52 protein-coding genes (2 of these 52 cut by a window edge) are annotated in these 57,671 nt (G+C 60.0%); 19 read left to right on the top strand and 33 right to left on the bottom strand.

Translation table 11 applies throughout. The annotated features are described in order from the left end of the window. Together E0502_RS11895 and proB are read right to left on the bottom strand one after the other, a co-directional pair. Nucleotides 1–324, bottom strand: the 5' end (the start) of a protein-coding gene (locus E0502_RS11895) for an outer membrane protein assembly factor BamD (RefSeq protein WP_137678211.1). It extends 480 nt beyond the left edge of the window; the window shows 324 of its 804 coding nt (coding positions 1–324); the start codon lies at nucleotides 322–324; its stop codon lies off the left edge, out of view. Between the two features lie 84 nt (nucleotides 325–408). Next, complete coding sequence (proB, locus tag E0502_RS11890) at nucleotides 409–1,653, bottom strand: glutamate 5-kinase (RefSeq protein WP_240049051.1); 1,245 nt, start codon at nucleotides 1,651–1,653, stop codon at nucleotides 409–411. Nucleotides 1,654–1,849: 196 nt separating this feature from the next. Between proB and E0502_RS11885 the strand changes: the two genes are divergently transcribed. Continuing rightward, the gene (locus E0502_RS11885) at nucleotides 1,850–3,115 is read left to right on the top strand and encodes a glutamate-5-semialdehyde dehydrogenase (RefSeq protein WP_137678210.1); all 1,266 of its coding nucleotides are present in this window, start codon (nucleotides 1,850–1,852) and stop codon (nucleotides 3,113–3,115) included. Nucleotides 3,116–3,124: 9 nt separating this feature from the next. On the opposite strand, the gene E0502_RS11880 is transcribed toward E0502_RS11885, so the two are convergent. Then, nucleotides 3,125–5,002, bottom strand: coding sequence for a TonB-dependent receptor plug domain-containing protein (locus E0502_RS11880; RefSeq protein WP_137678209.1), 1,878 nt, complete (start codon nucleotides 5,000–5,002; stop codon nucleotides 3,125–3,127). A gap of 118 nt (nucleotides 5,003–5,120) precedes the next feature. Between E0502_RS11880 and E0502_RS11875 the strand changes: the two genes are divergently transcribed. From E0502_RS11875 to E0502_RS11865, 3 genes are all read left to right on the top strand, one after another. Then, the gene (locus tag E0502_RS11875; RefSeq protein WP_137678208.1) at nucleotides 5,121–7,262 is read left to right on the top strand and encodes a PQQ-dependent sugar dehydrogenase; all 2,142 of its coding nucleotides are present in this window, start codon (nucleotides 5,121–5,123) and stop codon (nucleotides 7,260–7,262) included. Nucleotides 7,263–7,325: 63 nt separating this feature from the next. Then, entirely contained in the window at nucleotides 7,326–7,700 is a 375-nt protein-coding gene (locus E0502_RS11870) for a tetratricopeptide repeat protein (protein ID WP_137678207.1), read from the top strand. Nucleotides 7,701–7,703: 3 nt separating this feature from the next. Further along, nucleotides 7,704–8,648 carry a FecR family protein gene (locus E0502_RS11865; RefSeq protein ID WP_137678206.1) on the top strand — a complete coding sequence of 315 codons (945 nt, stop codon included), beginning with the start codon at nucleotides 7,704–7,706 and terminating at the stop codon, nucleotides 8,646–8,648. Between the two features lie 95 nt (nucleotides 8,649–8,743). Here E0502_RS11865 and E0502_RS11860 read toward each other — a convergent pair whose 3' ends face one another. Next, the gene (locus tag E0502_RS11860; RefSeq protein ID WP_137678205.1) at nucleotides 8,744–10,981 is read right to left on the bottom strand and encodes a CHASE2 domain-containing protein; all 2,238 of its coding nucleotides are present in this window, start codon (nucleotides 10,979–10,981) and stop codon (nucleotides 8,744–8,746) included. A gap of 105 nt (nucleotides 10,982–11,086) precedes the next feature. Between E0502_RS11860 and E0502_RS11855 the strand changes: the two genes are divergently transcribed. From E0502_RS11855 to E0502_RS11840, 4 genes are all read left to right on the top strand, one after another. Then, the gene (locus E0502_RS11855) at nucleotides 11,087–11,620 is read left to right on the top strand and encodes a hypothetical protein (RefSeq protein WP_137678204.1); all 534 of its coding nucleotides are present in this window, start codon (nucleotides 11,087–11,089) and stop codon (nucleotides 11,618–11,620) included. Nucleotides 11,621–11,710: 90 nt separating this feature from the next. Beyond that, on the top strand, nucleotides 11,711–11,881 hold the full coding sequence (locus E0502_RS11850) for a Flp family type IVb pilin (RefSeq protein WP_137678203.1): 171 nt from the start codon (nucleotides 11,711–11,713) through the stop codon (nucleotides 11,879–11,881). A 43-nt stretch (nucleotides 11,882–11,924) separates the two neighbouring features. Then, a complete protein-coding gene (locus E0502_RS11845; protein ID WP_240049049.1) occupies nucleotides 11,925–12,095 on the top strand; it encodes a Flp family type IVb pilin in 171 nt (56 codons plus the stop codon). A 91-nt stretch (nucleotides 12,096–12,186) separates the two neighbouring features. Further along, nucleotides 12,187–13,101, top strand: coding sequence for a hypothetical protein (locus tag E0502_RS11840; RefSeq protein ID WP_137678201.1), 915 nt, complete (start codon nucleotides 12,187–12,189; stop codon nucleotides 13,099–13,101). Between the two features lies 1 nt (nucleotide 13,102). Here E0502_RS11840 and E0502_RS11835 read toward each other — a convergent pair whose 3' ends face one another. The 5 genes from E0502_RS11835 to E0502_RS11815 all read right to left on the bottom strand — a co-directional run bounded on the left by E0502_RS11835 (nucleotide 13,103) and on the right by E0502_RS11815 (nucleotide 23,571). After that, complete coding sequence (locus E0502_RS11835; RefSeq protein WP_161593775.1) at nucleotides 13,103–16,222, bottom strand: RNA-directed DNA polymerase; 3,120 nt, start codon at nucleotides 16,220–16,222, stop codon at nucleotides 13,103–13,105. 140 nt (nucleotides 16,223–16,362) lie between these two features. Then, on the bottom strand, nucleotides 16,363–16,698 hold the full coding sequence (locus E0502_RS11830) for a DUF6481 family protein (RefSeq protein WP_137678199.1): 336 nt from the start codon (nucleotides 16,696–16,698) through the stop codon (nucleotides 16,363–16,365). 113 nt (nucleotides 16,699–16,811) lie between these two features. Continuing rightward, a complete protein-coding gene (gene lepA, locus E0502_RS11825) occupies nucleotides 16,812–18,647 on the bottom strand; it encodes a translation elongation factor 4 (RefSeq protein ID WP_137678198.1) in 1,836 nt (611 codons plus the stop codon). Between the two features lie 82 nt (nucleotides 18,648–18,729). Continuing rightward, nucleotides 18,730–20,883 carry an EAL domain-containing protein gene (locus tag E0502_RS11820; protein WP_137678798.1) on the bottom strand — a complete coding sequence of 718 codons (2,154 nt, stop codon included), beginning with the start codon at nucleotides 20,881–20,883 and terminating at the stop codon, nucleotides 18,730–18,732. A gap of 162 nt (nucleotides 20,884–21,045) precedes the next feature. Further along, a complete protein-coding gene (locus tag E0502_RS11815) occupies nucleotides 21,046–23,571 on the bottom strand; it encodes an EAL domain-containing protein (protein WP_240049045.1) in 2,526 nt (841 codons plus the stop codon). A gap of 359 nt (nucleotides 23,572–23,930) precedes the next feature. Here E0502_RS11815 and E0502_RS11810 point away from each other — a divergent pair, with 359 nt between their 5' ends. From E0502_RS11810 to E0502_RS11785, 6 genes are all read left to right on the top strand, one after another. Continuing rightward, a complete protein-coding gene (locus tag E0502_RS11810) occupies nucleotides 23,931–25,625 on the top strand; it encodes a PHA/PHB synthase family protein (protein ID WP_137678196.1) in 1,695 nt (564 codons plus the stop codon). Nucleotides 25,626–25,655: 30 nt separating this feature from the next. Next, the gene (locus E0502_RS11805) at nucleotides 25,656–26,504 is read left to right on the top strand and encodes an alpha/beta fold hydrolase (RefSeq protein WP_240049037.1); all 849 of its coding nucleotides are present in this window, start codon (nucleotides 25,656–25,658) and stop codon (nucleotides 26,502–26,504) included. Continuing rightward, complete coding sequence (locus E0502_RS11800; RefSeq protein WP_137678195.1) at nucleotides 26,504–27,820, top strand: FAD-dependent oxidoreductase; 1,317 nt, start codon at nucleotides 26,504–26,506, stop codon at nucleotides 27,818–27,820. The genes E0502_RS11805 and E0502_RS11800 overlap by 1 nt, the downstream gene beginning before the upstream one ends. 31 nt (nucleotides 27,821–27,851) lie before the next feature. Beyond that, the gene (locus E0502_RS11795; RefSeq protein ID WP_137678194.1) at nucleotides 27,852–29,342 is read left to right on the top strand and encodes an MFS transporter; all 1,491 of its coding nucleotides are present in this window, start codon (nucleotides 27,852–27,854) and stop codon (nucleotides 29,340–29,342) included. 68 nt (nucleotides 29,343–29,410) lie between these two features. After that, nucleotides 29,411–31,162, top strand: a complete 1,752-nt coding sequence (locus E0502_RS11790) for an N-acyl-D-amino-acid deacylase family protein (protein ID WP_137678193.1) — start codon at nucleotides 29,411–29,413, stop codon at nucleotides 31,160–31,162. Further along, nucleotides 31,159–32,169, top strand: a complete 1,011-nt coding sequence (locus tag E0502_RS11785) for a zinc-dependent alcohol dehydrogenase family protein (protein WP_137678192.1) — start codon at nucleotides 31,159–31,161, stop codon at nucleotides 32,167–32,169. The genes E0502_RS11790 and E0502_RS11785 overlap by 4 nt, the downstream gene beginning before the upstream one ends. Here the strand turns inward: E0502_RS11785 and E0502_RS11780 are convergent. From E0502_RS11780 to E0502_RS11755, 6 genes are all read right to left on the bottom strand, one after another. Then, nucleotides 32,166–33,251 (bottom strand): DUF2855 family protein, encoded by a 1,086-nt coding sequence (locus E0502_RS11780; protein ID WP_137678191.1) that lies wholly within the window; start codon nucleotides 33,249–33,251, stop codon nucleotides 32,166–32,168. The two genes, E0502_RS11785 and E0502_RS11780, sit on opposite strands and share 4 nt — an antisense overlap. Before the next feature lie 55 nt (nucleotides 33,252–33,306). Next, nucleotides 33,307–34,434 (bottom strand): DNA polymerase III subunit beta, encoded by a 1,128-nt coding sequence (dnaN, locus tag E0502_RS11775; protein WP_137678190.1) that lies wholly within the window; start codon nucleotides 34,432–34,434, stop codon nucleotides 33,307–33,309. Nucleotides 34,435–34,591: 157 nt separating this feature from the next. Continuing rightward, entirely contained in the window at nucleotides 34,592–35,146 is a 555-nt protein-coding gene (locus tag E0502_RS11770; protein ID WP_137678189.1) for a hypothetical protein, read from the bottom strand. Between the two features lie 20 nt (nucleotides 35,147–35,166). Further along, nucleotides 35,167–35,919, bottom strand: a complete 753-nt coding sequence (fabG, locus tag E0502_RS11765; protein WP_137678188.1) for a 3-oxoacyl-[acyl-carrier-protein] reductase — start codon at nucleotides 35,917–35,919, stop codon at nucleotides 35,167–35,169. After that, nucleotides 35,919–36,857, bottom strand: a complete 939-nt coding sequence (gene fabD, locus E0502_RS11760) for an ACP S-malonyltransferase (RefSeq protein WP_137678187.1) — start codon at nucleotides 36,855–36,857, stop codon at nucleotides 35,919–35,921. Before fabD ends, fabG begins: the two co-directional genes overlap by 1 nt. A 27-nt stretch (nucleotides 36,858–36,884) precedes the next feature. Further along, complete coding sequence (locus tag E0502_RS11755; RefSeq protein ID WP_137678186.1) at nucleotides 36,885–37,709, bottom strand: LD-carboxypeptidase; 825 nt, start codon at nucleotides 37,707–37,709, stop codon at nucleotides 36,885–36,887. Nucleotides 37,710–37,762: 53 nt separating this feature from the next. Here E0502_RS11755 and E0502_RS11750 point away from each other — a divergent pair, with 53 nt between their 5' ends. Further along, a complete protein-coding gene (locus E0502_RS11750; protein ID WP_137678185.1) occupies nucleotides 37,763–39,190 on the top strand; it encodes a glutamate ligase domain-containing protein in 1,428 nt (475 codons plus the stop codon). On the opposite strand, the gene E0502_RS11745 is transcribed toward E0502_RS11750, so the two are convergent. Then, nucleotides 39,187–39,834: a glutathione S-transferase family protein gene (locus E0502_RS11745; protein ID WP_137678184.1), complete on the bottom strand. Its 648-nt coding sequence runs from the start codon at nucleotides 39,832–39,834 to the stop codon at nucleotides 39,187–39,189. The genes E0502_RS11750 and E0502_RS11745 overlap by 4 nt on opposite strands. Next, entirely contained in the window at nucleotides 39,831–40,781 is a 951-nt protein-coding gene (locus tag E0502_RS11740) for a DUF808 domain-containing protein (RefSeq protein ID WP_137678183.1), read from the bottom strand. Before E0502_RS11740 ends, E0502_RS11745 begins: the two co-directional genes overlap by 4 nt. Nucleotides 40,782–41,247: 466 nt before the next feature. Between E0502_RS11740 and rpsF the strand changes: the two genes are divergently transcribed. The 4 genes from rpsF to E0502_RS11720 all read left to right on the top strand — a co-directional run bounded on the left by rpsF (nucleotide 41,248) and on the right by E0502_RS11720 (nucleotide 44,092). Beyond that, on the top strand, nucleotides 41,248–41,613 hold the full coding sequence (gene rpsF / locus E0502_RS11735) for a 30S ribosomal protein S6 (protein ID WP_137678182.1): 366 nt from the start codon (nucleotides 41,248–41,250) through the stop codon (nucleotides 41,611–41,613). Beyond that, nucleotides 41,613–41,837 (top strand): 30S ribosomal protein S18, encoded by a 225-nt coding sequence (gene rpsR, locus E0502_RS11730; protein ID WP_137678181.1) that lies wholly within the window; start codon nucleotides 41,613–41,615, stop codon nucleotides 41,835–41,837. Before rpsF ends, rpsR begins: the two co-directional genes overlap by 1 nt. A 13-nt stretch (nucleotides 41,838–41,850) precedes the next feature. Beyond that, nucleotides 41,851–42,528 (top strand): 50S ribosomal protein L9, encoded by a 678-nt coding sequence (rplI, locus tag E0502_RS11725; RefSeq protein ID WP_137678180.1) that lies wholly within the window; start codon nucleotides 41,851–41,853, stop codon nucleotides 42,526–42,528. A gap of 124 nt (nucleotides 42,529–42,652) precedes the next feature. Next, a complete protein-coding gene (locus E0502_RS11720) occupies nucleotides 42,653–44,092 on the top strand; it encodes an AMP nucleosidase (protein ID WP_137678179.1) in 1,440 nt (479 codons plus the stop codon). A gap of 96 nt (nucleotides 44,093–44,188) precedes the next feature. Here the strand turns inward: E0502_RS11720 and rimK are convergent, their stop codons facing one another. The 16 genes from rimK to rimM all read right to left on the bottom strand — a co-directional run. Then, on the bottom strand, nucleotides 44,189–45,094 hold the full coding sequence (gene rimK, locus E0502_RS11715) for a 30S ribosomal protein S6--L-glutamate ligase (protein ID WP_137678178.1): 906 nt from the start codon (nucleotides 45,092–45,094) through the stop codon (nucleotides 44,189–44,191). After that, on the bottom strand, nucleotides 45,091–45,549 hold the full coding sequence (locus E0502_RS11710; RefSeq protein ID WP_240049035.1) for an ATP-dependent zinc protease family protein: 459 nt from the start codon (nucleotides 45,547–45,549) through the stop codon (nucleotides 45,091–45,093). The genes rimK and E0502_RS11710 overlap by 4 nt, the downstream gene beginning before the upstream one ends. Beyond that, nucleotides 45,546–46,598, bottom strand: coding sequence for a YncE family protein (locus E0502_RS11705; RefSeq protein ID WP_240049033.1), 1,053 nt, complete (start codon nucleotides 46,596–46,598; stop codon nucleotides 45,546–45,548). Before E0502_RS11705 ends, E0502_RS11710 begins: the two co-directional genes overlap by 4 nt. Continuing rightward, nucleotides 46,556–48,430 (bottom strand): M2 family metallopeptidase, encoded by a 1,875-nt coding sequence (locus tag E0502_RS11700; protein WP_137678177.1) that lies wholly within the window; start codon nucleotides 48,428–48,430, stop codon nucleotides 46,556–46,558. The genes E0502_RS11705 and E0502_RS11700 overlap by 43 nt, the downstream gene beginning before the upstream one ends. Nucleotides 48,431–48,497: 67 nt before the next feature. Next, nucleotides 48,498–49,025: a hypothetical protein gene (locus tag E0502_RS11695; RefSeq protein WP_137678176.1), complete on the bottom strand. Its 528-nt coding sequence runs from the start codon at nucleotides 49,023–49,025 to the stop codon at nucleotides 48,498–48,500. Continuing rightward, nucleotides 49,018–49,806: an alpha/beta fold hydrolase gene (locus E0502_RS11690; protein ID WP_192895956.1), complete on the bottom strand. Its 789-nt coding sequence runs from the start codon at nucleotides 49,804–49,806 to the stop codon at nucleotides 49,018–49,020. Before E0502_RS11690 ends, E0502_RS11695 begins: the two co-directional genes overlap by 8 nt. Beyond that, entirely contained in the window at nucleotides 49,770–50,429 is a 660-nt protein-coding gene (locus E0502_RS11685; RefSeq protein ID WP_137678175.1) for a 2-hydroxychromene-2-carboxylate isomerase, read from the bottom strand. Before E0502_RS11685 ends, E0502_RS11690 begins: the two co-directional genes overlap by 37 nt. A 32-nt stretch (nucleotides 50,430–50,461) precedes the next feature. Continuing rightward, a complete protein-coding gene (locus E0502_RS11680) occupies nucleotides 50,462–50,998 on the bottom strand; it encodes a hypothetical protein (RefSeq protein ID WP_137678174.1) in 537 nt (178 codons plus the stop codon). A gap of 5 nt (nucleotides 50,999–51,003) precedes the next feature. Then, complete coding sequence (locus tag E0502_RS11675) at nucleotides 51,004–52,029, bottom strand: aspartate-semialdehyde dehydrogenase (RefSeq protein ID WP_137678173.1); 1,026 nt, start codon at nucleotides 52,027–52,029, stop codon at nucleotides 51,004–51,006. An 84-nt stretch (nucleotides 52,030–52,113) separates the two neighbouring features. Next, nucleotides 52,114–54,375, bottom strand: a complete 2,262-nt coding sequence (locus tag E0502_RS11670) for a S9 family peptidase (protein WP_137678793.1) — start codon at nucleotides 54,373–54,375, stop codon at nucleotides 52,114–52,116. A 551-nt stretch (nucleotides 54,376–54,926) separates the two neighbouring features. Beyond that, nucleotides 54,927–55,295 (bottom strand): 50S ribosomal protein L19, encoded by a 369-nt coding sequence (gene rplS / locus E0502_RS11665; protein WP_137678172.1) that lies wholly within the window; start codon nucleotides 55,293–55,295, stop codon nucleotides 54,927–54,929. A gap of 38 nt (nucleotides 55,296–55,333) precedes the next feature. Then, nucleotides 55,334–56,038, bottom strand: coding sequence for a tRNA (guanosine(37)-N1)-methyltransferase TrmD (gene trmD, locus E0502_RS11660; protein ID WP_137678171.1), 705 nt, complete (start codon nucleotides 56,036–56,038; stop codon nucleotides 55,334–55,336). Between the two features lie 7 nt (nucleotides 56,039–56,045). Then, nucleotides 56,046–56,327: a hypothetical protein gene (locus E0502_RS11655; protein WP_137678170.1), complete on the bottom strand. Its 282-nt coding sequence runs from the start codon at nucleotides 56,325–56,327 to the stop codon at nucleotides 56,046–56,048. Further along, a complete protein-coding gene (locus E0502_RS11650; RefSeq protein ID WP_137678169.1) occupies nucleotides 56,318–57,268 on the bottom strand; it encodes a carbon-nitrogen hydrolase family protein in 951 nt (316 codons plus the stop codon). The genes E0502_RS11655 and E0502_RS11650 overlap by 10 nt, the downstream gene beginning before the upstream one ends. A gap of 9 nt (nucleotides 57,269–57,277) precedes the next feature. Beyond that, complete coding sequence (locus tag E0502_RS11645) at nucleotides 57,278–57,604, bottom strand: hypothetical protein (protein ID WP_137678168.1); 327 nt, start codon at nucleotides 57,602–57,604, stop codon at nucleotides 57,278–57,280. Between the two features lie 64 nt (nucleotides 57,605–57,668). Beyond that, nucleotides 57,669–57,671, bottom strand: partial view of a ribosome maturation factor RimM gene (rimM, locus tag E0502_RS11640; protein ID WP_137678167.1) — the 3' end only. It continues 507 nt past the right edge of the window; 3 of the gene's 510 nt are visible here — the last part of the coding sequence; the start codon falls outside the window, past its right edge; it ends in the stop codon at nucleotides 57,669–57,671.

Raw genomic sequence — 57,671 nt, 5'->3', positions numbered from 1 at the left:
CAGGAAGCGCTGAGCGCTCTGGATCGACTTGTTATAATCGCGCGCCACGTAATAGCTGAACGAGCTCATCAGCTGCGCCCGGCGCGCCCATGGTGAATAAGGGTGCTGACGCTCGGTCTCGTCAAACAGCGCGGCAGCGAGCGGAGCATTGCCCTGATCGAGCCGACGCTTGGCCTCTGCGTAGAGCGATTCCACATCGCGCGCGACATAGGCTGTATCCTTCGGGCCGCTTCCGCCACCGGCACAGGCCGAAAGCAGCAGGGTCGAGGCGCAAACAGCGCCGAGCAGGACGGTCTTGGGCGAAACACGCAGATGCTTGGTCATGGACGAAGCCTATAACCGCGCCCTCGCTGAACGCCAAGTGAAGTTGCAGCGGAATATGTGGGCCTGTTTGCGACCCGGGCGCTGTCACCCTTCGCCGAGAGGATTGTCTTCGACCGGATAGGTCCGGCGCTGCCCCGTTTCTTCCGGCGTTCCCCACGGCAGGTGATGTGTCTCCAGTGTCACCAGATTGTTCGAGCGGATGATCTCGGCATGGGTCTTGTACCCAAGCAACTGGTCCGCCGGAATATCGGGATTGCTGATCATCACGCGGGTTTCTTCCGACGTGAAATCGGTCAGGCCCCGCGCGCGTTCGACACCCTCGTTGTCATAGATATGCAGCACGTCGCCGCGGGAATAGTCGCCGTCCATAGAAACCACATCACTGCGGTGAATTGGCTCATCTCCGCCCAGCCTTGCGCACGCGTCATCGGTCACGACCAAATGGCCGGCCATTTGCAGCCGGTCGGCCAGCCAGCTGTCCCACACCGACATGGGGTTGGGATTGGGCAGGCATTTGGTGCAGCGCCGCTCACCGGAAAGGACGGAGGATATCGGCGCATCGACATCGCCCTCGGCAATCCATGTCGTGCAGCCTGAATTCTGCGCCATATTGGCCGCCTGCAGCTTGGTCAGCATGCCTCCGGTACCGAGCGAACTGGTGCCGGTGGTTGCTTCAAGATACTGGCTGACATCGCTGACCTCTTCGACCAGCCGCGCCTCGGGATCATCCGGATCGCGGTCGAACAGCCCTTCTACGCCGGTCAGAATCACGAAGTGGTCGGCCTGCACCATCTGCGCGATTTTCGCCGCGAGCCGGTCATTATCGCCGACGCGGATCTCTTCGGTGGTGATCGTGTCATTCTCGTTCACGATGGGAATGATGTTCGCCTGCAGCAGCCGGTGGACGGTATTCTTAGTGTTCAGGAACCGGCGGTGATCTTCGAAATCGCCCAGTGTCAGCAGGATCTGTGCGATCTCGAACCCGAACTCGTATCCGACCTGCCTGTACGCGTTGAGCAGCAGCGGCATGCCGCAAGCGGCAGCGGCTTGCTTGTCGGTCAGTCCGGCAGTCTCCGGCTCCACCCCGACAATGCGCATGCCAAGCGCAACCGAACCGCTTGAGCAAAGGATCACTTCGTAGCCGTCGGCCCGCAGCCGGGCGACGTCCTCCAGCAGCCTTTGCAGAAATCCAAAGCGCGGTGTCAGCAGATCGGTATTGGCAAGCAGCGCCGATCCGATTTTGATGACAACTCTCTTCTTCTTTACCCTCGATTTCGGAGCTGGCTGCGTTATCGGCTTAACGGTCGGCTGAATCTTCTTGGGGGGCAAAGTCTTGGGGGGCAAAGGTCACCTTCATGGATCTTGGTCATACGGAAACATTTCCGCCTCGGTTCGTTAGTCGAATGAATGACGTGCGCGCGCAGTTCCGAGAAACTCGGGGGTTGCGCGCCACTTTGCACGTCCTAGGTCGGGCCGGAACATGGCGCCCAACCGGCAGCAGACAAGCGAATACTGAAGGAAACCGATGAACGAGCAGACCCTCGACCCGACGATCCATATCCGCCAGCTGGGCGAACGTGCGCGAGAAGCCGCGCGCGGCCTCAACGCTGCGAGCACCGAGGCAAAGAACCTCGCCCTGCGCGAAGCCGCGAACGCACTGCGCAAGGCAAGCCCGGTGCTGCTCGACGCCAATGCCGAGGATGTCGCCAGTGTCGAGGGCAAGAAGCCTGAAAGCTTTATCGACCGGCTGCGCCTGACTGATGACCGGATCGAGGGTATGGCCACCGCGCTGGAGCAGATTGCCGAGCTGCCCGACCCGGTCGGCCGCTTGCTCGCACAATTCGATCGGCCCAACGGCCTCAGGATCGAAAGGGTAGCCGTGCCGATCGGGGTCATCGGAATGATCTATGAATCGCGCCCCAATGTCGGCGCCGACGCGAGCGCGCTTTGCCTCAAGAGCGGCAATGCGATCATCCTGCGCGGCGGCAGCGAAAGCCGCCATTCCACGCGCGAGATTGTCGCCTGCATGCGCGCAGGCCTCAAGGCAGCGGGACTGCCGGAAGACGCCGTCCAGACCGTGCAGACCACCAGTCGCGACGCGGTTGCCGCATTGCTAAAGGCGGATCAGTATATCGATCTGGTGATCCCGCGTGGCGGGCGCGGCCTGGTCGAACTGGTGCGCGACCAGGCGAGCGTGCCGACGCTGCTGCATCTCGACGGCAACTGCCATTCCTATGTCCACGAAAAAGCCGACCTCGCCAAAGCCGCCGATGTGATCTGCAACGCGAAGCTGCGCCGTACCGGCGTTTGCGGTGCGACGGAGAGCATCGTGGTCGACCGCGCGGTGGCGAAGGAATTCATACCCTTGCTCGCTGAAGCGATGGCCGAAGAGTGCGAATTGCGCGGTGACAGCGACGCGGTCGCCATCGATGCGCGGCTCAAACCCGCCAGCGATGACGATTGGAGCACGGAATATCTCGACTCGACGGCTTCAGTAAAAATCGTCGGCGGGCTGGACGAAGCGATTGCATGGGTCGAAAGCCACAGCTCGCATCACACCGATGCGATCATGACGGAAGATGATGACGCGGCACGCCGCTTCATGACCGCCATCGACAGCGCCATCGTGATGCACAATGCCTCGACTCAGTTCGCCGATGGCGGCGAGTTTGGCATGGGCGCCGAAATCGGCATCGCGACCGGCAAAATGCACGCGCGCGGTCCGGTCGGGCTGGAGCAGCTGACGAGCTTCAAATACCTCGTACACGGCAGCGGCCAGACCCGCCCCTGAACCGCAGTTTCAGTAGCGGGCCCGCACGGACAGGAAAGCGTTGGTGCCGGGCTCTGCGAACCCTACCGTGCGCTCGAAATCCGCGTCGAACAGATTGCGCACGCTGCCGGTTACGGTGATCGCTTCGCTCGCATCCCAACGGATTTCTGCGCCGATGGTCTCGTAGCCGGAATTGCGGACGAAACCGGTCGGAACTGATGAATCGTTGAACGCACCGACAATCTCCGCATCGACGGCAAGACGCAGGGTCTCGCTCACTGCCCAGCCTGCGAGCACGCGCCCGGTCCATTCAGGCCGGAACCGCAGCAATGCACCATCGCGCGATTCGCTTGTCTGGTGGGTGATGGCCCCTTCAACGGAAACCGGTCCAGCGGCCCCGGAAACCGCCAGCTCTACCCCCTCTGCATTGACGCGGGAGCGGTTTACATTGGTGAACAGGTTGGGATCGAAATCGATCAGATTGCTGTACTCGGCCCGAAACAGGGTGAGCGAACCGCGCCACGCCTCGTCAGCCGACTTCAGCGCCACGCCCGCATCGTAGACCGTGCTGCGCTCATCCTCCAGATCGGGGTTGGCAATCAGCGGATAGCCGAGCGCGAACAAGCTCGGCCGTTTGAACCCTTCGGCGTAGCGGGCGAAAAATTCCACGTTCTGTGTCACCGGCGCGGACACACCCAGCCGCGGGCTCAGACGCGCCTTGCCGCCTTCGGGCCAATCGATCCGGGCCGCTGCAGTCGCCTGGACCCCGCCGTCCGGGCCAAGCGTGGCGATGGCGAAGATGCCCGGCATATCGCGCGAGAGGGTGAATTCGGTGGGAATGGCGAAGCCGAAATCGATCTCGCCCACACTGGTGCCCGTTTCATGCACAAAGGATGCCCCGGCTTCGAGCTGGATATTGTCGAGCGGCCGCCATGTTGCGCTTGCTGCCGTATCGACCCGCTCGAACGCGCTGTCCGTGATGATCGGCGGCACTCCATCGAGCACTCCGGGGGCAATGCCCGGATTGCTGCTCTCGAAATCGCTGCGGGCGTAAGACCCGCGCAGCTGCAGCGTCACGTCTTCGCTTGCCTGCGCAGCAAAGGCCCCGCCAATCACGAACTGCCGTCCTTCGCGCGCCTCGGGATCGGGCAGTACCGCCAGCCGCGGCCCTCCGCTGTCCTCGGGAAAGCCAAGGCTTTCGCTCGCGCCGTAAAATGCCACCAGATCAAGCGACAATTCGGGGCCGAGATCGGGCGAAACCAGCATCATGGCGTTGTCCCGCCTGAGCCGCGTCCCGGAATAGAGATCGTCGGTATCGGTATGGCTTGCCGCTACGGTAACGCCGGCAAACGCCGCATGAGCGCCCACTTCATAGCGGCCCTCTGTGCCTAGCCCGGCAAAGCCTCCGACAGAGCTGCCTTGCGGTGCGCCGAGTTCCACTGCGACGATACCGGACAGGGCATCCGCCCCGTAGACGGTCGAGCGCGGGCCGCGAAGGATCGCGAGCCTCTCCACCAGTTTCGGATCGAGCCGGGTGAAATCGAACCCGCCGCCAGACGAATTGAGCGGATCATCGACCCGCACGCCGTTGATCGTGACCGGCGCGAAATTGGGCTCGCCGCCGCGAATTGAAACATAGCTGCCCCCGCCCGGCCCGCCTTTCTCGAACGCGAACACGCCCGGCACGAGGCTCAGCCGGCCAGTGACCGAGACCGGAGCCAGCGTTTCGATCGCCTGCCGGTCAAGCGCGGCTGGCGGTGCCGTGTCTGTCTGTGCCGGATCATCGATCGTAGCGGTGACGACGATTGGCGCGTCCTCCTCCTGCGCCAGTGCTGCGGCAGGCCAGCTGACCGCAGCAATCGCGACCGAGCTGGCTCCGCAGATGTAAAATCTTGATCTGGTAGTCATTTTTCAATTCCTCGGCCCACAAAGAGCGCTAATCTTTTTGGGCATTACCGACCGCGCCCGGTTCGCAGCCACGCCCAAAACCTGTATCCGCGCCAAAAAACAAGGGAAGCGTAGGGCCATGGATAAATTTTCCAGTGTTTTCGTCAGTCTCGGGATCGTCGCGGTCTCGCTGATTGCAGGATATCTGGCGGGCGACATCCTCCACACGCTGATCAGGCTGGTGCTCCCACTGCCTTCGGTCGAACTGTCCACCGGCAATCTGGTCACCACCGGGATCTATGTTCTGTCTGCCAGCCTGGTGATTTTCACTGCGCTGGCCTTTTTCCGTCCGGCACCATTGTTCGCATCGGCCGAGCGCGCCGCGACGCAGGTCTATGCCTGGGGGGCAGCATGGGGCGCGGGATCGCTGGCCCTGTTCCTGCTCAGCTCCAGTGTGTTTCCGCACCAATTGCTGGTCGGCGCTTTTGCCATCGGTGTGGCGCTGTTCGGCCTCGGCTATGCCGCGCTGGGCAAGGACAGCGATGTTGCGGGCCGCAGCAACTTCACCGGCAGGCTGGGCGCTTTCGCCAAGGCGCTGTTCGGGCTGTTGCGCAAACCATTGGCGTGGCTCGCCATACTCATCACGCTTGCCCCGCTGGGCGCTGCAGCAGCCTATGTCAAAAGCCAGGAATTTCGTGACGCGGTCGCAGAGTTCCGCGTGCGCCAGAATGTCTCGGTCGATGGCGACTGGATTACCGTGCCGGTCAACACGAAGACCCAGCTGCTCCAGCCGATCATGATCCGGATGGAACCGGGCGCAAGCAACCGCATGCTGGTGCTTGAGCGCGCCGGACGCCTCTACCGGATCGGCTACCCGGATGACGGCACGAAGGAACTGCTGGTCGATTTCTCCGCTCAGGTTGGCGAGGTCAATCTGGAAAACGGCGCAATGGGCTTCGATTTCGATCCTCGCTATACGCAGGAGGACGGCAGCGCGCGCTTCGTATACCTCTATTTCACCAGCTACACGGCCGACGCGCAGACCAATTATCTGGCGCGTTTCGACCTTGCGGCCGGATCGGCGCAAGACATTCTCGCATCGCAGCAGAACCTTATCGCCGTCGGCCGTCCGCCGTCGCAATATCACAACGGCGGCCATGTCGAATTTGGCCCCGACGACATGCTCTACCTCTCGCTCGGCGAGATGGACATGCCGGACAAACAGCAAACGATCGACACGACGCTGACCGGCGGGGTGCTGCGGATCGACGTGATGCAGCAGGGCGGCGCAATTTCGCGCCCGATCGCCCGCCAACCGCAGAACGGTACGACGCAGGGCTATTACATTCCGCTCGACAATCCGTTCGCGGACAATGGCGATGCGCTGGGTGAATTCTTTGCCATCGGCCTGCGCAATCCGTTCCGCTTTGCGTTCGACAAGAGCACAGGCAATATCTGGGCCGGCGATGTCGGCTCGACCGTATGGGAAGAGGTCAATCTGATCGCTGCCGGCAACAATTACCAGTTCCCCTTCGTCGAAGGGCGCGAACCGACCGATGTGGCCAGGCCCGGCACTGTGATCGGCAAGGAAACCGGCCCGGTCTACACCTATCGCCACACCGCTTATGATCGCTCGATCATCGGCGGGCTGGTGTATCGCGGATCGCGCTGGCCATCGCTCGAAGGCAAGTACATCTTCGGGGACAATTACTCCGGCAAGTTCTGGGCGATCCCCGCCACCGGCGAACAGGTCGAAACCGTGGAAACGCTGGGTCAGGCGGACAAATACGCTCAGCGCGGCTTCACCTCGATCATCCAGGCCCCCGACGACAGGATCCTTATCACCGTGATGGGTTCTTCCAATTCGCCCAACGGAGCGATCGTCGAACTGGTCCGCAAGGATGGCGGCGCGGGTTCCTCCATCGGCGGCGGCGGAGAAGCAGCGGCAGCTGCGCAGGTCGCCATGACCGAAAAAGAAATCCATGAAAGCTTTGTGACCAATTGTGCCCGCTGCCATGGCGAGCAGGGGCGCGGTGACGGCCCCGATGCGGAAATGCTGACCAAGGCACTCGGAGCGGCGCCAACGAATTTCCTCAGTGCCGATTTCGCCAACCGTCCCCGCCCGCTCATCCGCCAGGCGCTGGTCGGCGGCGGCGCGGCGGTCGGCATGTCCGAGGCCATGCCGCCATGGGCGGGCGTGCTGGAAGACGAAGAGATCGACGCATTGACCGACTATGTCATCGGATTGCGCGAAGGCAGCGACGGTCCCGCGCCCGAATAGCGCGGCCCTTCCCTGCGACAAGCTTGCGTGGTACGCTCGCCGTCTGACGGGGAGGTCGGGAAAATGTCTTCACTTATGCTGCGCGGAGCGATCTGCGTTGCCGCAATGTCATTCATGCCTTTGCCGCTGGCTGCCGAGACGATCGAAGAGCTCGACGTCATGTCCGATGCCGCCGAGGATAAGGAACTCGGCATGTTCCTGGCGCGCGACTATGCCTCGCGCGGCGAATATCTCGATGCCATCGCGACGTTGGAGCGGGTTCTCGCTGTCCACCCGAAATTCGACGAAGCGCGGCTGCTCCACGCGATTTTCCTGTGCCGGATCGACGATACGCTGGGCGCAGCGGTCGAGTTCGACAAGCTGCGGCGCAAGAAATATTCCGATGCAGAATGGAACGACGCGCTTGCGCAGTGCGGCTTCCAGAAGGCGGAGGGCTGATCAATGGCTAAGCATTACACCTTCACGTCCTTCAAGCTCCTGATGGCCGCGATTGCCGGCCTGTTCATTGTCGTCGGCCCCGCCGCATCGCAGCAGGTCCGCGTGGGTATCGCAGCGACTGTCACGGGCGATGTCAAATTCAGCAACAAGGCGGTCACCAAGCCCAAGAAGGTCCAGCGCCGCCAGCGCCTCAGCTGGGGCGACACCATGCGCACCGGCGGCAAAAGCAAGCTGCAGATGCTGCTGCTCGACCGCTCGACAATGACCATGGGGTCCAATTCCCGCCTCACGATCGACCGCTTTGTCTATGATCCCAATGGCGGGCGCAGTTTTTCCAGCACTATTGCCAAGGGCGCATTCCGCTTCATGTCCGGGAAACGTGAAGAGAACTCAGGTGGCCAGTTCAACTCGCCATCGGGCTCTATCGGCATTCGCGGCACCGCAGTCGATTTCATTGTCGGTGGACGTGCGGTCGATCTCGCCAAAGAAGAGGAAGGCATCCCGCGCGGCACCGATCATGACAAGGACACGGCGATGTTCGTCGTCCTGCGCGGTCCGGGCCCGAACGCCGTCGGCAATGTCGCCCCGGGCGCAGTCGATGTTACTGGCGCCACGCAAACGGTTACGCTCGATGAGCCTTCGCTGGCGGCCTATGTGCCCTATGCCGGAGCAGAACCCATCGGACCGTTCCGGATCTCCCCCGCCGGCCTGTCAAATGTGCAGGATCTGATTTCGAACAACGTATGGCGCGCGAACAAGGGCGGCTTTCTGGACGACCTGCTGCCGGTCTTGGGCGTAGCGGCAGGTATTGCAGTCGGTGCGATCATCCTGAGCGGTAACGACGACGATCCAAACTCGACCGCAACAGAGCCGACCAACCCGACTTCGGGCGGCGACTATTGCCAGCAATACCCGGATTCGCCGGACTGCGGAGACCGGATCGACTGATAGCCCGATGGCGATTCCCATGGGACGACATTAAACCCCGAAGCGGCCGGGCTTTTCGCGATCAGGGAGAAATGCCCGCGATTTGATCGCCGAGTCTATTTGCTCGTCGCCTGATAGACGCCGTCCCAATCTTCCCCGGGGGGCGCGGCGGCAAGGCCGGTGCAGCGATCGCGGTACAGCTGAAGCAGCGCGGCCAGACCGAAATTTCGATAAGCCTCTGCGTCATCATCAAGCAGGTGCTGCGCGCCGGACCATTGTTGAGCGCGGTAAGCGGTGAGCATGGCATTGTGCGCATCTGAGAGGCGCCCCAGTTCTTCGCGTGAGGCCAGCTCTTCATCGCCCAGCAGGCCGAAGATCGTTTCTGGCGCATCGCGGCCAACCACGCGAACCCGATCGAGTTCAAGCAGCGCAAACCCGTCGAGATTGGCCGCAAGGTCGCTGCCGATCACAATCGGCACGCCATACGTCTTGGACAATCCTTCGAGCCGTGAAGCCAGATTCACCGTGTCGCCAATCAACGAATAGGACAGGCGCTGGCTCGACCCCATATTGCCGACGCAGCACAGGCCTGAATTCATCCCGATGCCGATCTTCACCTCGCCCGGCCATGGCACGTCTTTCTTTGCCTTGGCCATTTGCTCATTGAGCGTTTTCAGCCGGTCGATCATCGCCAAGGCGGAGCGCGCGCCATTGCGAAAATGTTCTGGATCGTCGAGCGGTGCGTTCCAGAAGGCCAGGATCGCATCGCCCATGAACTTGTCGACCGTCGCCTTGCGTTCGAGCAATTCGTCGCACATCGGGGTGAGGAAGGCGACGAGGAAATCGATCACCGCCTTCGGGTCCATCTGTTCCGATATCGCGGAGAAGCTGCGGATATCGCAGAACAGAACCGTCATCTCGCGTTCTTCGCCGCCAAGTTCCAGCTTGCCCGGATCTTCTGCGATCTGGCGCACCAGCGCGGGCGAAAGGTAACGGTCGAACGCCTGATGAATATAGGCGCGGCGGTGCTCCTCGCGGTTGAATGCGAACACTGTCTGCAGGCCGTAGACTGCGACTAAACCGAGCACCGGATAGGTCGGGTCGATCAACAGTCCTTCCTGACTGAATGCCAGCCAGCTGCCCCCGCCAACGCCCAGAATACCCGCGCTACCCACAGCGGCGCCGACCACTGCGCCGAGTCTCGGCAGTAGCAGCGCCAGCGCTGCGCCCAGAATGATCACCAGGATCCGTTCCAGCCCCCATGCCCAGTCGGGCCGGACGAGGAACTGCTGTTCGATCATCTGCTCGGCGGCCTGGGCGTGAACCATCACTCCGGCTTCTTCGTCATTGAGCGGAGTGGCCACGATGTCGCGCAGACCGGTCGCGCCGGTGCCGACAAAGACAATCCGCCCCTGTACCGCGTCGGCCAGTTCTTCGATGCTGGTGCCTTCATCCAGCACCTTCCACGCCGGAATTGTTCGGTCAGGCTGTTCTTCGCTGAACCAGACCCAGATTTCGCCCGCTTCCGTGGTCGGCACTTCGAAGTCGCCAATCCGCAGAGATACGACCGAACCGGGCGCTCCGCCGCCCTCGCTCGACGCATCGCTCATGGTGATGACCGTCGTTCCTGCCCCTTGCGCCACGCGTAGGGCTTCGACCGAGAGCGCGGTTACCGCCTGCCCGTCATACATCGCCACCAGAGGCGCGCGGCGGGTGACACCGTCGTAATCCTTCTCTTTGGTCAGGAACCCTGCCCCCTGTGCCTCCGCATCAAGAACAGGCAACGGAGCAATCACGCCCTCGTAGCGCTCGACTTTTTCAGGGTCCGATCCAGCAATCGTCACGCCAACAGGCGGCTCGTATTCGCCGCCCCGTTCGCTCTTGTAGAGGAAATAGCCGCTGACGACGTTGGTCTTCGCGAAGCTTTCCGCCAGCGCAGCATCGTTGCCGGGCAATCCATCGAGCCGCGCGGCGGTTTCGCTATCCGGGTCGGAGCGGCGCAGACCGGCGGCGATGGCTTCCGGCGAAGTGCGGTCCGGTTCGGAGAACACGACATCGAACGCGATCACCGCGGCGCCGGCCTCAGACAGACGCTCTGTCAGCCGGGCGATCTGCGTCCGCGGCCAGGGCCATTGGCCGACGCGTTCGATCGAGTCTTCATCGATATCGACCACGCGAACCGAGGGATCGCGATATTCACGCGGGGCGGCCTGCTGGTACAGATCGAACACCTGCAGTCCGGGCAGGCGCAGCAAGCGCAAGTCCGCCCACTGCAACAAGGCGACGGCCAGCATCGCCGCCAGACCGACCGCGATGGCGAGCCCGTTGGCGCTATTCCGCAGGCGTTCGAACATAGTCCCCTCCCCCCTCGCGGACCTTATGCCGGCCCCTGCACTTTGCAACCCGTCAACCTTTGCGCGCTACGGCCATTCCAAGGTTTTTGAAGAGGAGCACATACAATGTTCAGCTGGTTCAAAAAAATGTTCGGCCCGGAAATGGCGCCAGAGGGTCCGGTCACTTTCGATTTCGAGGAAGAGATAGAAGCCGCGCCGGAGCATATCTATGCGCTGATCGACTGCGCGAGCGAGAGCAACTCCAAGCGCGAGCTGGGTCACTCGCTGGTCCGGGTCGGCACCGATCCCGAACAGTATCGCTACACCATGCAGCAGATGCCCGATGCGCATTTCCTGATGACTGTAACCGAGGCTGTGCCGGGCAAGGTCTATGCCTACGATTGCTCCGCTGAAGTCCAGAAGGGGAGGCTCCGGTGGAGCAAGGAGCGCTACACGATCGAGCAGCAGGACAATGGCAAGTGCCTCGTCATCCAGCTGGTCGAAGCGCAATTTGACGAGCCGATGCCGTTGGACGAATACTCGCAGCATGTCGCGATGATGGCGATGGGCTGCCACAACGCGCTGGAGAAACTGCGCCTCCATGCCGAAGAGGGTGCGCAGGCCGTGCTCGATTTCGAGGCCCAGCAGTTCGCCGACTGAATCCTCGTGACCGCGCCGTTAACCGCTCCGCTTCAGCCGGTGGAAACCCAAACAGGCGATGAATCCGCCTGCAGATTGGGAGCACGCGCCATGCTGGCACGCTTGATTACAGATGAAAGCGGCGCGACCGCGATTGAATACGGGCTGATCGTGGCACTGATCGCGATTGCGATGATTGTCGCGCTGCAATCCACCGGCAACGAGCTGTCGACCACCATGAGCACGGTCGAGACGACGCTGGGCGGCAACAACACCGTTTGACGCGTTAACCGTCCGGCAGGGTTTGCCCGCCACAATGCCCCGCATGATCCGTAGACTGATCTCCGACGAGAGCGGCGCGACCGCCATCGAATACGCGCTGATTGCCGCGCTGATCGCCATGGGTGCGATTGTCGCGATGCAGGGCGTGGGCAACGAGGTCACCAAGAATTTCGAGGATGTCGAAGCCAAGCTATCCTCAGCCGGTACCGCCTAACCCGCCGCAAGGTCCTCGCCGCCCCCACTTCAACCGCCCCCATTCTCCCAACCATTTTCCTACATCGCGAAAATCTGCTTCACGCTCTGCGATGAGCGATAGACCCGAGACCCCCGCCGCCCCTTCCCTCACGCATTTCCTGCCCGTCCCGCGTCTGAAAGACCGGTCGAACGGGTGGAAGCCGCAGGTCCAGCGCGCGTTTATCGCGGCGCTGGCGGACACCGGCTCGGTCGCCAGCGCGTGCAAGCGGGTCGGGCGCAGCACGCACGGCGCCTATGCGCTGCGCCGGGCCGAGGGGGCGGAAGCCTTCGCCGCCGCGTGGGAGGCCGCGCTCGACCACGGGGTGCGCCGGATCGAGGACGCCGCGATGGACCGCGCGCTCAACGGCACGGAAGAGACGATCCACTACCACGGCGAGCACGTCGCCACCCGCCGCCGCTATAACGAGCGGCTGGTGATGTTCATCCTCCGCAGCCGCCTGCCGCAAAGGTTCGGAGCCGACAGCCAGGGGGGAACGCCGCCCGGCCACAAGGGCGCAATCGGCACAATGGAGAAACGCCGGCTCAAACGGAAATGGAAGGCAAAATGGCGCAAGAAGTGGCGGGCGGAATGGGAAGCCGCCCTGCCCGAAAACCGGATGAAAAGCGCAGCCGAGGCGCGCAAGCTGATCGAGGCCAAGCTGGAAGACCTGCGCCAGCGAGTCCTCACAAGGGACAGCTATGAGTGGCGCGAACTGACCCCGGAGACCCGCGACGCCTACCGCCACTACAAGACCCTGCGCGCCCGCGACCTCGGCCGCAAAGTGGAGAGGGAAAGTCACCTGCCGAGCGAAGCCGACCTGGCAGCAGAACGCACGGCAGAGGAAGCCCGCTATGGCAAGCGCCGCGGCACAGTGCAGGAGGAAGAACCGATGCCGCTACCGCCGCCGGGGTGGCGGGATAAGACGGAGGAGCCCAAGGACAGCGGGCCGAGGATCAGGACGATGAAGGATGAGGGGTGGGATTAGCTCAAGCTGGACTAACTTTTCGTTTATCGCAAATTCGAAACCCTTCAGGAACAGGTTTGAATTTATCACTGCTTTTAGGCCATGGCGTGGCTTTGCTCTGATGCTGTCTTAGTGCGGTTATATCAATATCTACGACAGCCAAATGATCGTTCAGCCCACCTCTAAGACGACAAATGTCTCTTTCCCATGAATTTTTCATGGGTGCTCTCACCCTACTATCCCCATAGCTCCTGTTGTTACATAGAGTGACAAAGCAATGGACGTCGATAGCAGATGATTCTGTGAGAGCTGAAAATGTCTCTAAATCTTGGTTCCAAGACAAAACGAATAGCGAGTCCACTCTTCCTTGCGCAGCCCTCCTGTACTCGATGTTCGATAGCTCGCTGCAAACGAGTACATTAAAGCAAAAGCCAAAATGCTCATAGACCGGCTTCGATCTAATATGAAAATCAGACCATCGCCTGCCAAATGTTTGTTGTAACTCTTGATCTTCATGAGGGGCAGGCAAGCATTTGGGCTGCCTGATTTGAATTGTCGATGGATAGCCCAATCTATCATCTCTAAGTGCAAGGACTGCAGAGCTATATATACGCTCCTTTGAAGGGTAGCTGTAATCCACCCCTGCAATTAAACTAACCCCTGATTGCCTTAGAAATTGCGACACCGTCGGAATCCATCGTTCGGGCACAGCCAATTCTGGAAGTATCAAATAGTCGGGTCGAGGGATCGTTGTTACCGCCTGATTGATTATCCCTCGGATCGAACGGTAACGTTCAGGTGAAACATCATTGCTGCCACTTGCTCCAACGTTCCAAGTTTTGAGCGTAGTCGCAAAACTCGAAATTCCGAGCCGTATGGGCCTGCCATAAGCTTCGCCATTAAGCTCAACTACTCGGTCCACATCGTCAATTGTGGTCTCGGTGGTGTTCAAGCCAACCCCTTGGCCTGCATCGCCGGCCACATGAATGTGAAGATCCGTAAGTTGATCTGTTTTGGTCCAAATGCCCCGTAGCGCCCGTACGTACCGCGACCAATTGCGAGCAGACGCCAACGAATCCTGGTATACACATTGCTCCGCAGCGGCCAGCGCCACCTCTTCTGCGGGGTATGGTCGTGTCGGGAATAAATATGGAAGCAGTGATTCAAGTTTTTCTTCGGAATGAACGTCAATTTTGCCGTCATCTAGACGGACTCTGCAGACGGACCTCCGGTTGCCAAGGAACTCTCTCAAGTCATCGATGCGCGGATATAGCGAGTAAACGACTTCCTCGTCTGAATTCGCTACCCGTCGGACATGTGTCTCCTGCGCATATCGGTAAGGAATTCGGCCCCAATCAGACGAGATGGCAGCCGCCGAACTTTCTTCTAATTCGTCTGATGATAGGCCCAAATCCTTCAGAATTGCACCAAGCGATTTTCTTTGCGAATCTTGAAAAGTATTTTCATATGACCTGATCAAGGCCTCGCGGAAAAATTTGGTGATTGCGACTTCTGTTTCCGTCCAGATTATGTCATTGGCATTATTACCCGAACATCCATTTACGGAAAACTTTCGTCCGCTCGCCTCACGAATCTGGAGGATTGACTTTCGAGTTCGAAACAAAATCTCTTGTGCTTGAGCATAATCTTGAACAGATATGGCTATCGAAAATAGCCAAGGGACCTTATCAAGATGCTCAAGTATTCTGTCGGCCCTAATTACATGGTCGTTTGCAAAGCGATAAACGTTCTTACGCGCCTCAACCCAGTCCCCAGAATCTAAATCTTTTGTCAATACGCTCAACGAGCGCAAAAGGATCGACCAACCAAGTCGCCTGAGCGTAAGTCCATCGGCTTTACGCAGCGCATCCACTTCATCTGAAGCGCTGTTACCACTCGCCAAAACCTTTGCTGAGCTCAGCCGGTCCAAATCATCGACTGAAGGCATCAGCCTTCTCTCACTTGATACTGATTGGATTTGCTCAGAAATATTCCCAAGCAAATCCAGTCCTGATGCGCCGCTTAGGAAGAAAACCTTCCGCTTATTCGATCCGAAGCAAATTTTTGATCGCCCAGCCCAAGACGGGTTATTGTATTTAAGCGAATAGTCTTCGTCTTCTATGGATATCGATGGGACCTTTTGTGATATGAACTGAACTAGGTCAATTTGATCATCAAAGTGGGAGCGATCTGAGATTACCAGAAAAATATCATCGACATACCGCGAATAGTATAGCGGTGACAAATTTCTCTCAAAATCTCGATCTAAAGAGCTCAGAAATACGTTCGAAAGTACTCGAGAAACACTTAATCCTATAGGTAGACCGGAATTATGCTCCCCGGCATCTTGGCAACCTACTTTTTTCATCAATAAGTCGCAAGCAGCGCGCCAATGTTGAACAAGATTCAAGATCGACTTAGTGAACTCCCTCTCCCACGGAGTTATCGTGATACCAGATGCTTCTAGAAACTCTGGATGGATGGCGAAATTTGGATCAATAGAGTGATAGAAATTCGAGACATCGAGCGTTATTGCAGCCACATCTCTCTCATTTTTTAGCGCGTCCTCGAGCGCTTTGAGACCGCCGTCGCGCCAATCCTTGTACGGCCGATAATATGGCTCAAAACTCCCGATTGCATCGAGGTGATACTCGCCAAGGTCATGAAGACCTCTTCCCTGATATCGACGCAATCGAGATGCTATTGCGCTCTTGCCAAGGGCTGCGTCGTATTTATGACCAATCAAATTTATCCAAAGCGCCGACAGAATGTGTTGATTTACAGAGAAGTCACCGACGAATCTGAATTCAGGAACCAATTCTTTATTTGGCCAACTCTTGCGCTCACGATCAAAACTCGACCAATGGACGTGTGTAGACTCTTTCTTATCTGAAAAGTTTGCGCGTTTTGGAAGTACAGTAACGGATGGTCGCGGGGACGAGACAACCGAATCTATCTCTCCGGCTTGCAATTGAACTAAGAGGTTCTGCAAATTTGCGGCAAGTTCATCCTCGTAAAGCACAAACTTTTCAGCTGCGCGAACCGAGGTTTCGTAAAACCGATCAGCTTTCGCTTTTCTGAACGCATAAAAGAGATCACGTAAGTGAAGGCCTTCCCAAGATTCAAGCAAAATTCTCTCCACGCCAAGCAACTTCTATATGTCGTGCATAGCTTGGAGATGTTGAAAAGATACACTTAAAAATTTTCGCGTCCTATTTCTGATCTGCACGACATATAGCCGAGCCTGATGCAATCGATACTATGAGGATTGGCTCAAGTATCCTACCGCTTCCGCTTCTTCCGCGCCGCATACTTCGCGTCGCGCGCGGCCTTTAGCTCGGCTTCGGTCTTTACCGGCACGGCGGCGGCTTCTGCGGCGGCCTGGGCGGCGGCTTCGGCGGCGGCTTTCTTCTCGGCCTTGGCCTGTTCGATGGCGGCTTTGCGGGCGGCGCTTTTTTCAGCGGCGGCGGCATCGCGGGCTTCTTGCGCGGCTTTGCGCCGGGCGACTTCCTCTTCGCTCATCTTCGGTCTGGCGGCGAGTTTCTTCAGCGCCTTCTCTCGCGCCTTTTGCGCCAGTGCGGTGCGTTCCTGGAAGGTCGGTTCTTTGTAGCCAGCCATAAGTCTAATCGGTCTCTGTTTCTTGGCCGGCGCGGGGCCGGCGGGGTGATATTTGTGCGGTCAGAAAGGCGCCGGATGGGCGACCTTTCGACAGGCCCGGGAATGAGCCGTGGTTATTCCTCGCCCATGCGCAGGGCGGCGATGAAGGCTTCCTGCGGGATCGAGACGTTGCCGTACTCGCGCATCTTGGCCTTACCCTTTTTCTGCTTCTCCAGCAGCTTTTTCTTGCGGCTGATGTCTCCGCCGTAACATTTCGCGGTCACATCCTTGCGCATCGCGGCGATGGTTTCACGCGCGATCACCTTGCCGCCGATGGCCGCCTGGATCGGAACCTTGAACAAATGGCGCGGGATCAGATCCTTCAGCCGTTCGCACATACCGCGGCCGCGCGCCTCCGCCACATCGCGGTGGACGATCATGCTGAGCGCATCGACCGGATCGTTGTTGACCAGAATGCTCATCTTCACGAGGTCGCCCTGGCGCAGGCCGATCTGTTCGTAGTCGAAGCTGGCATAGCCGCGGCTGATCGATTTCAGGCGGTCGTAGAAATCGAACACCACTTCGTTGAGCGGCAGTTCATAGGTCACCTGCGCGCGCCCGCCGACATAGGTCAGGTCGATCTGGATGCCGCGCCGGTCCTGGCACAGCTTCAGGATGGAGCCGAGATACTCGTCGGGCGTGTAGATCACCGCCTTGATCCACGGTTCCTCTATGCTGTCGATCCGGCTGGGATCGGGATAGTCGGCCGGGTTGTGCAGCATCAGTTCCTGCGCCGGGTCGGTGCGCGATTTGTTGAGCTGAATGCGATAGACGACGGATGGCGCGGTGGTGATCAGGTCTAGATCGTACTCGCGGGTCAGCCGTTCCTGGATAATCTCCAAGTGCAGCAGGCCGAGGAAGCCGGCGCGGAAGCCGAAGCCGAGTGCCGCGCTGCTCTCCGTCTCGAAGCTGAAGCTGGCGTCGTTGAGGCGCAGCTTGCCGATGCTTTCGCGCAGTTTCTCGAAATCCGCCGCGTCGACCGGGAACAGGCCGCAGAACACAACCGGCTGGACTTCCTTGTAGCCGGGCAGCGCCTTGACCGCCCCGCCCTTCACCGTGGTGATGGTGTCGCCGACCTTGGCTTGTTCGACTTCCTTGATCTGCGCGGTGATGAAGCCGATTTCGCCCGGGCCAAGCTCCGCCAGGTCGGTGCGTTTGGGGGTGAAGCAGCCGACCCGGTCGACCAGATGCTGGGTGCCGCCCTGCATGAATTTGACGTTGAGCCCCTTGTTGAGCACGCCGTCGATGACGCGGACGAGGATGACCACGCCGAGGTACGGGTCGTACCAGCTGTCGACCAGCATGGCTTTCAGCGGGGCGTCACGGTCACCGGTGGGCGGCGGGATGCGGGCGACGAGCGCTTCGAGCACGTCCTCGATCCCGATGCCGGACTTGGCGGAAGTGAGGACTGCGCCGCCCTCCTGCCAGGTGCCGCGCGCTTCGATGCCGACGATTTCCTCGATTTCCTCTGCGACGCGTTCCGGTTCGGCAGCGGGCAGGTCGATCTTGTTGATAACCGGGAGGATTTCGTGATCGTGCTCGATCGACTGGTAGACGTTGGCGAGGGTCTGCGCCTCCACGCCCTGCGCCGCGTCGACCACCAGCAGCGCGCCTTCGCATGCGGCGAGGCTGCGGGAAACCTCGTAGGCGAAATCGACGTGGCCGGGGGTGTCCATGAGGTTGAGCTCATAGGTCACGCCATCCTTGGCGGTGTAGTTGAGGCGCACCGTCTGGGCCTTGATGGTGATCCCGCGCTCTTTCTCAATGTCCATGTTATCAAGGACTTGCTCGGACATCTCGCGATCGGTCAGCCCGCCGGTGAACTGGATCAGCCGGTCGGCCAGGGTCGACTTGCCATGGTCGATATGCGCGATGATGGAGAAGTTGCGGATCTTGGAGAGGTCAGTCATCAGGTATCAATCAAAAGGGGTTTGCAAGCCCCTTAGCGATGCCCTTCGCCCCTGTCAGCAACCGCGTTGCGTGGAAACCGGGTTAATCGGTATTCCAAGCGCTTTTGGAAGTGGTCACTTCCAGAAACTGGGGTCGCGACTTCGGACCATGGTCCCCATCATTGCCAACCAGCGGATAATAACCGGTCGGCAAAGCCTGAAGCGGCATTCCAGCAGCCGCCAACGCATAGGGAGAAATGCGATGGCGAGTGCACAAACCGTCGGCTCCGTCGCTGACGAGTGTTGTTTCGAATTCGAGCCCCTGCGTTGCCTCCTTCGAACGACGGACCTTTGCCACCACCAGTTGCCCCTCACCCAAATCAAGGACAAGGTCCGTTTCCTTCGGCACATTCAGGATGCCTTCGATCATTGCGCCACTGCTCGACAGATTCCGCAAGACCGCCTCGTATCGATGATCTTCATGGATGACACCGACACGGCGGAACACTGTCTTGCGCTCCGAACGGTGCCTGGCCGGCCCGACGATGTCATATTCCAAACGGCCTTCCTCAAGCCGCTGCAACACTTCGTTGTGCGGCAACGCCTTTGCGAACACATAACCTTGAATCAGCGTTGCGCCCCGATTGACGACCAGATCAAGTTCGTCCTTCGCCTCAACACCTTCGGCAACTGTTATCATCCCAAGTGCATTGGCGAGACTGACTACCGCGTCGATGATCGCTGCGTTGTTGCTGCCATTCTCAGTCGCTCCGCGAACGAAACTCTGGTCGATCTTGAGCTTGTCAAAAGGCGCCTGACTTAGATAACTGAGCGAAGAGTAGCCGGTCCCGAAGTCATCGAGCGCCAGCCTGATGCCCAGCTTTTTCAGGCGCGCGAACATGCGTTTGGTGGCGTGGGGGTCCGCCATGAAGACGCTTTCCGTAATTTCCAGTTCAAGCCTGGCCGGGTCGAGTCCGCTACTCTCAAGCACGTTCTTGACCACCTGGACGAAGTCTTCATTGGCGAACTGGACGGCCGATACATTGACCGCAACTGTCAGGTCTCCCGGCCATTCGGCAGCATCGCGGCAGGCCCGCCTGAGCGCCCACTCCCCCAATTCAGTAATCACGCTGGTTTCTTCGGCAATAGGAATGAAGATCCCAGGACTAATCCAACCCGACTCAGGATTATTCCAGCGCATCAGGGCTTCGAAGCCTTTGACGATGTTCGATCCCGCTTGAATAAGTGGCTGATAGTGCATCTCGAGTTGGTCCTGCGGAATGGCATCTCGCAGATCTTCCTCAATCTGTTTTCGGAGCCGCGCCCCTTCCTTCAACTCGCTTGAGTAAAAGCGGAACTGGCCGCGACCACCACTCTTGGACGAATAAAGCGCCAGGTCGGCACTACTGACCAAATCTTCAGCATCGAGACCGTCATACGGCGCAATCGCAATTCCCACCGATGCACCGATAATCGCCCGATTGCCGTTCACAGAATAAGGTTGCGCGATCATCTGGATCAAGCGCGTCGCGATGTCACCCAACTGGCCTCTGTCATCAATATCAGGCAAGAGGATCTGAAACTCGTCACCCCCGATCCGGCCGATCTCGCAATCGCTTCCAATTACTTTTTGGAGCCGCTGGGCAACCTGTTTCAAGACCTCATCACCAGCCGGATGGCCAAGCGTATCATTCACTGCCTTGAACCGGTCCAGGTCCAGCAGCATGAGGGCACAGCTGCGCTTTGCCGCTTTGTACGCGATTAGCGTGGCAGTGAGCCGTTTTTCCATATGGTTGCGATTGGCAAGTCCGGTCAGCCCGTCATATTGGGCAAGCCGCGCCGTATCGCGCTCTCGCTCCCGAGAGAAAGTAATATCCTTCGCGGAGCCTCTGTAACCGAGAAATGTTCCGTCGCTTCCGATTTGCGGTTTTCCTGAGATCGACCACCAGATCTCCTCGTCCTGCTGCGGCAATGCTACCCGAGCGGGCATATCGGCGAAAGAGTGGCGGGCGCTCAGCAGAAAAGGCAGAGGACGCTCTGCTTTCCCCGGATCACTGTCTTTGTCAGGGACAAACAGGTCCGGCAGGGATTTACCGATAATCTCGTCCGCACTTTGCCCCAGTGTCTCGATCGCGGAATGGGACAAATAGATCAGACGCCCTTTCGCGTCCGTTGCCCAAAACCAGCCAAGTTTCAATTCTTCGAAATTGTCGAGCAGTTCAAGACGTTCGCGGACGCTATCCTGCGATATTGGCATGAGGTTGCTGGCGGCACCGACACGCGCGTGGACGCCGCCGATTTTCGATAAGAAGCCTGACTTAGCCATGACACTTGTCCGTCCCGGCTTGGTAGGAATTCAGAGCAAAAAGACTATGTGCCGAGCGCAATGTTGCACTGGCGTGTGACAACTTGCGGGCCATCATGCTGCATCGCTTTCGTCGGTGCGGATGGATCGTCTTTCCTCATCACCACCGATCGCGACCTGACCATTCTTGTCGAGTGCGAGCTGCTGCTCGAACTTCACGCCCATCTTCTGATTTTCGCTCCAGATCGTTCTGGCTTTGACCACCACAGTCGCACTGATGGCGATGTTGAAAGCAGTCCCGACAGGCACATTCCAAAGGCCCTCAATCATCGCCCCGCCTTGTGAAATGTTGCGCACAGTGCCTTTGTAGAAGTCTCCTCCGTGTTCGAGTACGACTTTACGCAGCATGGTTTGGCGAGCCGGACGGGCTGAACGGAATCCCGAAGCTTTCATGGTCGGACCATTGGCGATGATGGTCGCCGCCGCATCGAATGGGACTGCCTTCGAGAAGATATATCCCTGAACGTGGCTGCAGCCAAGCTTGCGCACCAGTTCAAGCTCGTCGAGCGTCTCGACACCCTCGGCCGTCGTATCCATTCCCAAGTCTCTTGCGAGGCTGGTAATCGAGGCAATGATGGCTCCGTTGCGACTACCCGGCTGAGTCGCGCCGCGAACGAAACTCTGGTCAATCTTGATTTTGTCGAACGGCGCTTTCTTGAGGTAGCCGAGCGATGAATAGCCGGTCCCGAAATCATCCAGCGCAAGGCGCACTCCGACCCGCTTCAGCGCAGTGAACATGGCTTCCGTGCCTGCATCATCGTTAAGGAAGACGCTCTCTGTGATTTCCAGCTCGAGCCGCCCCGGTTCGATCTGGGATGATGCGATCGCGTTGGTTATGATCGAGGGCAATTGCGGGTTGGCAAACTGCAGAGGCGAAACATTGACCGCACAGCGGATATTGGTCGGCCATTTCGCGAGATCTGCGCAGGCCGTTCTGATGGCCCATTCACCAATCGCGTTGATGAGGCCCGTATCCTCAGCGACTGGAATGAATTTCTCTGGCGAGAGCCAACCTTGAACCGGATGATTCCATCGCAGCAAAGCCTCGAACCCGGCAATTGTATTGTCGGAGGCATGGAGCACAGGCTGATAGTACAGATCGAGCCCGCCATGCGCGATTGCATCGCGCAGGTCTTCTTCCATTCTGGATCGTTCTTCTGCCGCAGAATGGAGATCGTCGGAGAAGAAATGGTAACGTCCACGTCCACCATCCTTCGCTGCATACAGCGCAAGGTCGGAATTGCGGATGATGGATTCGCTCGTTTCGCCATTTTCCGGCGAGATCGCGATGCCGATCGACGCACCGATCGTCACGCGCTGCCCTTCGATCGAGTAAGGTTGCGACAGCGAACTGATGATTTCCTGTGCAAGTTGAGCCAGGCGTTCACGCGCCACCCGTCCCGGCAAGATTACTTTGAATTCGTCTCCGCCGAGACGGCCCACGCGACCGTCTTTGCCGACCGTCCGCTCCAGACGCTGAGCAACCTGCTTGAGCAACGCATCGCCGGCAGGGTGGCCAAGGGTATCGTTGACCTGTTTGAACCGGTCGAGATCGAGCAGGAATACACAGCATTCCCTCTGGGTTTCAATCGGTGCAGCGAGAATCTTATCAAGCGTCTGCTGCATCTGGAACCGGTTGGCCAACCCCGTCAAGGAGTCGAACTGAGCCAGCCGCTGGACGGATTCCTCGCTGCGCTTCTTTTCGGTTAGATCGGTTCCGGACCCCCTGAAACCAATAAAATTGCCAAAACCGTCATACGCCGGTCTGCCGCTGACAGACCACCAGCGATCTTCACCCAGGACGTGCGCTTTGACGCCCAGTTCCTGGAATGACGATCGCGAGGAAAGATGGAAAGTCAGAGTGCGTTCGCCATCCTGGTTGTCACTGCCAAGATCGAACAATTCCGTGAAGGGCCGCTGTATCAATTCGCTTCGCGCACGCTTCAGGGTCTTTGCAACCGACGTCGAGAGATAGGTCAAATGTCCGCGGCGGTCGGTTTCCCAGAACCAGCCCTGCCCCGTCTCTTCATAATCACGCAGGATGTCTTCCGCCCGATTGCGCTCGCGCTCTCGAATATCGGTAATTGCGAGACGTTTCCTGTTCACATGGGCCTGATATTTTCCGATCAGGGCGATGAAGAATATGCCAAGCAAGAAGCCGCCGATCGCTTCTGCCGTGCCAAGGGTCACAGCGACGGTGCCCCAGGAAGCAATCAGGCAACTCACTTGCTGCGGCGGGCGTTCAGTCAAAAGGCTGAACGCCAGTGTGTTGAACGTGATCAGACCGGCGATGACCCATGGCCAACCGAGACCGGCCATCTGATTCCACAACACCAGCGAGTAGGAAAAGGTCAAATACGGGATGAGAATGACTGCCCAGCCAGCCACTTTGGCCAGGGTGCTTTTCGCTGAATTGCTCCGCTCCCACGGGGCGACGACACGCGTCATTGCAGCCACTGCCGCTCCGGCCAGGGTAATTCCCGCTATGTTTATCGGCGGCAAAGCGCCGGCGATGATGCTCGCAACGATCAGGCTGGCGATAAGGGCGACAGATATGAACCACCAATGGCTTGGCAGCACGTGCCGCTTTTGTTGGACTTTCTCGACCTTCGCCCTGCTGCTGACATTGTCGCGAGAACCACGATCGCGTCGCTCGCTGTTCGATCTGCGATCCTGCTTTTTCGGTCCATCAGTCTCAGTGACGGCTGCAAGACGTGCAGGGTCGCCCTTCGCGCGAGCACGCGGAGAGACTTGTGTTTGGCTGTGCCGTTGCGGTTTTGGTCCGCCCATGCTTGCGCGATGCCCGAAGGCTTTTGAAAAACAGTTAACCGGCCACTCATTAGTCACACATTTTCAAGACTTCGCCGCCGCAACTTGCCATTCCGCATCATGCTGTGCATGAAACAGCGGACGCTGCAATTTGGGGAACTAAAAATCCTATGACTGAAGGCCCAAATCTCGAAGACGAAGCCGCGCAATCGACAACCGCGCTCGGCCCGCTGGTTGGCTTGGCGAGAGAAGACTTCGTCGGCGCTGTCGCGCTGTTGCTTCGCGAGACTGCATCCGATCCCAAGCGCACTATGAAACACGCGCAGGAAATGGGGCAGGACATGATCAAGATCATGACCGGCCAGTCCGATCTTGCCCCGGAACCGCGCGACAAGCGTTTCATGGATCCGGCATGGCAATACAATCCCTTCTTCCGCGCCGGTGCGCAATACTATCTCGCAGTGCAAAAAGGCATGCGAAACTGGCTCTCGGAACTCGAGCTTGACGAGCTTGAACGCGACCGCGCCAATTTCATCTCGAATATCATCATCGACAGCCTCGCGCCGACCAATTCGCTCGTCGGTAATCCGACAGCCCAGAAAAGGTTAATCGACAGCGGCGGATTGAGCCTCGTGAAGGGCCTCAAGAACGCTTATGATGACATGGTCCACAACAAGGGCATGGTCAGCCAGGTCAACAAGAAGCCTTTCAAACTCGGTGAAAACATTGCGACGTCGAAAGGTTCGGTCGTCTTGCGGACCGAGATGATGGAACTGGTGCATTATGCGCCGACCACCGACGAAGTTTACGAAGTGCCGCAGCTGACGATCCCGCCGCAGATAAACAAGATGTATATCAACGACTTGTCGCCGGAAAAGTCAGTGGTGAAGTACCAGCTCGACAATGGCATCCAGACTTTCGTGATTTCCTGGCGCAATCCCTCGAAGGAGCAAGGCCACTGGGACATGGCCGACTACATCGCGTCATGCAGCGAAGCGATGGAAGCGGTGTCGAAGATCACCGGCTCGAAGAAGGTCAATGTCTCCGCCGGATGCTCGGGCGGACAGACTGCTGCCATGCTCGCCAGCAAACTCGCGGCGGATGGCAAAGACCTGCTCGGCTCGCTGACGTTGATGGTTTGCGTGCTGCACCCGAAACAGAACGATATCGAAGCCGGTTCGCTGATGACGGACAATGGCATGACCCTGGCCAAACAGCGCGCGGCAAAGAAGGGCATTATCAAGGGCGATGATCTGGCGCGCGGCTTCGCATGGCTGCGTCCGAACGATCTGATCTGGAACTACGTGATCAACAATTATCTGCTGGGTGAAGACCCGCCGGCATTTGATGTGCTGTTCTGGAATGCCGATGCGACCAACCTCTCGGCTGCCCTCATGGGCGATTTTCTCCATATTTTCGAGACGCTTGCCTTTACGAAAAAGGGCGAAGTCGAAATGGTCGACCACAAGATCGACCTGTCGAAAGTCGATAGCGACCTGTTCATCCTCGGCGGCGTAACCGACCACATCACCCCGTGGAAGGCGACTTACCGTTCGACCAGACTCTTCGGTTCGGACGACGTGACCTATGTGCTGAGCCATTCGGGCCATATGCAGGCCATCCTGAACCCGCCCGGCAACCCCAAGGCGAGGTATTACATCCAGAAGAAGGATGGTCCTTTGCCTGAAACCGCCGACGAGTGGCTGAAAGGTACCGAGGAGGTGGCCGGCAGCTGGTGGCCATACTGGATGGAATGGGTGCAGAAGCGATCAGGCAAGAAGAAGGCTGCTCCGAAATCGGTGGGTAACAAGGCGTTCAAGCCCTTGGATCCGGCTCCGGGCCTGTATGTAATCGAAGAACGCTGAGCCTGTCGCTCGCCGGAAAAGGACTTTTGATTGACCGACCCCATGAAAACTGCCGAAGTCTCGCTGGAGAATGTCGGCGGAAGAACGCTCCGTGTCGCGCGCTGGCGCCTTGATCAGCCGAGCGATCACCCGCCCATCCTGTTCTTCAACGGGATCGGCGCGAACATAGAGGCGGTTGCGCCGCTGGCCGCAGCGATGGAAGATCGCGGTTTCATCATGTTCGACATGCCGGGTATCGGCGGCTCCCCGGAGCCGCTCATTCCTTACAACACTGTCACCATGGCGTGGACGAGCGCACAATTGCTCAACCATCTTGGCGTCGACGTGGTCGATGTGATGGGGATCAGCTGGGGCGGCGGCATGGCGCAGCATTTCGCCATTCAGCATCCTGGCCGTACACGCCGTCTTGTCCTCATTGCGACAAGTGCGGGCATGTTGATGATGCCGGGCAATCCCAAGGCGCTGACCAAAATGGCCAACCCGCGGCGTTACATCGACCCGGAATTCATGGTGCAAAATTTCGAGACGCTTTACGGCGAGGGCCTCGGCAAGGGGCCCGGCAAGAAGGGGCATATGTCGCGCCTCACCCCGCCCAGCCCGCGCGGTTACATGTATCAACTTCTGGCCATGCTTGGCTGGACCAGCGCCCCCGCCCTGCCCTTCATGCGCAAGCCAACCCTGATCCTGATGGGTGACGACGACCAGATCGTTCCTTTGGCTAACGGCAAGTTCCTCAACACGCTGATACCCAACAGCAAACTCGTCGTGCTGGAAGACGGCGGGCATCTTTTCCTGCTGAGCCATGAGGAAGAAAGTCTCGCCGAAATACGCGGGTTCCTCGACCCGGCAGTCGACCCGGAGATGAAGGAAGCGGCCTAGTGCGTCACATTGCAATCATCGGCTCGGGGCCGGCAGGCTATTACACGGCGGAGGCCGCGCAAAAGCACTGGGGCGATGATGTAAGAGTTGACATATTCGATGCCTTGCCAGTGCCTTACGGCCTGATCCGTACCGGCGTCGCACCCGATCACCAGTCGATCAAAGCCGTGTCCAGGCGCTATGAGAAAACCGCGCTGACGGACAACGTCCGCTTCGTGGGCAATGTGACGATCGGCGAAAGCGTCTCGATCGGCGATTTGCAGAGCCTATACGATGCGGTCGTGCTGGCGACGGGCGCACCCAATGATCGCCAATTGGGTATGCCGGGCGAAGATCTCGGCAATGTGTTCGGCAGCGCATCATTTGTCGGCTGGTACAATGGTCATCCGAAATTTGCCGCGCTCGAGCCTGATCTTTCCGGCAGGCACGCAGTGGTCATCGGTATGGGCAATGTCGCGCTCGACGTAGCGCGCATTCTGGCCAAGACTGAAAACGAGTTCGCAGGATCGGATATTGTCGGTCATGCACTCGATGCATTGCGAGGAAGCAACATCAATTCCATCACGATCCTCGGGCGGCGCGGGCCGCACCAGGTCATGATGACACCCAAAGAACTGGGCGAGCTGATGCATCTCGAGCGCGCCAGCCCGCGGGTTGATCCGGCGGATCTGCCGGAAGAGGCGGAAGATGCCATTCTCGAACCGGGTCTGCGCAAGTCCGTCACACATCTGCGCAGCTTCGCAGCCATCCCGGAAAGCGTTCATGCCGACACGCCGATCGAGATCGAGTTCGATATGTATGCCAGCCCGGTCGAATTGCTCGGTGACGGCAAAGTACATAAGATCAGGATCGAGCGCACGAAAGTCGAAAGCGGGCGGGCTGTCGGCACAGGTGAATTCTACGAGATACCAGCGGACCTTGTTGTGAGCTGTATCGGCTACCGCACCAGTCCGATACCCGGAGTACCGTTCGACGAACGCGCCGGCCGCTTTGCCAATGACGAAGGGCGCATTCTGCCCGGCCTGTACTGCGTCGGCTGGGCCCGCCGCGGCCCTTCGGGTACGATCGGAACCAACCGGCCCGACGGGTATGGCCTGATCGACAAGATCGTCGAGGACATCGACAGCGGTGCTATCGGCGGAGGCAGAAAAAAGGGCCGCGAAGGGTTCGATGCTCTGGTCGAAGAGCGCGCACTGGAAGTGGTGACCTTCCGCGATTGGAAGAAAATCGAAGAGGCTGAAGAGGCCGCCGCGCGCGAAGGCGCACCGCGTGAAAAGTTCGTCGATATTGCAGCAATGATTGCGGCGCGCAGCTAAGCTGCGAAATTGGATCGGGAGTAGGAATTCAATGATTGCTCCCTTAGCCGATGCAAATCCTGATGTCCGTCCGATCGCTCAGCGGCCAGCCCATGGAACTGGCGGCCCACTCGATCGAACCGGCTTTGTCTGGGCGGGCTTCGAATGGGCGCGCAATCCGTATTACCTCCTGATCATCATCTATATTTTCGCGCCTTACTTCGCGCGGGACATTATCGGGGCCGACCTGATGGCAAGCGGCGAACTGGACGGTCTCGACCCTGAAACCGCGCGGGCAACAGCCAATGCGCAAGGTCAGGCCACGATTGCGTCCGTGACAAAATGGGCTGGGTTTATCGCCGCCCTGACCGCTCCGTTTCTCGGCGCGGCGCTTGACCGGGGCGGGCGATTAAAGCCGGTACTGGCCATCACGGTCGGCGCTATTTCGCTGTGTTCCGCGCTGCTGTGGTTTGCCATTCCTGGCGGCCAGGGCTTTTCGACCGCTACCATCATGGCACTGCTGGTGATCGCTTATGTCAGCTTTACCTATTCAGAGGTGACGCACAACGCCATGCTGAGCGTCGCCGGGGGCCCGGGCAAACTCTCGATGATTTCGGGTCTAGGCCTGGCATTGGGCAATCTCGCGGCCACGTTGATCTTTGTTGCGCTGGTCGTGTTGTTCGTGCTGCCCAGCCTGATCCAGTGGCCGTTTGCGGAACCTCAGTTCGGCATCGATGTCGCATCCTTCGAGCACATGCGGATCGCCGGACCCATCTGCGCCGTCTGGTTCGTCGCATTTTCCATTCCGTTCTTTCTTCATGCGAAGGACCCCGGCGTCGCCGGTCAAAGCTGGCCGGCAGCCGTGCGTGACGGTGCCCGCAGTGTCATTCAGACCTTTCGCGAAGCGGCCAAATATCGTGAGCTCCTCAAGTTTCTAGTCGCGCGGATGTTTTATCAGGATGCGATGGCCGCCATGCTCGCGCTCGGGGCGGTCTATGTTGCGCTGTTTCTCAACTGGGATTTTCTCGACATGCTTTGCTACGCGATAGTGGCCAGCGCATTCGCATTTGCCGGCGGGCTGTTCGGCGGCTGGCTCGAGGCAAAGGTTGGCGTCAAGCAAGCGCTCATTATCGAGATCGTCGGCATGATCATCGCACTGGTGCTCCAGTTGAGCATTACCCGTGAAAGTCTGGGATTTGGCTTGATCGACAATTATCAGGTGTGGGACGGCATGGTGTTCCAGACTCTGTCGGACCTTGTGTATCTCAGCCTGATCTGCGTTGTCGCTGTTACAGCCACTGCAAGCATTTCAGGCAGCCGCTCGATGCTTGTTACGCTTGCTCCGTCTGGGCGTAGCGGAGAATTCTTCGGCCTTTACGCGATTGCGGGCACAGTCACCGTGTGGATGGGTCCGTTGCTGGTCGAATACCTCACGCTCTGGTCGAACAGCCAGAGGATCGGGATGGCATCGATCGGGTTGCTGTTTGCCATCGGCCTTGCGGTCCTCATGTCCGTCAAAGTCTCGCATCGCGGGGCCGCTTGATCACGCAGCGTCTGGACTTGTCAGTGGTAATGTGAAACCTTCTCTTTCGGAGAGAGGAGCATACTACCATGCCAGCATTCGACCTTATCATTCGCGGCGGAACCATCGTCGATGGCACCGGTGCCGGGCGTTTCATCGGTGACATCGCCGTCAAGGACGGTTTGATCGCACAGGTGGGCGAGGTGCGCGGCGATGCTGCGGAAGAGATCGAAGCCAGCGGACTGCTGGTTACACCCGGCTTCGTCGACATTCATACCCATTATGATGGGCAGGCGACGTGGGACCAGGAAATGGCACCATCCAGCTGGCACGGCGTTACAACCGTCGTGATGGGCAATTGCGGGGTCGGCTTCGCCCCTGCCAAGCCTGACAAGCACGAATGGCTGATCGGTTTGATGGAAGGGGTCGAGGATATCCCCGGGACCGCGCTGGCCGAAGGCATGAAATGGAACTGGGAGACCTTTCCAGAATATCTCGATGCGCTGGAAGAACTGCCGCGCACGGTCGATGTCGGCACGCACGTACCGCATGGCTCGGTTCGTGCCTATGTGCTGGGAGACCGCGAGCGCCCGGGCGCCATTCCGACCGAGGATGACATTGCGCAGATGTCGACCATCGTCGAAGAAGGCGTGCGCGCCGGTGCGCTTGGATTCTCCACCAGCCGCACCGTCCTGCACCGCGATATCGATGGCGAAGTCGTGCCCGGCACCACCGCCACGGCCGAAGAACTGGTCGAGATCGGCCGGGCGATGGGCCGCGCGGGCCACGGTGTGTTTGAAATGGCCAGCGACATGATGCGCGAATGGGACGAATTTGGCTGGATGGGGAAATTGAGCCGCGAGACCGGGCTGCCCGTTACATTTGCCGCGCTGCAATCCATCGCCAAGGAATTGCCGCTCGAAGAGCAGATTTCTTCGATGCGCGCGGAGAACGACAACGGCGCCAACATCGTTGCCCAGATCGCACTGCGCGGCAATGGCATCGTGATGGCGTGGCAAGGCACAGTGCATCCGTTCCGGCTCAAACCAAGCTGGAAAGAGATCGAGGAATTGCCGTGGGAAGAGCAGAAAGCGAAGCTGTTCGACGCGGAATTCAAAGCGAAAATTCTTGCTGAGCAGCATGATTTTTCTGAGGTAAATCAGGATATTATCGGACTGATCATGGTGGTTTGCGGCGGCTGGAACATGCAGTTCGAAATGGACCCGGACTTCAATTACGAACCGACCACTGACGAAAGCATCCTCGAACGGGCGAAGGCAGCGGGTGTTTCTGGCGAAGAATACGCTTACGACTTGCTGTGTAGCGACGATGGCAAGGGTTTCATCTATCTGCCGATCCTCAACTACGCCGACGGCAATCTGGATTTCCTGATGGACCTCCAGCAGTCTGACGATACGGTCAATTCGCTCAGCGACGGAGGCGCGCACTGCGGCACCATTTGCGACGCGGCTTCGCCGACCTTCATGCTGCAGCACTGGGTGCGCGATCGAGAGCGCGGGACGATCGGGCTCGAAAATGCAATCAAGCGGCAATGCTCAGACACCGCGCGGCTTTACGGGCTCGAAGATCGCGGGGTGCTGGCACCGGGCTATCTGGCCGATCTCAACATCATCGATATGGACAAACTGAAGCTCGGCAAGCCGTGGCTCGCCTTCGACTTGCCGGCAGGCGGGAAACGCCTGTTGCAGAAAGCCGAGGGCTATGTTGCCACGATCAAGAACGGCGAAGTGACCTTCCGAGATGGCACCTGGACCGGGTCTGCTCCGGGAGGGCTGATCCGCGGCCCGCAACGTGCGGACCTGGCGGAGGCGGCCGAATGAAAGCGATCCGCACAGGCGCAACGCCGTCGACGCTCGAAGCGCTCGAATGGGTCGATATGGACGACGCACCGGATCCTGGGCCGGGTGAGATCAAAGTCGCCATCAAGGCCAGTTCACTGAATTACCACGACTATGCGGTCGTGAAAGGCATGATCCCGACGCAGCCGGGCCGTATCCCGATGTCGGACGGCGCGGGCGAGGTCGTGGCGATCGGTGACGGGGTAGCTGAATTCGCCGTCGGCGATGCGGTGGTCAGCACCTTCTTCCCCGACTGGCTCGACGGATCGCCGCCGCAGACCGCTTTCACCCGCGTGCCGGGCGACGGCATCGATGGCTATGCGCGTGAGACAATCACTGCGCCGAGCCACTGGTTCACTCGCGCCCCTGCGGGCTATTCGCATGCCGAAGCGGCGACGCTAACCTGCGCCGGACTGACCGCATGGCGGGCGCTGTTTGTCGACTACGCGCTTAAGCCGGGCGACACTGTGCTGGTTCAAGGCACGGGCGGAGTGTCGATCTTCGCCCTGCAACTAGCCAAGGCGGCAGGCGCCACGGTGATCGCGACCAGCTCATCGGACGACAAGCTGGAGCGGGTCGAAGCGCTCGGTGCGGATCATCTAATCAACTACAAGAAAGTCGAAGCCTGGGGCCCGAAGGCGCTGGAGATCACTGGCGGGCGCGGTGTCGATTGCGTGGTGGAGATTGGCGGCGCAGGCACGCTCGACCAGTCGATGCTGGCCACTCGGATCGGCGGACATGTAGCGCTGATCGGCGTGCTTGCAGGCATCGCCGGACCCGTGCAGACGGCGCTGCTGTTCTCGAAGAACCTGAAGGTTCAGGGCCTGACAGTCGGCAGCCGCGCCATGCAGCAGGACATGATCGCCGCGATCGAGGCGAACGGCATCAAGCCAGTTATCTCGGACCATTTCGCGCTGGAAAATCTCGCCGACGCTTTCCGCCATCAAGAGGCGAACAAGCATTTCGGCAAGATTGCGGTCGATATTTAGGACTCGATTACGATCCCCTTTGCGGGATCGACATTGCCTTGCACCATTGCGACAAACACGTCTTTCGCGGCCGCGAGGCTCTGGTGGCGTTCGATCTCGACTGTGTCGCCGATATCGGTGAGGAACGCGTGCCAGCTTTCGGCAACCTGTTTGCCGAAGCCTTCGGGGCCGAGTTCCTTGATCGCCGAAACTGCATGGTCCGGCGCGAAGAACAACGTCGGCGTTGGGCCTGGCATCCCGGCATCACCGCCCAATCCGCCCGCCCCGCGCGCTTCGATATGGGTCGCGCCGACCAGACAGGAGTATTTGAGATTGTCGCCAAAATGCTGATGGATCTGCTTCAGCACAGCGGCGTTGCCCGCGAAATCCACCACGACCGACGGTTGTGACGCGATCCCGGCAATTTCATCATATGCGAAGACTTCATCGTAAAAGCCTGTTTTACGGGTAAATTCAACGTTGCCGGACGAAGTCAGGCCGATGCGTTTCACATCGGGTGAACGATGCTTGGCCACACTCGCCAACCCCATTGAAGTCTTGGAAGAGGCGCTGGTCATCACCACTGTGCCCGCACCGAACCATCGCTCTGCGCGCATGAAGCTTTCGATCAGAAAACCGGTCTTGAACAGCGGACCGAAGATCATCCGTTCGTCTTCCTTCGCAGCGTCGTGCTCGGGATCGGCGGCGAGGCGCGAATACTGATTGTAGATCGGGCTCATCGGCTGGCGATGCACCGCCATGTCCATGAACCCGCCCTTGGAGACATTGCCCGGCACAACATCGAGATGCGAAGCCATGGGCAAGTAGCCATAAACCCGCTCGCCCACGGAAATGTCGGCGCAGTTGCTCTCGATCACCCTGGCATGGCCCCACATCGGAACAATGCCCTTGCCTTCCGGCGCCGGGAAGAAGTTCCAATATCCGAACCCGTCGCCCACCACGGCATAGGTGATGTTGTTCGCCGTGACTGAAAAGCTCTCGATCGCGAGGCGTGCCGCGCCTTCGGCGAGCACGCCGTCATCGACTGACTGCAGCGTGGCATCGGTCAGCTGGTCTTTCGTGACATGGACTTGTTCGGACATCGCATCTCTCCTTGTTGGAGAAACGCTAGCCCGCGGCGCGGCAGATTGCGAGTGTCTAAACCCGCATCGGCATCAGCACATAGAGAGCCGGGCTCTTCTCGTCCTTGCGGATCAGCGTCGGCGCACCGGCATCGGCGAGATGCAATTCGACCGTATCGCTGTCGATCTGGCTGAGGATGTCCTTGAGATAGCCGGCATTGAAGCCGATCTCGAAACCCTCCGAACTGTATTCCGCAGGCACTTCTTCAGCCGCCGTGCCGTTGTCCGGGCTGGTGACGGTCAGAGTGACCTTGTCATTCTCCAGGCACATTTTCACAGCGCGGGTCTTTTCCGTCGCGATTGTCGCGACACGGTCGACACCTTCGTAAAGGCTGCGCGGCGCAATCCTGAGCAGCTTGTCGTTGCCGGTCGGAATGACCCGGCTGTAGTCCGGGAAGGTCCCGTCGATCAGCTTGCTTGTCAGCACGACCCCGCCTTCGCCGCCGAGCGTAAAGCGGATCTTGCTGGCTGAAAGTTCGACCTGAACGCTGCCGTCCATCGCTTCTTCGAGCAGCTTGCGCAGCTCTGCGACCGCTTTGCGCGGAACGATCACATCGGGCATGCCCTCTGCGCCTTCGGGCTGGTCGAGCGTGAAGCGCGCGAGACGGTGGCCGTCGGTCGCTGCCGCTTTCAGCACCGGCTTGTCGTCTTCCGCGACATGCAGGAAGATGCCGTTCAGATAATACCGCGTTTCCTCGGTGCTGATCGCGAACCGCGTCCGATCGATCAGTTCCGCCAGGGTTTTCGCAGGAAGCTCGAAACTCGTCGGCAGATCGCCTTCGACAATGACCGGGAAATCGTCACGCGGCAGCGTTGGCAGGGAGAAGCGGCTGCGCCCGGCTTTCACCGCCATGCGATTGTCCGCTGTCTCGAGACTAACCTGGCTTCCCTCCGGCAATTTGCGCGCGATATCGAACAGCAAATGCGCCGACACAGTGATCGCACCTGGTGCTTCGACAGAGGCGGCGGACATGTTTTCCACCACTTGCAGGTCGAGGTCGGTCGCCATGACCTTGAGCGATCCGCCGGCATCGGCTTCGATCAGCACGTTCGACAGGATGGGAATGGTATTGCGCCGCTCCACCACGGACTGCACATGGCCGAGGCAGCGGAGCAAAGTAGCACGTTCGATTGTGGCCTTCATTAAATCCCCCATGCGCGCTCAACGGGTTTGCCCCTGTGTGTCAGGGGCCGGAATCGCCCTCGAGCGCCGGATTATTCACCAATATCCTTAGCGCGGGTGCGCTATGCGGCAAGGGTTTAGAGCCGTTTGCGCCGATTCCTTGGGGATAACGGCGCTGTCAGCGGCTTTCGCGATAGGTATGGTAATCCGCCGCAGCCGCAACATACACTCCGAGCATCGCCCAGACGGATTCAGGAACTGCTTCGATGTCGGTGCCCGGCGCCAGACCTTGATCCAGCAGCGCGACAATACGCGGCTCGTCGAATTCCACATTGCCGTCATTGGCGGCGCCCGGTCCGACATCGAAAATGCGGTTCACAACCGCCACATCGACCCCTGCTCCGGTCAATGTTTCGCCAGCGATATCCATTGCAACGACCGCAAACGCATATTCCCCATACGCCTCCGACTGGTCCGTCACGACCCCGTGCCGCGCGATGCAGCGATTGGTCAGTTCGACCGATTGGTCGATCACTGCCTCGCTTTCGGCAGCGCTGGACTGGCCGGTCAGATCCTTGCGGATCAACGCGCGAAGCGATGAAGACACTTCGAGCCTGGGACATTCGAGCGCTTCGGCGGACTGCGCCTGTGCCGGTATCGCGATGAGGGTTGTGGAAGCTGCCGCGATAACCACTGAAAGTGACTTCGCCAGACGGATGGTGTGTGTTCGCATTTGAAGTCCGATCCTGTTGCCTAGCTGAACATCGCCATGCCGCCATTAACATGCAGTGTCTGGCCGGTAACATATGCGGCTTCATCGCTGGCGAGATAGGCCACCGCTGCGCCGATTTCCTTGCCCTCGCCCATACGGCCCATCGGAATGCGGCCGTTGATCGCCGATTTCTGATCGTCGGTCAGCGCTTCCGTCATTGCCGTCCGGATGAAGCCCGGGGCGACGCAATTCACAGTGATGTTGCGGCTCGCCAGTTCCTGCGCGAGGCTCTTCGACATGCCTGTCAGGCCAGCCTTGGCAGCCGTATAGTTCATCTGGCCCGGATTGCCGGTGGCACCGACAACGCTGGTGATCGAGATGATGCGGCCGCCCCGCGCCTTCATCATCGGCCGGGCGCTTGCGCGCATCAGTCGGAAGCTTGCTTCCAGATTGATGCGGATCACATCGTCCCATTCCTCGTCCTTCATCCGCATCGCGAGATTGTCCCGCGTGATCCCCGCATTGTTGACGAGAATGTCGATCTTGCCGAGCGTATCGACAGTTGCCGGGATCAGTTCCTCGACCTGCTTCGTGTCCGACAGATTGCAGGTGATCTCCACATGGTCGTGGCCGAATTCATCGTTCAACTGTTCGCGAAAGGCGCGCAGCTTGTCGCCATTCGATCCGCTCAGCGCGAGCCGCGCACCTTGCCGCGCGAGCGCATAGGCAATCGACGAACCAATCCCGCCGCTGGAGCCGGTCACGAGCGCGGTTTTTCCTTCGAGTGAAAACATCAGCCGATTTCCTTCGCGAGATTTTCGAGGTCTTCCATGGTGATCGCGCTGGTGACTTGCGCTTCCTTGTCGATCCGTCCGATCATCGGGCCGAGGACCTTGCCGCCTAGCTCGATGAAATGTTCAATGCCAGAAGCGCGCATCGCGAGCACGCTTTCCCGCCAGCGCACGCGGCCCGTGATCTGCTCTACCAGCAGGCGTTGTTCGACCGCCGGATCATCAACCAGCGCGGCAATGACATTGGCATAGAGTGGCAACGCCAGCGCCTGCGGAGACGTTTCAGCGAGTGCTTCTTCCATGGCATCCGCGGCAGGCTGCATCAGCGAGCAATGGAAAGGAGCGGATACGGGCAACGGAATGCCGCGCTTGATCCCGAAGTCCTTCACCATGCCGACCGCCCGCTCGATTGCCGCCGCGTGTCCCGAGAGCACGACTTGCGAGGGATCATTGTCATTCGCGACTTCGCACACATCGCCCTCGGCAGCGGCATCGGCGAGCTCCTGCGCTGCTTCGAGATCCGCGCCGAGCAGAGCGCACATCGCCCCGACCCCGACCGGCACCGCAGCCTGCATCGCCTGACCGCGCAATTTCAGCAACCGGGCGCTGTCCGCCAGCGTAAACGCATCGACCGCGCACAAAGCGGTGTATTCGCCCAAGCTATGCCCTGCAACGCAGCTGCCCGCGCCGGTCAGCGAAACGCCGAAATCATGCTGCAGGACACGGAGCGTTGCGATGGCGTTGGCCATGATCGCGGGCTGGGCGTTTTCCGTCAGAGTGAGCTCTTCGGCAGGCCCTTCAGACATGATTGTCGAAAGGTTCTGCGACAGTGCTTCGTCGACTTCCTCAAATGTCTCGCGCGCGGCGGCACTGGCGGCTGCCAGCTCCGTCCCCATTCCTACCTTCTGGCTCCCCTGTCCGGGAAATACGAAAGCTCGCATATTCACGATCTCCTTTGGCTGCGCGGCCTATGCGCGAGAGGCCGCTGCCGCAAGCCCGAACGGCACGATCTTGTTGGCCGCATCATGGCCGATATCGGCGAAGCCGAGGTAGGGAATATCCTCTCGCGCGCACCAGTACCGCACGATCTCCTCCTCGCTTTGTCCGAAGGGGCGGTCATTTTCGGGTATGTCGGAGATTCTCCCGAGGCGCAGTCCGGCTATGCCGCGCAGATGGTGAGAAACGTGAAAAAGCAGGCGGTCTATGGCGTAAAGATGCTCCGAAACCTCTTCGATCAGGACAACATGACCGGACAGGTCCGGCATCAGGTCGGTCCCGCAAAGCATGGCCAGCGTGGTCAGATTGAAGGCCGCAGTGGCCCGGTCATCGATTTCCGCCTCCACACCGGCGGTATCTCCACACAGGAAGCCGACGGCGCGATCGATTGCGTGCTCTCCGTTGGGGCGACCGATATCCGCTACCATCGGGCCATGCACGGGGACGCCGGTTCTCGTGCGATAGAGAGCAGCCAGCAAATAGCCGGTGTCGGAATAGCCCAACCAGGTCTTGCCGCGCGCAGCATCCCCCATTCCCGCTAGCGCGTCGGCAGCGATCCGGTTGGAGCCGTAACCGCCCGCAGCAAACCAAACCGCATCGACGCTGTCATCATTGGCGCATTCGAGCAGCGCCGCGAGACGCGTGGCGTCGTCTCCGGCAAAGTGGCCGTGCCGCTCGAAGCACTGGCGATGGAAGACGAGTTCCACATCGTCACGCCCAGCAAACCGGTCCTGCACGGCATCGGCATGTTCGCGTTCGAGGCGCTTTCCAGGGGCGCAAATGGCGATTTTGATCATCCGTGCAGCTTGCCCGCTTGTTTTGCCGCGCACAACTGCATAGCGAAGCCGCGATGAGCGATTTCCCCACACCCGACGACCTTTTCGCACGCCCCTTCTTCTTCTGCGGTATCGGCGGTTCCGGCATGATGCCGCTGGCGCAAATCCTCCAGGGCCGCGGCGCGACCGTCGAAGGCAGCGATCGCAGCCGCGATCAAGGCCGCACACCGGCGAAGTTCGCGGCGCTCGAATCGCAAGGGATGGCACTGTATCCACAGGATGGCAGCGGCATTGTTTCGTCCGACCAGATACTGGTCGCTTCGGCAGCGGTCGAGGATACCGTGCCGGAAATGGTCCGCGCCAATGAACTTGGCTGCTTGCGCATGACCCGGGCCGAACTGCTCTCCATCCTGTTCAACACCAGCGGGGCCGGTCTGGCTGTTGCCGGAACCAGCGGCAAATCGACCGTGACCGGTATGCTCAGCTGGATCATGCACGCCGCCGGGCGTGATCCGACGGTGATGAATGGCGCGGTGATGAAGAATTTCGTCAGCGAGGAACGCCCGTTTGCCAGTGCGCTGGTCGGTGGACAGAGCATTTTCGTCAGCGAAGTGGACGAGAGCGACGGGTCGATTGCGCTCTATCGGTCTGCGGTCGGCGTGTTGCTCAATGTCAGTCTCGACCACAAAAGCATGGACGAATTGCGCCAGCTGTTCGGTGATTTCCTGAGTCGAAGCCGGATTGCAGCAATCAACGCCGACGATGCCGAAGCGCTGCAACTTCTACCGCGCGCGAACGAAGTGATTACCTTCGGGATCGAGCAGGAAAAGGCCCAGATCGGCATCGTTCCCGGTTCAATCGCAGAGGGACCGACCAAGCAGGCCGCACTGGTCATTGATCGGCACGATGGCAGCGAGCATCCGCTGCGCCTCGCCATGCCGGGGAGGCACAATCTATCCAATGCGCTGGCCGCAATCGCCGGAGCAGCCGCAGCGGGCGTGCCTGTTTCTGCTTCTGTCGAAGCGCTCGCAGGTTTCGCTGGCCTCGCCCGACGCTTCGACATCGTCGGCACCAGCGAAAGCGGTATCACCGTGATCGACGATTTCGGGCACAATCCGGAAAAATGCGCCGCAACCTTGCGCACGCTTAAAGCGCATCCGGGCCGGGTGATCGCTTTCTTCCAGCCGCATGGCTACGGGCCGCTGCGCCAGATGGGGCACGAATTGGCTGAAACCTTCGTGCGCGAGCTAGGACCGGAGGACATCTCGATCTTCTGCGATCCGGTATATTATGGCGGCACGGTTGATCGCAGCCAGGGCAGCGAACGCATCGTGCAAATGATTGAGGAAGCCGGCGGACTGGCCGATCACGTTCCGTCGCGCGAAGATTGCGGCAAGTTGATCGCCTCGATCGCCAAGCCCGGCGACCGCATCGTGGTGATGGGCGCGCGCGACGATACGCTGACAAAGTTTGCGAAGTCGATCCTCGACCGGCTACCCTAAATCGCCCGAGGTCCGGCTTTCTCTCGCTCGACCGCGCGGCGATAGCCATCCCTTGCCACCAACCGCTCGCGATAGGTCTTGAGACTCTCCGGCACGCCTTCGTCCAGCCCGACGCGCTCGGCCAAGATCAATGCGTAGCCGACGCAGATATCGGCGACGGTGAAGCGGTCGGCACAGAGGTATTCGCGCCCATCCAGCCGCCGCTCGACTTTGACCAATCGCTTCCAGAACCACTTTGCGTAGGCTTCGCCAGCCTCGGCCCAGCCCTTGTCCTTCTCGAACATTGCGAAGCGCATGTAGACGGTCTGCGGGAAGGTGATCGTCGCGTCGGCGTGGTAAGTGTAATCGAGATACTCGGCATAGTCCGCCTCGCCCGGAGCAATTGCGAGCTCGCTCGGTCCGTTCTTTGTGGCGAGGTAATGCGCGATGGCGCAGCTTTCGGTCATCCGCGCCCCACCGTCTTCGGGCCCGTCAACCAGCAGCGGAACCGTGCCGAGCGGATTGATCTCAAGATATTCGGGCGCTGCGAAACGCGGCGGAAACGGCAGGAGTTCAAGGTCCAGCTCGATCCCCGCTTCCTCTGCCGCCCAGGTACAGCGCAGGCCGCGCGATCCGGCGCAGGTATAGAGTGTCGGCGCGCTCAATGCGCCCCCGGTGCGTGGCCGAGCTTGAAGACCTTGTGCAGCACAAACACAATAACCGCGCCGACTATCAGGGCCAGCACGGCCGAGGCGGCGGCATAGGAAACCCAGCCCAGCAGCCCGCCCAGCGCGCCGGTCGTCGATTGGACGGCGCTTTCCAGCCCGTGCGCCGCATCATACAATCCATGCAGCCCGATTTCATGCGTGCCGTGCAGCAGGATGCCGCCGCCGACCCACAGCATCGCTATCGTCCCGATAAAGCTTAGCGTAGTCAGCAGATGCGGTACGAAGGCGACCATGCCGTGCCCGAATTTCTGTGCGAACTCGGACGGCTTTTTCGTCAGGTGAAGACCGACATCGTCCATTTTCACAATCAGTGCGACCGCCCCGTAGACCACCACCGTCACAACGATGGCGACCACCGCAAGCGCGATGCCGCGCTCCCACCATATGTCGAGGTCGATCTCGTTGAGAGTAATCGCCATGATTTCCCCGGACAGGATCAGGTCGGTCCGGATGGCTCCGGCAATCCGCTCTTTCTCGAACCGGGCCGGGTCTTCGATCACATCGTCCACGGTCTTGCCGTGCTTTTCACCGCCGAGCTTCTCGATCACCTTTTCCGCGCCTTCATAGGACAGGTACAGTCCGCCCAGCATGAGGAAGAAGATGATCGCGCCGGGCAGGAACTCGCTGAGCAGGATCGCCCCCGGCAGCAGGATCAGGAGCTTGTTCTTGAAACTGCCCTTGGTGATCGACCAGATGATCGGCAATTCGCGCGCCGGGGAAAGCCCCGTAACGTAGCTCGGCGTGACGGCCGCATCGTCGATCACCACGCCCGCCGTCTTCGATCCTGCGCGGCCGGCTGCGGCAGCAATATCGTCGACCGAGGCCGCCGCGGCGCGGGCGATGATCGATACGTCGTCGAGCAGGGCAACCAATCCACCGGGCATTTATTCGTTTCCTTCAAATTCGGATTGCGCGGGCCTTGCCCGTCAATCCTGCTTTGCGCAACCGAGCGGTTCAGCTGATCCGGCCCATGCTGTCCTACACGCCGCGCCGCTGGCAGAACGCGGCCCATGGTCACAACACGCGAATCGGCTTTGCGTGCCTCGAATCCACTCTTCGGCCATGAGAACGCGGGGATGCGGCGCAACCGGACGAGACACGGAAGGTGACACACGACCTCGCGATCACTCCTTTAAGCCTCCCTCACCAGTGGATTTTTCGGTCAGTCGAAGTTTCGCGAATACCCCCGGTCAGTGTCACACCCGGCCTGCGCTCATTGCTTGCAATTCCCGCGCATACCGCTATGTGCGCGCCTTCGCTGCTTCCCAGCTGCGAGACGAAGAAAGCCGGAGGGGCCCCGCAATCCCGCGGATCAGCCAGCGATCGGCATGACAATGAAAGGACAAGAGCATGGCTCTATACGAGCATGTATTCTTGGCGCGTCAGGATCTGAGCCAGTCTCAGGTCGACCAACTGGCCGCTAACGCCACCGAGATCATCGAGCAGAATGACGGCAAGGTCACCAAGACGGAGACCTGGGGTCTGAAATCGCTCGCCTACAAGATCGATCGTAACCGCAAGGCGCATTTCGTGATGCTCAACATCGAGGGCCCTGGCTCCGTTGTTGCCGAGCTCGAGCGCCAGACGCGCATCAACGAAGACGTCATCCGCTACATGACCGTCCGTGTCGAAGAGCACGAAGAAGGCCCGAGCGTGATGATGCGCAAGAACGACCGCGATACGAAGAAGCGTCGCGACCGCGAGGAGCGTAACTGATGGCCCGCCCGTTTTTCCGCCGCCGCAAGACTTGCCCGTTCACGGCCAAGAATGCGCCGAAGATCGATTACAAGGACGTTCGTCTGCTGCAGGGTTTCATCTCTGAGCGTGGCAAGATCGTTCCTTCCCGTATCACTGCCGTTTCGGCAAAGAAGCAGCGCGAGCTCGCCAAAGCGATCAAGCGTTCACGCCAGATCGGCCTGCTTCCGTACATCGTGAAGTAGGAGGAGTAGACACATGGATATCATTCTCCTCGAACGCATCGGCAACCTTGGCTCGATCGGTGACGTTGTCACTGTGAAAGATGGCTACGCTCGCAACTTCCTGCTTCCGCAGAAGAAGGCCCTGCGCGCCAACGCCGCCAACAAGAAGGTTTTCGAAGCCAACCGCGAACGTCTTGAAAAAGAAAACGCAGAGAAACGCACGGAAGCCGAAAGCGCCGGCGACAAGGTCGGCGGGACCGAAATCGTCCTGCTGCGTGCATCGTCCAACGCTGGCCAGCTTTACGGTTCGGTCAATGTCCGCGACATCGTCAGCGGGCTGGAAGAAAAAGGCCATTCGGTCGACAAGAAGCAGGTCATCATGGGCAGCCCGATCAAGATGATCGGCATGCACGACGTGACCGTCGCCCTGCACCCGGAAGTTCACGTCACGGTGAAGGCGAATGTCGCCCGCTCCGAAGACGAAGCCGAGCTTCAGAGCCAGGGTATCGACGTCCTCGCCCAGCTGTTCGAAGAAGAACAGAAGGAAATCGAAGACGCGGCATCTGCCAACCAGACCGATCCAACTCTTGAGCCGGGCGAAATCCCCGCTGAATTGCTGGAAGACGGCGTTGATTCGCCCGAAGGCACTTCGGAAGCAGAAGCGAAGATCGAAGCAACTGCTCCGGAAGGTGACGAAACCAGCGAAGGCTGATTCTTTCGTAACCTTGCGAAGCACCGAAAGGGGCGCGGCCAGCTGGTCGCGCCCTTTTTCTTTGGCGCCGGTCGGCAACATCGGCCTGTCTTGAAATGTCGCCAAAAGGCGTTAGTTGCTGGCCATGTCCAGTTTCTCGAAAATCATAGACGACCTGATCCGCATCCACGACGCGGCAGCCGAAGCCCTGCGCAGTGACATTCTGGCTTACGCAAAGGATGGCACGATCCCGTCCCCGACGAGGCGCACCGACGGTACCTACGCCTATCCGGAACTGCGCCTGCATTTCGACGGCGAAGGCAATCCATCGGACCGCTCACGCGCGTTCGGCCGGTTGGAGCAAACCGGCAGATATTCAACCACCATAACGCGCCCGGCATTGTTCGCTGATTATCTGAAAGAACAACTGGCGATCATCACAGCTGACTATGACGTGCGGCTGGAAGTCGGCAAATCTCGTCAGGAGATCGCCTTCCCCTATGTGCTCGACGGCGAGGCAGGGGCGCTGATGGCCGGTATCGCACCGCAGGAACTGGCCAAGCACTTCCCGGCAACGGATCTCGCGCTCATCGGTGATGAACTGGCCGACGGGTACGAATTCTTCGATCTCGAAGCAGACATGCCGCTGTCGCTGTTCGACGGGCTGCGGACCGACTATTCGCTCGCCCGCCTGGCACATTACACCGGGACCCGGACCGAGGATTTCCAGCACTTCATCCTGTTCACCAACTATCATCGTTATGTTGATGAATTCGTTGACTGGGCTGCCGACCAAATCGGGCAGGATGGCTATATCGGTCTGACTGGCGCAGGCGGGCTCGACATCCGCGAGAAGACCGAGAATGCACGTCTGCAACTGTCTGATACCGCCTGGCGCAAACACCAGATGCCGGCCTATCACCTGATGCGCGAAGACCGGCGCGGTATCACTCTGGTCAACATCGGCGTGGGGCCGTCAAATGCGAAGACGATTACCGATCATCTGGCTGTCTTGCGGCCGCACAGCTGGCTGATGATCGGTCATTGCGGCGGTTTGCGCTCGAGCCAGAAGATCGGCGATTTCGTGCTTGCCCACGCCTATTTGCGCGATGACCATGTGCTCGACGGGGTGCTACCGCCGGAAATTCCGATTCCGCCGATTGCCGAAGTCCAGCAAGCGCTGGCAGGCGCGGCAGAGGCTGTTTCTGGCGCGCAGGGTGCCAATCTGAAGCAGAGGCTGCGCACCGGCACTGTAGTCACCACTGACGACCGCAATTGGGAATTGCTCTATTCGACCAGCGCAAAGCGTTTTTCCCAAAGCCGCGCAATCGCCATCGAAATGGAAAGCGCGACCATCGCCGCCCAGGGCTACCGCTTCCGCGTTCCCTACGGCACGCTGCTATGCGTCAGCGACAAGCCGCTCCACGGCGAGATCAAGCTGCCGGGGCAGGCAAACCAGTTTTACGAGGAAGCCATCGCCGCTCACCTCCAGATGGGGCTGGAAGCATGCAGACGCCTGCGCGACGAGGGTGACCGGCTGCACAGCCGCAAGCTGCGCGCATTCAACGAACCGCCGTTCAGGTAGAGACAGCGATACGTCGGCAAGCGGTCAATAGTGAACTCTCTGGCGCGGCGTCCCTGCAACCAATGTTAGTGATGTCAGAGGTGCCGCAGCTCTGAGTTACCCCGCGCCCTTGGTCTTGGTCTTGCCCGGCTTCGCGTTGCCTTCGATGAATTCGATTATCATCCCCGCAATATCCTTGCCGGTGGCATTCTCTATGCCTTCCAGTCCAGGTGAAGAGTTCACTTCCATGATCACCGGTCCGTGATTGGACCGCAGCAAGTCGACGCCGCAAACATTCAGCCCCATTGCCTTGGCCGCACGCACGGCGGTCGAGCGTTCTTCCGGTGTAATCTTGATCAGCTGCGCGCTGCCGCCCCGGTGCAGATTGCTCCGAAATTCGCCTTCGGCCCCTTGCCGCTTCATCGCGGCAACCACTTTGCCGCCGACCACGAGACAGCGGATGTCCGACCCGCCTGCTTCCTTGATAAATTCCTGCACCATTATCGCGACGTTTGCACCGCGAAACGCCTCGATGATGGACGCCCCGCCCTTCAGCGTTTCGGCCAGCACGACACCGATGCCTTGCGTGCCTTCGAGCAGCTTGATCACCACCGGCGGACCATTGACCGCTTTGATGATCTGTTCCGCCTGTTTGGGATCGTTGGCATAGGCGGTCAGCGGCAGGCCGAGCCCGTATTTCGCCATGATCTGCGTGGAGCGCAGCTTGTCCCGGCTCCGGCCGATGGCGACGCTTTCATTCAATGACCACACCCCGCCCATCTCGAACTGGCGCAAGACCGCAAGCCCATAAGCGGTGATCGACGCGCCGATACGCGGGATCACAGCTTCATAACCTTGCAGCGTCTCGCCCCGGTACATGACTGTGGGACGATGGCTGGCGATATTCACCGTGCAGCGGGTGGTATTCAGGATGTCCAGCGTATGGCCGCGTTGTTTAGCCGCCTCCACCAGCCGCTTGTGCGAATAGAGGTTTGGGTTTCTGGCGAGCATTGCGATCTTCATGGTTTGTGACCTTTCGTGGTCTTTTTCTCAGGAGTTTGCAGCCAGCTGTAGCCGGAGTCGACGACGAAGCGACGACGCAGCGAGGACCGACCGATCAACATCGGGAACTTCATGTCCGAGCGATCGGCAAGGCTGATTTCTGCGCGAAATTCGACATCGCCGATCTTCAGCGGGGTTTTGATGACATAGCGCCGCTGGGTTTCCCCGTTCGAGCTGGTGATACCGCGAATATCGACATGAACCGCTTCGCAAATATGCCGTTCACCGTCCCAGTCGACGGCAAACCGGACATATTTTTCACCGTCACGCTCGAAGTCCTCGATCACTTCACCGTGGAGCGACGATGTCCGTGCGCCTGTATCGATCTTGGCCGGAATCCCATCGAGACCGAGGTCGGGCAGGTGTACAAGTTCGCGCCAGCCGACGACGGACAATGCCTTGCGCTTGATGCTCAATCGAGAATTGCCAATCCGTCCCCGCCATCGCCGGTCTTGAGGCGGCGGAGCACTTTTCCTGTTGTGTAATCCACTTCGGCAACAGAGTTTGTGCCGGTTTCCGCGACATATACACGCTTGCCGTCGTCTGACCACAGTATCGTCACCTGAAACCGTGTTTGCGCCTCTTCAACGCTTGAAACGGCAATCGTGCGCAGGACTGCTGCGGTCTTGAGATCGATGACCGTCAAACTGCCATCGGCGAGATCGGAGGTGACAGCGACATCGCCCTGCGGCCGGATCGCCAAACGCAAGGGGAATGCGCCGGTATCCACTTGGTTGCGCACTTCCAGCGTCATCGGATCAAGCTCGATCGCCTTGTCGGAGCCGCGCGCAGAGACCCACAGCGACTTGCCATCCGGCGACAGCGAGATGCCCTCGGGCTCATCGCCGACTTCAACCGAACGCGGCGCTCTCTTCGTCAGCAGGTCAACCAGCGTCACTGTGCCGCTACCGAGATCCATCGTCCAGGCATGACGCGCATCTGGCGATACGGCGAGCATGTGGCTACCGCGCTTACCGGTCGCGAACTCGAAAGCTGCCATTTCGCCGACCGGGCGCTGTATCCGGAACACCGACTGACGCCCCTCCGCCGTCACGTAGATGTCACCATTGGCGTGCCAGACGATCCCGTGCGGCCTCGCATTCTCGCCCAATTCGATGCTGCGCAGGCGAGCAAGGTCGGACGTGCTGAATATGTCGACTGTGGTTCCGCCATAACAGGCAAGCGCCACCCACTTGTCATCAGGCGAAGTCGCCAGCTCGTGCGGGTTCGCACAACTGTCCACCCGCTGCACTTCCTCACCTGTTGCCAGATCGATCTTCGACAGAGAATTCCCTCGCTTGTTGGCAACAAAGAGGAACTGCCCTGCCAATTCGGTCGAGGTTGCAGCTTGCCCGTCGCCCTCCCCGCCCGCGACAGGTGCGCAGGCGAGGAGCGCCAAGGCGCTGAACGGAGCCAGCAGCTTCACCATCCGGTCGGCTTGCCCTCGTTCTGCTCGTCGAGCCATTCTTTCAGCGGCGCGAAATATTCTAGCATCGCCTTGCCGCTCATTTGCCGCTCACCGGTGAACGCTTCGAGCGCGTCGGGCCACGGCTCGGACGAGCCCATTGCCAGCATGGCATTGAGGTTCTTGCCGACCTCTTCGTTCCCGTAGAACGAGCAGCGGTGCAGCGGCCCTTCCCAGCCCGCCTGATCACACGCGGCCTTGTAGAACTGGAACTGCAGCAGCCGCGCAAGGAAATACCTGGTGTAGGAAACATTGCCGGGCACATGGTACTTTGCGCCCGCGTCGAACCCGGCCGGATCGCGCTCTGTCGGGGGAACAATGCCCTGATATTCCAGCCGCAGCCGGTTCCAGTCCGCATTGTATTCTTCCGGCGTCGTGCTGCCGTCATAAATGCCCCAGCGATAACGATCCATCAGAAGGCCGAACGGCAGGAATGCGGCCTTGTCCATCGCTTGCCGCAGCAAGAGGCCGATATCCTTGTCCGCACTGGGCACATCGGCCCGGTCGAGCATGTCGATCTGGACCAGATATTCCGGCGTAATCGACAGGGCGATCATGTCGCCGATGGCTTCGTGGAAGCCGTCATTAGCGCTGTCGCGATAGAGGAAATCCTGCACGCCATAGGCGCGCTGGTAATAGTTATGGCCCAGCTCGTGGTGGATGGTGATGAAGTCATCGGCGTTGGGCTTGATGCACATCTTGATCCGCAGGTCATCGCTGTTCTCGACGTCCCAGGCCGACGCGTGACACACCACTTCCCGGTCGGCGGGTTTTACGAACATGGAGCGTTCGTAAAAGCTTTCCGGCAAGGACTCGAAACCCAGCGATGAGAAGAAATTCTCACCAACGCGAACCATATCGACCGCGCTGTAGCCCTTTTCTTCAATCAGCTCGGTCAGATCGTAACCGATGTCGCCTGCGCCCTCCGGTGCGACCAGCGGATAGATATTACCCCATTCCTGAGCCCACATGTTGCCCAGCAGATCAGCGCGGATTGGACCCGTCGCCGGCTGGATCTCGTCGCCGTACTTATCGTTGAGCTTTGCCCTGACATAGGTGTGCAGCGCCATGTAGAGCGGCTTCACTTCCTGCCACATGCGTTCGGTTTCCGCAGCAAACTGCTCTGCACTCATGTCGTATTTGGATCGCTGCATCGCGCCGAAATCGGCATAGCCAAGTTCCCGCGCGCCGGCGTTGGTCAGATCGACCATACGGACATAGTCGTCTTTCATCGGAGCGCCGACATTGGTGTGCCAGCTAGACCACATTTCGGAGAGCTCTTCCGACGTCCGCTCGAGGTTGCCCATCTCCGCTTCGATATCCGACCCGTTGATGGTCTCCCCTTTCAGAGTGCCCGTGCCCGCACCATAGGCGGCGTTCAACTCGGTCGCGATCGTTGCCGTTTCGGCCGCTGCGCCTTCGGTGGTAGGCGTCGGCAGCGTCAGCGCGACGCGCAAAATGTCCAGCTTGCGCGCGACGTCGGGATCCAGCCCGTCAACCTCGGCAAACTTTGCAGCGGCCAGCGCTTTCTCGACAGCCGTTTCTGCCGCGATCGCCCCGAAATGCGCGGCCAAAGCGTTGGTATCCTGGGTGATATACGTCGAATTGACCCATTGCGCCTGCGCCCCGATGACCCAGAGCTTCTGCATTTCGGCTTCCGTATCGGCGACGAATTGCGCTGCCCCGTCTGCCGTCAGAGGGAAGCCGGAGACCTGCTCCGCGTGCTCTGCGTCTGTTTCGCTCATCGCGTGATGATCGGCATGGGCAGGTGCGGCAAGCGATATTGCCAAAGCGAACAGCGGCGCAGAGAGCGCAACGGATGCGTATTTCATGATTTCAGTCCTCTCACGGAAAATCCGGTTTCCACCGTTACCGGTTTGAACCTGCCAGCGCGGTGAATCAAGCGGGGCGCGCTGAAATTCGACGAACGACAAGCGCGGCAATCACACCGAAAAATGTCACCAGCCATGCGGCGATCTTGACCGGCCGCACGGTGGCGGCAACCGATGCCATTGCGTCGCTGCCGCGCTCTTGCTGTAACTGGATGATCTGAGCGAAAGTCTCGGCATAGTCCGTCGCGATAAACAGTGCTGCAGCAATCACCAGCATGATGCCCATCCGTCGCACGCGCGTTGCCGGATCCTGCATGAAGTGCAATCCGGCATACCACGAACCCAGACCATAGACGGTGATGAACACGATGTCGCCAAACATGGCGTAGCGTGCGCGATCATACAGGCCTGCATCCATCCATGCCCGCTGGATCAAATCGATCGACCGGCCGTCGCCCGCCGCCTGATGCGCCAGGATACCGCCCGGTACACCTTCTATGTCGAGCGGCAGGCCGAGCCATATCACCCCTGCGAACAGCACCAGACCAAGCGGCCACAGCAGCATGAATTTCGCTCGGAAAGGGTCGTCAGCCATTGAGAAACCTCACCAGCGCATCGCCCATCGCAGCTTCGGTAACCGAGCTCATATGAGTGCCGGGAATTTCGACATATTGAGCATTTGGCAGGGCTTCGACCAGCTTCTGCGCCGACCCGTTATCATTGTCCTTGTCACCGCACAGGACCATCGTCGGCATGGTCAAGGCCGATAGCTGGACCGGCTCCGTATCGGCGACCGATTGCAGCAACAGGCGCGCAGCCACGCGGTCGATCTTCATCGTTTTCATGAAGCTCATTGCCATGAATGCCGCATCGCCGCGTTTGATCAGATCAAACCGGTCGATCGCATCGATGAAAAACGCCGCGCGGCGGTTCCAGCCTGCCAGACCTTCCAGCCCCATGCCGGCCAGCACCAGCCTGCGCGGCCTGAGTCCGTTGATCACCGCCCGCACCGCCGTACGCGCACCGAGCGAGAAACCAACCAGGTCGAATTCTTCAAGTCCGAGCGTATCGACAAGCGCTGCGACGTCCTGAGCCAGCACATCGTCGGGATAGGCCGCCGGATCATGCGGCTTGCCGCTAAGCCCGTGCGCGCGCAAGTCGGGCATGATCGCCTCGAACCCGGCGTCGGCGAGCTTTTGCGCATGGCCGAATTTGATCCAGTTGACCTCGGCGGTCGAAAACAGGCCGTGCAACAGCAGGACAGGGCGCCCTGCGCCCAGGCGATGCACGGCGAGCCCGGTGCCATCGAAGGAAGAAACCCGTTCGGTCACCAGATCGCTCAACGCTTTGCCAGCCCCTTCTGCTCCATCCGCCATTTGGCCATTTCTATCCGGTCCTGCCCGAAAAAGGGTTCGCCGCCAAACACCAGCGTCGGAACGCCCCAATGGCCGGCTGCTTCTAGCTCTTGCTGGTTGGCGGCGATCTCCGCATCCAGCTCCTCTGCCTGCGCCGCGACTTCCTCATCGAGTTCGGCCAGATCGAGACCTGCGCGCTCCGCCGCGCCGGAGAGGTGTTCTCCCTCATTCCAACCTTCGGCTCCGCCCCAGATCAGCTGCGCCGCCTCATGCGCAAAGGCCAGCCCTTTGGCCGAGGGATATTTGCTTCGCGCCGCCGCCTGCCCCAGCCTTGTGATCCGCCGGATATGGGGCTGCTCCTCGGCGATCTTGCGGGTCGCCATGTCCTGCACAATGGGATCGGGGCGCGGCGGACCGAATGGGATGCCCTCGAACTGCGCCACGCGCACTACATCGAGGAGGGTGTACCGCAACCAGTTGGGATGGTTGCGCTCGAAGAAATCGGGCTGCCGCACGGCCAGCGGATACACCGGGCGCAGCGCGATATCGATATTGTGGCTTGCGGCCAGATCGCGATAGCGCCCGATGGCCAGATAGCTGTAGGGCGAACGGAAGCTGAAATAGAGGTCTGCCTGTAGGGTCATGCAGGCCTTTTCGCGCAAGGCGCGCCGCTAGTCTAGCGGAAGAAACACTGGGTGCCGGCGTAGAGTGCCTCGACCCGCGCGTCTTCCGGATTTTCTCCGGCCAATGCACCAATTCCTTCGGCTGAAGAATAATACTCGATGCCCAGCGTACTCTCGGCCATCTCCTCGGCTCCATGCGCGCTCGCGAAGCTGCCAATCGGATCGCCGGTGCGCACACCCTTGTCTGTTTTTACAGGCGACTCGCCGTCGAGAAACCAGCCGACGAATTCGCCATCCTGGAAATTGAGCACTAGACCATTGTCGAAGGTGCTGAATTGCATGGGGCCCGCGCCACATTCCTCATTGGATGCCGTTGCGGGCCGATTTTGCAGGTCGGCCACAAGCAATTCTTCGATCTCGCTTTGTGTTGCACCGAAACTGATCAGCATGCTTGCACCCGATCCGTTCCAGCCAATGCCCTGTCCCGACACCTCGATTGCAGAGGCCTCGTCCGGAACTGCCGAACCCGCGGCATTCAACTCGCATGCGCCAAGCGCAAGCCCCGCTCCCAGCACGAACAGTCGGCGCATTGTCATCACCCCTTCTTCAAATGCCGCCGCCCGAGCAGCTCGGCAATCTGCACCGCATTGAGCGCGGCACCTTTCCGCAAGTTGTCCGACACGCACCACAAGGTCAAACCGTTCTCGACCGTCGGGTCTTCGCGCACGCGGCTGATGTAAGTCGCTCCGTCCCCAGCAGCTTCGACTGGGGTGATGTATCCGGCGTCCTCGCGCTTGTCGATCAACATGCAACCGGGTGCTTCGCGCAAGATGTCCTGCGCTTCCTTGGCGGAAATCTCGTTTTCAAATTCGATGTTGATGGCTTCGGAATGGCCGACGAACACCGGCACCCGCACGCAGGTCGCAGTCAGCTTGATCTTGGGGTCGAGGATTTTCTTGGTCTCAACCATCATCTTCCATTCTTCCTTGGTCGATCCATCATCGAGGAAAACATCGATGTGCGGGATAACGTTGAAAGCGATCTGTTTGGTGAATGCCTCCGGCAAGACGGGATCACCGACGAAAATCGCACGGCTCTGCGTGAACAGCTCGTCCATTCCCGATTTGCCCGCACCAGACACGGACTGGTAGGTTGAAACCACAACCCGCTTGATCGTCGCGGCATCGTGCAGCGGCTTGAGCGCCACCACCAGCTGAGCGGTCGAACAGTTGGGGTTGGCGATGATGTTGCGCTTCTTGTAGCCGTCGATCGCGTCCGGGTTCACCTCCGGCACGATCAGCGGAACATCCGGTTCCATCCGGTAGAGCGAGCTGTTGTCGATCACCACACAGCCAGTCGCAGCAGCCTTGGGCGCGTATTCCCGGGCCGGACCGCTTCCGGCGGAGAACAGGGCAATGTCCCAGCCGGACCAGTCGAAATGCTCGATACTGCGGCATTTGAGCATCTTGCCGGTGTCGCCGAATTCGACTTCGCTCCCATGCGATCGCGAGGATGCGACCGCCGCGACTTCGTCACACGGAAACTCCCGCTCTGCGAGAACCTGCATCATCTCGCGACCGACGTTTCCGGTCGCCCCGACGATTGCTACGCGATAACCCAATATCTTTCTCCAAACCTGTTCGCTGCCGAGATAGCGACTGGATTGCCCCCTGCAACCGCAGTGTCGCTTGAGGCGCTTAAACCATCACTCCGGCGGCGTGACTGCGTTGCTCTCGAGAAAGCGGAAAATCGTGTTCCACATGTGCGGCGAAATATTCTCTCCCGACACGCGGTGCGTGTAGCCGGGATAGAGCATCATCTCGAACGGCACATTGCCTTCCTGCAACACGGAAATCAGTTCGGATGAATTCTCGAACACGACATTGTCGTCCGCCATGCCGTGGATCAGCAGCAGCGGATCGCTGATCTTCGTCGCATCGGGGATAGCGCTGGCGGCCTGATAGGCTTCGGGCACTGTGTTCGGATCGCCCATATAACGCTCGGTGTAGTGCGTGTCGTAAAGCTCCCACTTGGTCACCGGCGCGCCGGATATTCCCGCAGCATAGAGCCCGGGATCGGCCTGCATCTGCTTGAGCGTCATGTAACCGCCATAGGACCAGCCATAGAGCGCGATCTTGTCGCCATCGACATAGTCCAGCGTCTTGAGGAATTCGGCACCCGCACGCTGGTCGTCCACTTCGACACTGCCCATTGCGCGGTAGAGCGGCTGCTCGAAGGCGACGCCGCGGTTCGCGCTGCCCCGATTGTCGAGTTCGAACCAGATATAGCCCGCATCAACGACCGCTTGCTGCAAGGCTCCGTCCCACCCGCGTGTCACAACCTGCGGCCCGGGCCCACTGTAGTGGTAGTAGAACACGGGGTAGCTCTTCCCCGGCTCCATCTCGGGCGTGACCATCTTGTAATATAGGTCGGTCTCGCCATCGGCGGCCTTGATCGTCCCGAACTGTGCAGGGCGGTGGCTTGCAAGATAGGGCGTATAGGGATGGCCCGCATCAAGTGCGTTCTCCTCGACCCAGGCGAGGCGTTGTCCGTCTTGGTCAGCAAGATAGCTTTGCGTCGGCTGGCTGTGACTCGAACGCGTGATGAGCAGCGTCTTGCCGCCCTTGTCCATGCTGGCGGAGTGAGTGAAGCCCGTCTCTGTGAGGCGTATCGGTGACACCGATCCATCCAGCGCAGCCGAATAGACGTGCTGCTCGAGCGGATCCTGCGCGCTGGTACCGGTGTAGAACACGCGGCCCGCATCCTGGTCGACCCCGACCAGCTTGGTGACGACCCAGTTGCCGGACGTGAGTTGCTGTGTCGTGGGAACAATCGGCAGCCGTGTTCCGACTTTTGCAGGATCGACATTGTCGTCTGCCGTGAAACGCATCCCCTGGAAGCTGCGATAGAGATGCGCAAAGCCGTCACGCTCGCTCCACCACAGAAATGATCCGTCTTTGAGGAATTTGTAGTCGTCCGACAGGTTGACCCAGTAATTCTCGGACGCAGCATACTCGATCAGCAGAATGTTGCTTTCGCCCGTCGCCGGATCGACCTCCAGCAGGTCGAGCACGGTCTGCTCGCGGTTCTGGCGCTGGACAAACAGCCTGCCGTCGGGCGCCCAATCGACGCGAGCGAGATAGATGTCATGCGGCTGGGAAACATCGTAATATTCGGGGTCCATGCCCGCCGTAAGATCGACCTTCACCTTGTCGCCGCCGTCCGGGTCCATCACGAACAGCTCGACTATGGCGTTGGCGCTGCCCGCCACCGGGTAGCGCTGGTCGAACACCTTGGTCCCGGTCGCGCCAATGGCGGCGCGGGTGACGATGCCGACCGGGCTTTCGTCGGTGCGCTGTACCGCGATGCGGGTGTCGTCGGGGTTCCACCAATAGCCGGTCAGGCGGCCCATTTCCTCTTGCGCGACAAATTCGGCTTCGCCCCAGCGGATCGTGTCGCCCTCTTTCGGCGTGACCGGCTGCGCTTCTTCGCCGATTTTCCCGACCCACAACTGCCGGTCGCGCACGAACGAGACGAAATTGCTTTCGCTGCTCAGCTTCGGGTTGAGTTCGCTTTCCTCGGTATCGGTCAGCCGCGTGGCCTGCCTATCGAGACCGGCGAGATAGAGGTCCCCATCGAGCGGGACGAGTATACCCTGACCATCGGCGGTCCATTCGTAGTTGATGATGCCCTTGAGATTGCCGACGCGGGCGCGTTCGCGCTGCATCTTCTCGTCCTCGGACAATTCGCGCCCGCTGCTCAGGCTCTCGCTGTCGACCAGCATGCGCCAGTCGCCCTGCTCGCGGTCGAACGCCCACAAATCATAGCGTTCGCGGTCATCATCGCGGTTGCGCAGCAGCGTCAGGAAACGACCATCCGGCGATAGCTTCGCCTGCCGCGGGCTCGGCCCGTCGAGCGACGGCGAGGCGAAAACACGTTCAAAGGTCAGGTCCTGTGTCTCGCTCATACCGACAGCCTTGCCATTGTTTGTCTTGCTCGCTGTTGCCCAGCCGAAGTCCGCGAACCTGCTGCTTGCCGGGACATCGGTGATGCCATCCCGGATCGATAACGTCTCGCCGGGCGCGAGGCTGCGCTTTTGTGGCACGAAGTCCATCTGGTAGACCACCCGCTCCTGATCGTCACGCAGCACGATGCGCACATCCGGCACTGCGACATCTGCCTTTCCCTTGTTGGTCACTGTCCCGGAAAAGCCGAAATATTCCGCGCCGTTCGGCAACACCCGCCGGTCCTGCCGGTCGGCAGGAAACTCCATCGCAAGATCGCTGCCTTGCTCGGCGAACTGCGCCTGTGCGCTTACGGGAACCGCAGCAAAGGCCAGCACGGCTGCTCCAAGTGTGGTCTTCAATATCGGGGGCATTGCGACGGGTCCTCTCTGCGACCCGCCCCCTCTCGCAATCACGCGCGCGGCTTGCAACGAAAAAGGGCGGCTCCCGCAGGAACCGCCCTTTCGAAATCGTCTGCTGCGAGAGCCTTACGCCTGCGCCATTCGTGGAAGGCTTACGCCTTCGGGGCGTTGACCTTGCGTTCCGCGATACGCGCACGCTTACCGGTACGGCCACGCAGATAGTACAGCTTCGCGCGGCGCACGACACCGCGGCGGACCACGGCAATGCTGTCCACCACCGGCGAGTACAGCGGGAACACACGTTCCACGCCTTCGCCGAAGCTCAGCTTGCGAACGGTGAAGTTGCTGCCCATGCCGCGGTTGGAGCGGGCAATCACGACGCCTTCGAAATTCTGGACACGCTCACGGGTGCCTTCGACAACCTTCACGCCGACGCGCACGGTATCACCGGCGCGGAATTCGGGAATGTCTTTCCCGAGGTTCTCGATAGCTTCCGCTTCGAGTTGTTGAATCAGGTTCATGCCTGTTTTCCTAGTTTTTACCGCGCGCCAGAGGCAGGTCAGTCCCGAGCGTTCCTGTAACGCTCCCATAGGTCTGGCCTGCGTAACCGTGTGTGATCTTCCGCCATGGTTTTGCGCCATGCCGCGATCTTCGCATGATCCCCCGATCGCAGCACTTCAGGGATCGTGCGCCCTTCCCATTCCTGAGGTCGGGTATATTGAGGGTATTCCAGCAGCCCTTCTTCGAAAGACTCCTCGGTACCGCTCGAAGCCGCGCCCATTACCCCCGGTAACAGGCGAATGCAAGCGTCGAGAATCATCAGCGCGGCAGGCTCTCCACCCGACAGCACGATATCGCCCACGCTGATCTGCTCGATCTGCGGGCGCGCATCGAACAGGCGTTCGTCGAACCCCTCGAAACGGCCGCACAAGATAGTTACGCCGGGGCCTGCCGACAGCTCGCGGATACGATCCTGCGTGATCGGCGTCCCGCGCGGTGTCATCGCTAGGATTGGAGCCTTGGGCTGCTGGGCAATGGCATGATCGACCGCCGCGCCGAGGATATCCGCCTTGAGCACCATCCCTGCCCCGCCGCCAGCTGGCGTATCGTCGACCGAACGGTGCTTGTCAGTGGCGAAGTCGCGCATCTGGATGGTATCAAGCGACCACCGCTGCTCCTCCAGCGCCCGCCCCGCCAGCGACAGCCGCAGCGGTCCGGGAAACATCTCGGGATAGAGGGTCAGGATGGTGGCGGCGAAGGTCATCAAATTCCTATTCGGAAGGGATTGCTTGGGACGAAGCAGATAGGCGGCTGCCAATCCATGCGGGCCACGAGCAGATTGCCAATGCCAGCGTCACTGAGGGGGTGATCGACATGGCAATATCACTACCCTCGGCTATGGCAGCCCAAGTCGGCAGAAATCCGACTGCAACTGCCGAAAGGCTCGTGATCGCCAGCCTATTCGCTTGAGCGAAAAGCCGGCGCAGGCCCGAGGCCATAAGAAAGGAAAGGAAAGTAATCAGCAGCAGGCCGAGAGGGAAAATCAGCGCCATTTGACGCCTTTCGATGGGGTCGTATTGACATGCAACTCGAACACGTCCGGCCTCGAATAATGCCCATCGGTGTCGAGGCTCGCGAGACCCTGACCGATCTCACCGAGATCGAGGTCTGCAAGCAGCGTCTCCTCGCCCTCGCCAGCCTGCGCGACGATCCGCGTATCGGGCGCGATAATGATCGAACTGCCGCGATTGAGCGCATCGCCCTCAATCGCCTCGATCAATTCCTTCGCCGCAGCATCGCCGCCCGCACGCTCCAGCCCATCGAACAGGTCGTTCTTCGCCTGCACCAGGCCTGCCGCGAGCACGAAGCAGCGGCCCTCCATTGCATAGTGCCGCGAGGCGAGCGCGTATTCCTCGCGCACGGTGGGCCATGCCGCAACATGTACGCTCTCGCCGAGGTTGTGCATTGCCGCGCGCGCCAAGGGCATCCAGTGCTCCCAGCAGATCAGCGAGCCGACCTTGCCCCACTCCGCCTGGTGCACGCCGAGCGTCGAGCCGTCGCCGCGCATCCACACAAGCCGCTCGCCATGCGTGGGCACCAGCTTGCGATGGTCGAGCACCGGCAAGCCGGGCCGGAAGGTCATCTGGTTGTTGTAGAGGCTTTGCCGCACCCGCTCATGCGCGCCGATGCTGATGACCGCGCCGGTTTCGTCGCATAGCTCCTGCAAGGGCAGCAGCCGCTCGTCATTCGCCACCACCGCCTGCTCCAGCAGGATGCGGTGCATCGCCTTTGTGCCGGGGTGGTCCCACAGCGCCGCGCCTGGTGCCTCGTCGAGCCATAGCGGATAGCCGCCGAGGAAGGTCTCGCCAAAGGCCACCAGCTGCGCCCCGTCGGCAATTGCCTTGCGCGCCAGTTCGGTCGCCTGCGCAATGCCATCCGAAATCGCGAGCGGGATCGGTGCGGCCTGGCAGATGGCGACGTTCAGTCTGGTCATTTCAGCACCTTACTCGAAAATGCCGGGATCGGGCAGCATGCTTTTTTCCAGCTTCCTGGTGAGGATCGCCGAGACCGGCCAGCCTATCACCACGCAGAGAAACGCCCCGCCCACACCCAGGCCAAGACCCAAGTCGGCCAATGGTGCAGAGCCGTCAAGAAGGGCGATCAGCAGGGGGAACACCAGAACGCTGCCCGGACCCAACAAAGCGGCGAGCAGGATTCGTGATTGGATGCCAAGTTTGCGCGCCCACAGGTGCAAGCACAGAACCGCGCCCGCAGTCAGCAAGCCCAGCAGCAAGAGGAAGAAAACAATCGAAATTATGCCCGTGGCCATCCAGTCGCTCCTCAATCACTGCTCAATCGCTCACCCGTCACTCAGGGTGTAGTGACAGCTCGGATTA

This window comes from Parerythrobacter lutipelagi (assembly GCF_005434975.1).
In the GTDB taxonomy this organism is placed as follows: Bacteria; Pseudomonadota; Alphaproteobacteria; order Sphingomonadales; family Sphingomonadaceae; genus Parerythrobacter_A; species Parerythrobacter_A lutipelagi.
The sequence above is the reverse complement of the archived record's forward strand: the minus strand, read 5'-3'. Positions and strand labels throughout refer to the sequence as shown.

What these genes read in the sequence shown, in the direction of transcription:
- E0502_RS11885 (WP_137678210.1), top strand. Translation starts at nt 1,850, where the DNA reads ATGAACGAGCAGACCCTCGACCCGACGATCCATATCCGCCAGCTGGGC.
- E0502_RS11880 (WP_137678209.1), bottom strand. Translation starts at nt 5,002, where the DNA reads ATGACTACCAGATCAAGATTTTACATCTGCGGAGCCAGCTCGGTCGCG.
- E0502_RS11875 (WP_137678208.1), top strand. Translation starts at nt 5,121, where the DNA reads ATGGATAAATTTTCCAGTGTTTTCGTCAGTCTCGGGATCGTCGCGGTC.
- E0502_RS11870 (WP_137678207.1), top strand. Translation starts at nt 7,326, where the DNA reads ATGTCTTCACTTATGCTGCGCGGAGCGATCTGCGTTGCCGCAATGTCA.
- E0502_RS11865 (WP_137678206.1), top strand. Translation starts at nt 7,704, where the DNA reads ATGGCTAAGCATTACACCTTCACGTCCTTCAAGCTCCTGATGGCCGCG.
- E0502_RS11860 (WP_137678205.1), bottom strand. Translation starts at nt 10,981, where the DNA reads ATGTTCGAACGCCTGCGGAATAGCGCCAACGGGCTCGCCATCGCGGTC.
- E0502_RS11855 (WP_137678204.1), top strand. Translation starts at nt 11,087, where the DNA reads ATGTTCAGCTGGTTCAAAAAAATGTTCGGCCCGGAAATGGCGCCAGAG.
- E0502_RS11850 (WP_137678203.1), top strand. Translation starts at nt 11,711, where the DNA reads ATGCTGGCACGCTTGATTACAGATGAAAGCGGCGCGACCGCGATTGAA.
- E0502_RS11845 (WP_240049049.1), top strand. Translation starts at nt 11,925, where the DNA reads ATGATCCGTAGACTGATCTCCGACGAGAGCGGCGCGACCGCCATCGAA.
- E0502_RS11840 (WP_137678201.1), top strand. Translation starts at nt 12,187, where the DNA reads ATGAGCGATAGACCCGAGACCCCCGCCGCCCCTTCCCTCACGCATTTC.
- E0502_RS11830 (WP_137678199.1), bottom strand. Translation starts at nt 16,698, where the DNA reads ATGGCTGGCTACAAAGAACCGACCTTCCAGGAACGCACCGCACTGGCG.
- lepA (WP_137678198.1), bottom strand. Translation starts at nt 18,647, where the DNA reads ATGACTGACCTCTCCAAGATCCGCAACTTCTCCATCATCGCGCATATC.
- E0502_RS11820 (WP_137678798.1), bottom strand. Translation starts at nt 20,883, where the DNA reads ATGCCAATATCGCAGGATAGCGTCCGCGAACGTCTTGAACTGCTCGAC.
- E0502_RS11810 (WP_137678196.1), top strand. Translation starts at nt 23,931, where the DNA reads ATGACTGAAGGCCCAAATCTCGAAGACGAAGCCGCGCAATCGACAACC.
- E0502_RS11795 (WP_137678194.1), top strand. Translation starts at nt 27,852, where the DNA reads ATGATTGCTCCCTTAGCCGATGCAAATCCTGATGTCCGTCCGATCGCT.
- E0502_RS11790 (WP_137678193.1), top strand. Translation starts at nt 29,411, where the DNA reads ATGCCAGCATTCGACCTTATCATTCGCGGCGGAACCATCGTCGATGGC.
- E0502_RS11785 (WP_137678192.1), top strand. Translation starts at nt 31,159, where the DNA reads ATGAAAGCGATCCGCACAGGCGCAACGCCGTCGACGCTCGAAGCGCTC.
- E0502_RS11780 (WP_137678191.1), bottom strand. Translation starts at nt 33,251, where the DNA reads ATGTCCGAACAAGTCCATGTCACGAAAGACCAGCTGACCGATGCCACG.
- dnaN (WP_137678190.1), bottom strand. Translation starts at nt 34,434, where the DNA reads ATGAAGGCCACAATCGAACGTGCTACTTTGCTCCGCTGCCTCGGCCAT.
- E0502_RS11770 (WP_137678189.1), bottom strand. Translation starts at nt 35,146, where the DNA reads ATGCGAACACACACCATCCGTCTGGCGAAGTCACTTTCAGTGGTTATC.
- fabG (WP_137678188.1), bottom strand. Translation starts at nt 35,919, where the DNA reads ATGTTTTCACTCGAAGGAAAAACCGCGCTCGTGACCGGCTCCAGCGGC.
- fabD (WP_137678187.1), bottom strand. Translation starts at nt 36,857, where the DNA reads ATGCGAGCTTTCGTATTTCCCGGACAGGGGAGCCAGAAGGTAGGAATG.
- E0502_RS11755 (WP_137678186.1), bottom strand. Translation starts at nt 37,709, where the DNA reads ATGATCAAAATCGCCATTTGCGCCCCTGGAAAGCGCCTCGAACGCGAA.
- E0502_RS11750 (WP_137678185.1), top strand. Translation starts at nt 37,763, where the DNA reads ATGAGCGATTTCCCCACACCCGACGACCTTTTCGCACGCCCCTTCTTC.
- E0502_RS11740 (WP_137678183.1), bottom strand. Translation starts at nt 40,781, where the DNA reads ATGCCCGGTGGATTGGTTGCCCTGCTCGACGACGTATCGATCATCGCC.
- rpsF (WP_137678182.1), top strand. Translation starts at nt 41,248, where the DNA reads ATGGCTCTATACGAGCATGTATTCTTGGCGCGTCAGGATCTGAGCCAG.
- rpsR (WP_137678181.1), top strand. Translation starts at nt 41,613, where the DNA reads ATGGCCCGCCCGTTTTTCCGCCGCCGCAAGACTTGCCCGTTCACGGCC.
- rplI (WP_137678180.1), top strand. Translation starts at nt 41,851, where the DNA reads ATGGATATCATTCTCCTCGAACGCATCGGCAACCTTGGCTCGATCGGT.
- E0502_RS11720 (WP_137678179.1), top strand. Translation starts at nt 42,653, where the DNA reads ATGTCCAGTTTCTCGAAAATCATAGACGACCTGATCCGCATCCACGAC.
- rimK (WP_137678178.1), bottom strand. Translation starts at nt 45,094, where the DNA reads ATGAAGATCGCAATGCTCGCCAGAAACCCAAACCTCTATTCGCACAAG.
- E0502_RS11705 (WP_240049033.1), bottom strand. Translation starts at nt 46,598, where the DNA reads ATGGCTCGACGAGCAGAACGAGGGCAAGCCGACCGGATGGTGAAGCTG.
- E0502_RS11700 (WP_137678177.1), bottom strand. Translation starts at nt 48,430, where the DNA reads ATGAAATACGCATCCGTTGCGCTCTCTGCGCCGCTGTTCGCTTTGGCA.
- E0502_RS11695 (WP_137678176.1), bottom strand. Translation starts at nt 49,025, where the DNA reads ATGGCTGACGACCCTTTCCGAGCGAAATTCATGCTGCTGTGGCCGCTT.
- E0502_RS11690 (WP_192895956.1), bottom strand. Translation starts at nt 49,806, where the DNA reads ATGGCGGATGGAGCAGAAGGGGCTGGCAAAGCGTTGAGCGATCTGGTG.
- E0502_RS11685 (WP_137678175.1), bottom strand. Translation starts at nt 50,429, where the DNA reads ATGACCCTACAGGCAGACCTCTATTTCAGCTTCCGTTCGCCCTACAGC.
- E0502_RS11680 (WP_137678174.1), bottom strand. Translation starts at nt 50,998, where the DNA reads ATGCGCCGACTGTTCGTGCTGGGAGCGGGGCTTGCGCTTGGCGCATGC.
- E0502_RS11670 (WP_137678793.1), bottom strand. Translation starts at nt 54,375, where the DNA reads ATGAGCGAGACACAGGACCTGACCTTTGAACGTGTTTTCGCCTCGCCG.
- rplS (WP_137678172.1), bottom strand. Translation starts at nt 55,295, where the DNA reads ATGAACCTGATTCAACAACTCGAAGCGGAAGCTATCGAGAACCTCGGG.
- trmD (WP_137678171.1), bottom strand. Translation starts at nt 56,038, where the DNA reads ATGACCTTCGCCGCCACCATCCTGACCCTCTATCCCGAGATGTTTCCC.
- E0502_RS11655 (WP_137678170.1), bottom strand. Translation starts at nt 56,327, where the DNA reads ATGGCGCTGATTTTCCCTCTCGGCCTGCTGCTGATTACTTTCCTTTCC.
- E0502_RS11650 (WP_137678169.1), bottom strand. Translation starts at nt 57,268, where the DNA reads ATGACCAGACTGAACGTCGCCATCTGCCAGGCCGCACCGATCCCGCTC.
- E0502_RS11645 (WP_137678168.1), bottom strand. Translation starts at nt 57,604, where the DNA reads ATGGCCACGGGCATAATTTCGATTGTTTTCTTCCTCTTGCTGCTGGGC.